The organism is Streptomyces sp. NPDC043870 (genome assembly GCF_056435785.1).
Window position 1 is genome coordinate 229,207 of the sequence record NZ_JBWKDT010000007.1, and the last position, 47,544, is coordinate 276,750.

General features: G+C 72.0%; 41 protein-coding genes and 1 riboswitch. Of the genes, 19 read left to right on the plus strand and 22 right to left on the minus strand.

Annotation, left to right across the window (positions count from 1 at the left end; genetic code table 11):
- Positions 1-201 precede the first annotated feature (201 nt).
- Complete coding sequence (gene aspS, locus AC0699_RS12490; protein WP_469768239.1) at positions 202-1,989, plus strand: aspartate--tRNA ligase; 1,788 nt, start codon at positions 202-204, stop codon at positions 1,987-1,989.
- Positions 1,990-2,234: 245 nt separating this feature from the next.
- Entirely contained in the window at positions 2,235-3,026 is a 792-nt protein-coding gene (locus tag AC0699_RS12495) for a hypothetical protein (protein WP_478659010.1), read from the plus strand.
- Between the two features lie 157 nt (positions 3,027-3,183).
- On the opposite strand, the gene metG is transcribed toward AC0699_RS12495, so the two are convergent.
- Positions 3,184-4,800, minus strand: a complete 1,617-nt coding sequence (gene metG / locus AC0699_RS12500) for a methionine--tRNA ligase (protein WP_469768241.1) — start codon at positions 4,798-4,800, stop codon at positions 3,184-3,186.
- 102 nt (positions 4,801-4,902) lie between these two features.
- Here metG and AC0699_RS12505 point away from each other — a divergent pair, with 102 nt between their 5' ends.
- Together AC0699_RS12505 and AC0699_RS12510 are read left to right on the plus strand one after the other, a co-directional pair.
- On the plus strand, positions 4,903-5,559 hold the full coding sequence (locus AC0699_RS12505) for a response regulator transcription factor (RefSeq protein WP_478659012.1): 657 nt from the start codon (positions 4,903-4,905) through the stop codon (positions 5,557-5,559).
- A gap of 62 nt (positions 5,560-5,621) precedes the next feature.
- Entirely contained in the window at positions 5,622-6,710 is a 1,089-nt protein-coding gene (locus AC0699_RS12510; RefSeq protein ID WP_478659107.1) for a sensor histidine kinase, read from the plus strand.
- Here AC0699_RS12510 and AC0699_RS12515 read toward each other — a convergent pair.
- The gene (locus tag AC0699_RS12515) at positions 6,707-8,539 is read right to left on the minus strand and encodes a VWA domain-containing protein (protein WP_478659014.1); all 1,833 of its coding nucleotides are present in this window, start codon (positions 8,537-8,539) and stop codon (positions 6,707-6,709) included. The genes AC0699_RS12510 and AC0699_RS12515 overlap by 4 nt on opposite strands.
- A gap of 286 nt (positions 8,540-8,825) precedes the next feature.
- Here AC0699_RS12515 and AC0699_RS12520 point away from each other — a divergent pair, with 286 nt between their 5' ends.
- Positions 8,826-10,874, plus strand: a complete 2,049-nt coding sequence (locus AC0699_RS12520; protein WP_478659109.1) for a PhoX family protein — start codon at positions 8,826-8,828, stop codon at positions 10,872-10,874.
- 113 nt (positions 10,875-10,987) lie between these two features.
- On the opposite strand, the gene AC0699_RS12525 is transcribed toward AC0699_RS12520, so the two are convergent.
- Both AC0699_RS12525 and AC0699_RS12530 read right to left on the minus strand, forming a co-directional pair.
- Complete coding sequence (locus tag AC0699_RS12525; RefSeq protein ID WP_478659016.1) at positions 10,988-11,947, minus strand: hypothetical protein; 960 nt, start codon at positions 11,945-11,947, stop codon at positions 10,988-10,990.
- A 77-nt stretch (positions 11,948-12,024) separates the two neighbouring features.
- The gene (locus AC0699_RS12530; RefSeq protein ID WP_478659019.1) at positions 12,025-13,500 is read right to left on the minus strand and encodes an APC family permease; all 1,476 of its coding nucleotides are present in this window, start codon (positions 13,498-13,500) and stop codon (positions 12,025-12,027) included.
- Positions 13,501-13,621: 121 nt separating this feature from the next.
- Here AC0699_RS12530 and AC0699_RS12535 point away from each other — a divergent pair, with 121 nt between their 5' ends.
- Complete coding sequence (locus AC0699_RS12535) at positions 13,622-14,023, plus strand: RNA-binding S4 domain-containing protein (protein ID WP_478659022.1); 402 nt, start codon at positions 13,622-13,624, stop codon at positions 14,021-14,023.
- Positions 14,024-14,172: 149 nt separating this feature from the next.
- Here AC0699_RS12535 and AC0699_RS12540 read toward each other — a convergent pair whose 3' ends face one another.
- From AC0699_RS12540 to AC0699_RS12560, 5 genes are all read right to left on the minus strand, one after another.
- The gene (locus AC0699_RS12540; RefSeq protein ID WP_478659025.1) at positions 14,173-14,421 is read right to left on the minus strand and encodes a hypothetical protein; all 249 of its coding nucleotides are present in this window, start codon (positions 14,419-14,421) and stop codon (positions 14,173-14,175) included.
- Between the two features lie 935 nt (positions 14,422-15,356).
- Positions 15,357-17,288 carry an FUSC family protein gene (locus AC0699_RS12545; protein WP_478659027.1) on the minus strand — a complete coding sequence of 644 codons (1,932 nt, stop codon included), beginning with the start codon at positions 17,286-17,288 and terminating at the stop codon, positions 15,357-15,359.
- A gap of 2 nt (positions 17,289-17,290) precedes the next feature.
- On the minus strand, positions 17,291-18,328 hold the full coding sequence (locus tag AC0699_RS12550) for an endonuclease/exonuclease/phosphatase family protein (RefSeq protein ID WP_478659030.1): 1,038 nt from the start codon (positions 18,326-18,328) through the stop codon (positions 17,291-17,293).
- A gap of 198 nt (positions 18,329-18,526) precedes the next feature.
- A complete protein-coding gene (locus AC0699_RS12555; RefSeq protein WP_478659032.1) occupies positions 18,527-19,039 on the minus strand; it encodes an FxLYD domain-containing protein in 513 nt (170 codons plus the stop codon).
- Positions 19,040-19,173: 134 nt separating this feature from the next.
- Positions 19,174-19,929, minus strand: coding sequence for a TetR/AcrR family transcriptional regulator C-terminal domain-containing protein (locus tag AC0699_RS12560; RefSeq protein ID WP_478659034.1), 756 nt, complete (start codon positions 19,927-19,929; stop codon positions 19,174-19,176).
- Between the two features lie 288 nt (positions 19,930-20,217).
- Between AC0699_RS12560 and AC0699_RS12565 the strand changes: the two genes are divergently transcribed.
- Positions 20,218-21,045: an MBL fold metallo-hydrolase gene (locus AC0699_RS12565; protein WP_478659037.1), complete on the plus strand. Its 828-nt coding sequence runs from the start codon at positions 20,218-20,220 to the stop codon at positions 21,043-21,045.
- 148 nt (positions 21,046-21,193) lie between these two features.
- Here AC0699_RS12565 and AC0699_RS12570 read toward each other — a convergent pair whose 3' ends face one another.
- The 5 genes from AC0699_RS12570 to AC0699_RS12590 all read right to left on the minus strand — a co-directional run bounded on the left by AC0699_RS12570 (position 21,194) and on the right by AC0699_RS12590 (position 25,272).
- A complete protein-coding gene (locus AC0699_RS12570) occupies positions 21,194-22,294 on the minus strand; it encodes a sensor histidine kinase (protein WP_478659039.1) in 1,101 nt (366 codons plus the stop codon).
- Entirely contained in the window at positions 22,287-22,982 is a 696-nt protein-coding gene (locus AC0699_RS12575; protein WP_478659042.1) for a response regulator transcription factor, read from the minus strand. The genes AC0699_RS12570 and AC0699_RS12575 overlap by 8 nt, the downstream gene beginning before the upstream one ends.
- Positions 22,983-23,049: 67 nt before the next feature.
- On the minus strand, positions 23,050-23,784 hold the full coding sequence (locus AC0699_RS12580) for a VanZ family protein (RefSeq protein WP_478659045.1): 735 nt from the start codon (positions 23,782-23,784) through the stop codon (positions 23,050-23,052).
- 143 nt (positions 23,785-23,927) lie between these two features.
- Entirely contained in the window at positions 23,928-24,365 is a 438-nt protein-coding gene (locus AC0699_RS12585) for a DUF7144 family membrane protein (protein WP_478659047.1), read from the minus strand.
- 37 nt (positions 24,366-24,402) lie between these two features.
- Entirely contained in the window at positions 24,403-25,272 is an 870-nt protein-coding gene (locus AC0699_RS12590; RefSeq protein WP_478659050.1) for an alpha/beta fold hydrolase, read from the minus strand.
- Positions 25,273-25,367: 95 nt separating this feature from the next.
- On the opposite strand from AC0699_RS12590, the gene AC0699_RS12595 reads away from it, so the two are divergent.
- The gene (locus tag AC0699_RS12595; protein ID WP_478659053.1) at positions 25,368-26,717 is read left to right on the plus strand and encodes an aminotransferase-like domain-containing protein; all 1,350 of its coding nucleotides are present in this window, start codon (positions 25,368-25,370) and stop codon (positions 26,715-26,717) included.
- A gap of 177 nt (positions 26,718-26,894) precedes the next feature.
- Positions 26,895-27,272 carry a hypothetical protein gene (locus tag AC0699_RS12600; protein ID WP_478659055.1) on the plus strand — a complete coding sequence of 126 codons (378 nt, stop codon included), beginning with the start codon at positions 26,895-26,897 and terminating at the stop codon, positions 27,270-27,272.
- A gap of 237 nt (positions 27,273-27,509) precedes the next feature.
- Here the strand turns inward: AC0699_RS12600 and AC0699_RS12605 are convergent, their stop codons facing one another.
- Both AC0699_RS12605 and AC0699_RS12610 read right to left on the minus strand, forming a co-directional pair.
- Positions 27,510-28,136, minus strand: coding sequence for an FMN reductase (locus AC0699_RS12605; protein WP_478659057.1), 627 nt, complete (start codon positions 28,134-28,136; stop codon positions 27,510-27,512).
- A gap of 2 nt (positions 28,137-28,138) precedes the next feature.
- Positions 28,139-29,227, minus strand: a complete 1,089-nt coding sequence (locus AC0699_RS12610) for an LLM class flavin-dependent oxidoreductase (RefSeq protein ID WP_478659060.1) — start codon at positions 29,225-29,227, stop codon at positions 28,139-28,141.
- A 120-nt stretch (positions 29,228-29,347) separates the two neighbouring features.
- Here AC0699_RS12610 and AC0699_RS12615 point away from each other — a divergent pair, with 120 nt between their 5' ends.
- Complete coding sequence (locus AC0699_RS12615; protein ID WP_451078336.1) at positions 29,348-29,476, plus strand: DUF6126 family protein; 129 nt, start codon at positions 29,348-29,350, stop codon at positions 29,474-29,476.
- A gap of 39 nt (positions 29,477-29,515) precedes the next feature.
- Here the strand turns inward: AC0699_RS12615 and AC0699_RS12620 are convergent, their stop codons facing one another.
- A complete protein-coding gene (locus AC0699_RS12620; protein WP_478659063.1) occupies positions 29,516-30,073 on the minus strand; it encodes a Uma2 family endonuclease in 558 nt (185 codons plus the stop codon).
- Between the two features lie 212 nt (positions 30,074-30,285).
- Here AC0699_RS12620 and cbiE point away from each other — a divergent pair, with 212 nt between their 5' ends.
- Together cbiE and cobM are read left to right on the plus strand one after the other, a co-directional pair.
- Positions 30,286-31,557 (plus strand): precorrin-6y C5,15-methyltransferase (decarboxylating) subunit CbiE, encoded by a 1,272-nt coding sequence (cbiE, locus tag AC0699_RS12625; RefSeq protein WP_478659065.1) that lies wholly within the window; start codon positions 30,286-30,288, stop codon positions 31,555-31,557.
- Complete coding sequence (gene cobM, locus AC0699_RS12630) at positions 31,554-32,309, plus strand: precorrin-4 C(11)-methyltransferase (RefSeq protein WP_478659067.1); 756 nt, start codon at positions 31,554-31,556, stop codon at positions 32,307-32,309. Before cbiE ends, cobM begins: the two co-directional genes overlap by 4 nt.
- Before the next feature lie 184 nt (positions 32,310-32,493).
- On the opposite strand, the gene AC0699_RS12635 is transcribed toward cobM, so the two are convergent.
- On the minus strand, positions 32,494-33,087 hold the full coding sequence (locus AC0699_RS12635) for a TetR/AcrR family transcriptional regulator (protein WP_478659069.1): 594 nt from the start codon (positions 33,085-33,087) through the stop codon (positions 32,494-32,496).
- 99 nt (positions 33,088-33,186) lie between these two features.
- Here AC0699_RS12635 and AC0699_RS12640 point away from each other — a divergent pair, with 99 nt between their 5' ends.
- A complete protein-coding gene (locus tag AC0699_RS12640; RefSeq protein WP_478659071.1) occupies positions 33,187-34,104 on the plus strand; it encodes an oxidoreductase in 918 nt (305 codons plus the stop codon).
- A gap of 16 nt (positions 34,105-34,120) precedes the next feature.
- Here AC0699_RS12640 and AC0699_RS12645 read toward each other — a convergent pair whose 3' ends face one another.
- Complete coding sequence (locus AC0699_RS12645) at positions 34,121-34,855, minus strand: cobalt-precorrin-6A reductase (protein WP_478659073.1); 735 nt, start codon at positions 34,853-34,855, stop codon at positions 34,121-34,123.
- Positions 34,856-34,867: 12 nt separating this feature from the next.
- Here AC0699_RS12645 and AC0699_RS12650 point away from each other — a divergent pair, with 12 nt between their 5' ends.
- Together AC0699_RS12650 and AC0699_RS12655 are read left to right on the plus strand one after the other, a co-directional pair.
- Positions 34,868-35,995 carry a cobalt-precorrin-5B (C(1))-methyltransferase gene (locus tag AC0699_RS12650; RefSeq protein ID WP_478659075.1) on the plus strand — a complete coding sequence of 376 codons (1,128 nt, stop codon included), beginning with the start codon at positions 34,868-34,870 and terminating at the stop codon, positions 35,993-35,995.
- 205 nt (positions 35,996-36,200) lie between these two features.
- Positions 36,201-37,556, plus strand: coding sequence for a flavin monoamine oxidase family protein (locus AC0699_RS12655; protein ID WP_478659077.1), 1,356 nt, complete (start codon positions 36,201-36,203; stop codon positions 37,554-37,556).
- A gap of 249 nt (positions 37,557-37,805) precedes the next feature.
- On the opposite strand, the gene AC0699_RS12660 is transcribed toward AC0699_RS12655, so the two are convergent.
- Genes AC0699_RS12660 through AC0699_RS12670 form a run of 3 tightly spaced genes read right to left on the minus strand, consistent with a single transcriptional unit; the run spans position 37,806 to position 41,346 of the window.
- Positions 37,806-39,305, minus strand: a complete 1,500-nt coding sequence (locus AC0699_RS12660) for a precorrin-2 C(20)-methyltransferase (protein ID WP_478659111.1) — start codon at positions 39,303-39,305, stop codon at positions 37,806-37,808.
- Between the two features lie 5 nt (positions 39,306-39,310).
- Positions 39,311-39,952, minus strand: coding sequence for a precorrin-8X methylmutase (locus tag AC0699_RS12665; RefSeq protein WP_478659079.1), 642 nt, complete (start codon positions 39,950-39,952; stop codon positions 39,311-39,313).
- Positions 39,949-41,346 carry a cobalamin biosynthesis protein CobG gene (locus tag AC0699_RS12670; protein ID WP_478659113.1) on the minus strand — a complete coding sequence of 466 codons (1,398 nt, stop codon included), beginning with the start codon at positions 41,344-41,346 and terminating at the stop codon, positions 39,949-39,951. The genes AC0699_RS12665 and AC0699_RS12670 overlap by 4 nt, the downstream gene beginning before the upstream one ends.
- Before the next feature lie 44 nt (positions 41,347-41,390).
- Positions 41,391-41,524, plus strand: a riboswitch (cobalamin riboswitch).
- A gap of 37 nt (positions 41,525-41,561) precedes the next feature.
- Here AC0699_RS12670 and cobN point away from each other — a divergent pair.
- The 4 genes from cobN (at position 41,562) to AC0699_RS12690 (ending at position 47,414) form a co-directional block, all read left to right on the plus strand.
- Positions 41,562-45,191, plus strand: a complete 3,630-nt coding sequence (cobN, locus tag AC0699_RS12675) for a cobaltochelatase subunit CobN (RefSeq protein WP_478659081.1) — start codon at positions 41,562-41,564, stop codon at positions 45,189-45,191.
- 68 nt (positions 45,192-45,259) lie between these two features.
- Positions 45,260-45,517, plus strand: coding sequence for an alpha/beta-hydrolase family protein (locus tag AC0699_RS12680; protein WP_478659083.1), 258 nt, complete (start codon positions 45,260-45,262; stop codon positions 45,515-45,517).
- Between the two features lie 112 nt (positions 45,518-45,629).
- Positions 45,630-46,190: a DM13 domain-containing protein gene (locus AC0699_RS12685; RefSeq protein ID WP_478659085.1), complete on the plus strand. Its 561-nt coding sequence runs from the start codon at positions 45,630-45,632 to the stop codon at positions 46,188-46,190.
- A gap of 12 nt (positions 46,191-46,202) precedes the next feature.
- Positions 46,203-47,414 carry a methyltransferase gene (locus tag AC0699_RS12690; protein WP_478659087.1) on the plus strand — a complete coding sequence of 404 codons (1,212 nt, stop codon included), beginning with the start codon at positions 46,203-46,205 and terminating at the stop codon, positions 47,412-47,414.
- Positions 47,415-47,544 lie beyond the last annotated feature (130 nt).

The following is a 47,544-nucleotide window of genomic DNA, read 5'->3' on the forward strand; positions in this document are numbered from 1 at the left end:
CTACTGTATTCACGATGCGCCCGCCTTCACCCGCTGGGTATCCCGCGCTCCTGCCCGCGCTCCGGGGGCCGCCACCGCGCGGGCCGCCGCGCAATGCCGCCGCGTGATGCCGCCGCGTAATACGGAAAGGGGATCCTGGGCCGGACGGTAACCTGGGTGGGTCTGCCCACATCCCCCATCGCGAAGACTGGATGAACGACGATGCATCGGTACAGGTCCCACACCTGCGGCGAGCTCCGCGCCTCTGACGTCGGCACCGACGTGCGGCTGAGCGGCTGGCTGCACAATCGCCGAGACCTGGGCGGCATCCTCTTCATCGATCTCCGCGACCACTACGGTCTGGTCCAGCTCGTCGCCCGCCCCGGCACCCCCGCCAACGAGGCGCTCAGCCACCTGAGCAAGGAGACCGTCGTCCGTGTCGACGGCAAGGTCTCCGCCCGTGGCTCCGAGAACATCAACCCGGACCTGCCGACCGGCGAGATCGAGATCGAGGTCACCGCCGTCGAGGTGCTCGGCGCCTCCGCCCAGGTGCCCTTCACGATCAACACGGACGACGGCGTCAACGAGGAGCGGCGCCTCGAGTACCGCTTCCTGGACCTGCGCCGCGAGCGCATGCACCGCAACATCATGCTGCGCACCGCCGTCATCTCCGCCATCCGGCACAAGATGACCGCGCTCGGCTTCAACGAGATGGCGACCCCGATCCTCACCGCGAGCTCCCCCGAGGGCGCCCGTGACTTCCTGGTGCCGTCCCGCCTCAACCCGGGCAAGTTCTACGCGCTGCCGCAGGCGCCGCAGCAGTTCAAGCAGCTGCTGATGATCGCGGGCTTCGACCGCTACTTCCAGATCGCTCCCTGCTTCCGCGACGAGGACGCCCGCGCCGACCGCTCGCCGGGCGAGTTCTACCAGCTCGACATCGAGATGAGCTTCGTCGAGCAGGAGGACGTCTTCCAGCCGGTCGAGAAGCTGATGACCGAGCTGTTCGAGGAGTTCGGCAACGGCCGCCACGTCACCTCCCCGTTCCCCCGGATCCCGTTCCGCGAGGCGATGCTGAAGTACGGCTCCGACAAGCCGGACCTGCGCGCCCAGCTGGAGCTCGTCGACATCACCGATGTCTTCGAGGGCTCCGAGTTCAAGGCCTTCGCGGGCAAGCACGTCCGCGCCCTTCCGGTGCCGGCCGTCCAGGACCAGCCGCGGAAGTTCTTCGACCAGCTCGGCGAGTACGCGATCGAGCAGGGCGCCAAGGGCCTCGCCTGGGTGCGCGTGGGCGACGACGGCGCGCTGTCCGGCCCGATCGCCAAGTTCCTCACCGAGGAGAACGTCAAGGTCCTCACCGAGCGCCTCGGCCTGGCCCCCGGCCACGCGGTGTTCTTCGGCGCGGGCGACTTCGAAGAGGTCTCCAAGATCATGGGTGCGGTGCGGGTCGAGGCCGCGCGCCGTGCGGGCCACTTCGAGGAGAACGTCTTCCGGTTCTGCTGGATCGTCGACTTCCCGATGTACGAGCGGGACGCGGAGACCGGCAAGATCGACTTCTCGCACAACCCGTTCTCCATGCCGCAGGGCGGCCTGGAGGCCCTGGAGACCCAGGACCCGCTGGACATCCTCGGCTGGCAGTACGACATCGTCTGCAACGGCGTCGAGCTGTCCTCCGGCGCGATCCGGAACCACGAGCCCGAGATCATGTTCAAGGCGTTCGAGATCGCGGGCTACGACCGCGAGACCGTGGAGCAGGAGTTCTCCGGAATGCTCCGCGCCTTCCAGTTCGGCGCCCCGCCGCACGGTGGCATCGCCCCGGGCGTCGACCGCATCGTGATGCTGCTGGCCGACGAGCCGAACATCCGCGAGACGATCGCCTTCCCGCTGAACCAGAACGCACAGGACCTGCTCATGGGCGCGCCCGCGGAGGTCGAGGAGGCCCGCCTCAAGGAGCTCCACATCAGCGTCTACAAGGGGCAGGCGAAGCCGACGCCGTACAAGCCCACCAAGTGAGGCCATAGCGCCCACGGCCGTACGCGCGGGGCCCGGAACCGATGAGGTTCCGGGCCCCGCGCGCGTTCCCCGACAGGTTCTCCTGCGCCGCGCGTCGCCCGACGCGCCATCGACGCGTTCTCGCGTAATTCGTGCTCCTTACGAGTCGTTCGCGCCGCGTCCGCCGTCGGCCGTCCGCCCGAACGGGAAGAGAGAGCAGGGACCGGTGACGTACCGCCGGTGTCGGACGACGAGAGGACCGCGGAGTGCTGAGCACCGTACTGACCAGAGCAGTGGCGGCACGGACGGCCGTCGGACTGCTGGCCGCCGGACTGCTGCTGGGAGGCTGCGCGAAGCCCACCGCGCCGTCGCCCGCCGCGACGTCGCCCCCCGCTCCCGCCCCCGGCCCGCCCCGCGGGCAGACCGCCAAGGGGAAGGCCGTGCGGGAGTACGCGCCGCCCGCGCAGATCCCGGGCCTCGGCCCGCAGACGCGCGGCCGCATCCCGGACGACACCGACCAGGCCGTCGTCGTGACCGGGGCAGCAGCGGACTCCAGCCGCTCGACGGCCGTCCTGTACGAGCGCGACCCGGTGAAGGGCTGGAAGCCCGCCTCGGGTTCCTGGCCGGCGCACAACGCCCTCAAGGGCTGGACCGACGAGCACTGGGCCGGGGACAACCGCTCGCCCATCGGGGTCTTCGGGCTCACCGACGCGGGCGGCCGGCTGCCCGATCCGGGCACGAGGCTCCCGTACCACGAGACCTCCCTCTTCAACGCCGTGGGCACGGGTTTCATGGGGGAGCCGCTGGAAGGCTCCTTCGACTACGTCGTCGCCATCAACTACAACCGCACGGTGGGTACGTCCCCGCTCTACGACGACGACCCCCGTCCCCTGGGCTGGGACCGGGGTGGCGGGGTCTGGCTCCACGTCGACCACAAGGGCCCCACGCAGGCGTGCGTGTCGCTCGCGCGGGAGCGGATGCGGGATCTGCTGCTGTGGCTGGACCCGGACAAGCAGCCGGTGGTGGTGATGGGGGACGCGGCGTCGCTGTCGCGGTGAGCGACGACGAGGGGCCCGGAACCGTACCGGTTCCGGGCCCCTCCGGCCACGTACGCGGGCGCGTCACGCGGCCTCAGTCCTTCTTCGGCTCCTCCGGGCGCGGACTGCATCTTTCGGGGGGCGACCCCCGAACCCCCGCAGGTTCCCGCGCCGGGCCTTAATCCTTCTTCGGCTCCTCCAGCCGCGGGAACAGCACCGCGCCCTTCGTCACCGTCGAGCCGGCCGGGAGCCGGCCCCAGTCCGCCGCGTCCTGGACACGCTGGTCCGCCAGGGCGCCCAGCGTCGCCTGTGCGCCCAGCGAGTCCCACAGCTGCTGCGAGGTGTCCGGCATGACCGGGTTCAGCAGGACCGCCACGGCCCGCAGGGACTCGGCCGCCGTGTACAGGATGGTCGCGAGGCGGGCCCTGCCCTCCTCCGATTCGTCCTTGGCGACCTTCCACGGCTCCTGCTCCGTGATGTAGCCGTTGACCTGCTTCACGAAGTCGAAGATCGCCAGGATGCCGCCCTGGAAGTCCAGCTCCTCGCCGATCCTCCGGTCGGCCTCGGCCACGGCCTTCGCCAGGCCCTCCTGGACCGCCTTCTCCGCCTCGCCGGCCGCCGTCGCCTCCGGCAGCGCACCGCCGAAGTACTTGCCGACCATCGCGGCGACGCGCGACGCCAGGTTGCCGTAGTCGTTGGCGAGCTCGCTCGTGTAGCGGGCGGTGAAGTCCTCCCACGAGAACGAGCCGTCCTGGCCGAACGCGATCGCGCGCAGGAAGTACCAGCGGTACGCGTCCACGCCGAAGTGCGAGGTCAGGTCCTGCGGCTTGATGCCCGTCAGATTCGACTTCGACATCTTCTCGCCGCCGACCATCAGCCAGCCGTTGGCCGCGACCCTGCCGGGCACCGGCAGGCCCTGCGCCATCAGCATGGCGGGCCAGATGATCGCGTGGAAGCGGAGGATGTCCTTGCCGATCAGGTGCACGTTCGCCGGGAAGGTCTCCTCGAACTTCGCCGGGTTCTCGTTGTAGCCGACCGCCGTCGCGTAGTTCAGCAGGGCGTCGATCCACACGTAGATGATGTGCTTCTCGTCCCACGGCACCTTGATGCCCCAGTCGAACGTCGACCGGGAGATCGACAGGTCCTGCAGGCCCTGCTTCACGAAGTTGACGACCTCGTTGCGGGCCGACTCGGGCTGGATGAAGCCGGGGTTCGACTCGTAGAACTCCACCAGCTTCGGGCCGTACTCGCTGAGCTTGAAGAAGTAGTTCTCCTCCTTGAGGATCTCCACCGGCTTCTTGTGCACGGGGCACAGCTTCTGCCCGGCGTACTCGCCCTCGCCGTCCAGCAGATCGCCGGGGAGCTTGTACTCCTCACAGCCCACGCAGTACGGGCCTTCGTACCCGCCCTTGTAGATCTCGCCCTTGTCGTACAGGTCCTGCACGAACTCCTGGACGCGGTCGGTGTGCCGCTTCTCCGTCGTACGGATGAAGTCGTCGTTCGCGATCTCCAGGTGCTCCCAGAGGGGCTTCCAGGCCTCCTCCACGAGCTTGTCGCACCACTCCTGCGGGGTGACGCCGTTCGCCTCCGCGGTGCGCATGACCTTCTGACCGTGCTCGTCCGTGCCGGTGAGGTACCACACCTTCTCGCCGCGCTGACGGTGCCAGCGCGTGAGCACGTCGCCTGCGACGGTCGTGTAGGCGTGGCCCAGGTGAGGAGCGTCGTTGACGTAGTAAATGGGGGTCGAGACGTAGAACGCCTTCGTCCCCTGCTTCTCGGATCCAGTGGCCGCCATGGTCGAAATCCTAACGGCCGACGGAAGATCGACTCACACCCATAACGGGCGCCCACCCCGGTGGAGACGTTTCCGAAACATCCGCTGCTGTAGAAACACGGCATGCGGGTACTGGTCGCCGAGGACGAAGAGACACTGGCGGAACTGGTCGCCACCGGGCTGCGGCGGGCCGGCTTCGCCGTCGACACCGTGTACAGCGGCGACGCCGCGCTCGCGTATCTGGGGCTGTACGACTACGACGTCGTCGTCCTCGACCGCGATCTGCCACGGGTGCACGGGGATGAGGTGGCGCGTTCACTGGTCGCCGGCGCGTCCCGGACCCGGATCCTGATGCTGACGGCGGCCGCGTCGACGGAGGACCGGGTGGAGGGGCTCGATCTCGGGGCCGACGACTATCTGGCCAAGCCGTTCGACTTCCCCGAGCTGGTGTCGCGGGTGCGGGCGCTGCGGCGGCGCAGCGCCCGGCCGCCGGTGCCGCCGCTGCTGGAGCGGTGCGGGGTGCGGCTCGACAGTGTGCGCAGGACCGCGGAGCGGGACGGGCGGGAGCTGGACCTCTCCCCGAAGGAGTTCTCCGTGCTGCAGATCCTGCTGGAGGCGGACGGGGCGACGGTGTCGGCGGAGGAGCTGCTGGAGCGGGCGTGGGACGCGCACACCGACCCGTTCACGGGGGCGGTGCGGGTGTGCATGAGCAAGCTGCGGGGGAAGCTGGGGGAGCCCGGGCTGATCCGCACGGTGCAGGGCGTGGGGTACGTGCTGTGACCTCGTACCCCGGCGCCGGTTCGTATCTCGGGCCCGGCTCCACGATCCGTACGCGGATCGCGATGGTCTACGGCGCGGTCTTCCTGGTCCTCGGAGCATGCCTGCTCGGGATCGTGAACCTGCTGTCGCGGGCCGGTACGCGGGACGAGGCGGCGGCGATCGCCCTGCGGGAGACACAGGTGCTGGAGCCGGTCACCGTGTACCGGCTGACCGACAACGTGTCCGACGCGGCCTCGCAGCAGATGCTGATGTGGTCGTCGTTCGCGCTGCTGGCGACGGCGGCGTGCGCGGTGTTCGTCGGGTGGTGGATGGCGGGGCGCGTCCTGCGTCCCGTACACGAGATGACCGCGAAGGCGCGGCGGCTGTCGGAGCACACGCTGGTGGGGGTCCCCCCGGGCGGAGCCTGGGGGAGGATCGCGGTGCGTGGTCCCGACGACGAGCTGAAGGAGCTCGGCGACACGATCGACGCGCTGCTGACGCGGCTGGAGACGGCGTTCGACAGCCAGCGGAGGTTCGTCGCGAACGCGTCGCACGAGCTGCGGACACCGCTCGCGACGCAGCGCGCGGCGATCCAGGTGGGTCTGGACGAGTCCGCGTCGGCGGAGGAACTGGCCGCGGTGAAGCAGGTGCTGCTGGACAGCAACCGGCGCAGTGAGCGGCTGATCGAGGGGCTGCTGGTGCTGGCGCGCAGCGAGCGGGGACTGGAGAAGAAGGAGGACGTCGACCTCGCGGAGGTCGCCGGGGAGGAGTGCGAGCGGTACGGAGTCGCCGTCCTGGCCTCGCGGGGTGACGTGGTCCGCGGGAACCGGCTGCTGCTGGCCCAGCTGGTGCGGAACCTCGTGGCGAACGCGGTGACGTACAACGTGCCGGGCGGGGCCGTGGAGGTGCGGGTGGACGGGGGCGTCCTCGTGGTCGCGAACACCGGGCCGGTGATCGCCGCAGCGGACGTCCCCGCTCTTTTCGAGCCGTTCCGGCGGGGGGAGGGGCGGGACCGGATGGGGCCGGGGGCGGGGCTCGGTCTCTCCATCGTGCGATCCATCGCCGTGGTGCACGGCGGGTCGGTGGAGGCGGAGCCGGGTGCGGAGGGCGGGCTCGTGGTGCGCGTGAGCCTGCCCTCCGCCGTCCCTGGCGGGGATCCTGACGGGTTCTAGCCGTTGCGGCTGTTCAGCCACTCCGGGAAGGCGCCGAGGAGCCCCGCGTACAGCTCGTCGTCGGTGAGCTCACGGGGGTCGGGGCCGGCGTGGAAGAAGGCGGCGTTGTCGGCCTGGAGCTTCCGGAGGAAGTCGAAGCCCTTGGCGTCGTACTCGCCGAATGCCACGAACTGCCAGAAGACCGGCTTCCCGGCGGTGTCGGCGAGGGCCTGCTTGGCCGGCTGCTTGGCGTCCGGCGCGCCGTCGGTCTGGAAGACGACCAGGGCGGGGCCTTCGGAGCCGGACTTCTCGTAGTGTTCGACGACCTCCTCGACGGCCCGGTGGTAGCTGGTCCGCCCCATGTGTCCGAGCCCGGCGTGCAGCTCGTCCACGCGGCCCTCGTAGTCGTCGAGGCCGAGGTCCCCGGTCCCGTCGATGTCGGTCGAGAAGAACACGACGTGCACGGACGCGGCCTCGTCGAGGTGCGCGGCGAGTGCGAGCGTCTGCTCACCGAGCTGCTGGGCGCTGCCGTCCTTGTAGTAGGGCCGCATCGACCCGGACCGGTCCAGCACGAGATACACCCGCGCCCGGGCCCCGGCCGCACCCGCGCCCTTCAGCGCGGTCCCGGCCGCCTTGTACGCCCCGACCAGTCCGGCGGCGCGAGCCTTGACGCGGGCGAGGGAGTGGGCGGGCTTTCCGGCGGTGTCGCCCGCGGAGTCGCCTGCGGTGTCGCTCACCGCGGATGCGGCGGGTGCGGCGTCGGCCTCCGGCTGGGGGGCGTCGGCGGTGTCGCTCGCGGCGGGCGTGGTTTCTGCGGGGCCGGGGACGGTGGTGTCGTCCGGCGTCGCCGTGGCGGTGTCCGTGGCCGCTGCGGGCACCGGCTCCGCCGGCTCGTCGGCGGGCACGGTCGGGGCCTCGTCGGTCTCGGCGCTCGTGGCGGGCGCCTCCGCGACGGCTGCGACCGCCTGCGCGGCGGGGGGCTCTTCCTCCGCGGCGGGCTCGACCGCCTCGACCGCCTCGTCGGCGGTGCCGCTCGTGGCGGGCACCTGCGCGGCGGGGGCTTCTTCCTCCGTGGCGGGCACCTGCTCCGGCGTCGCGGTGGCGTCGGCGCGCTTTGCCTGGGCGGGGATGGTGGCTTCAGCGGCCGGCCGGTCGGCGGTCTCGCCTGCGGTGTCGTCCGCGGTGTCGTCCGCGGCGGGCTCGACCGTTTCGTCGGCGGTGTCGCTCGCGGCGGGCGCCTGCGCGGCGGGGGTTTCTTCCTCTGCGGCGGGCTCGACCGCCTCGACCGCCTCGTCGGCGGTGTCGCTCGTGGCGGGCGCCTCGTCGGCCATGGTGGTTTCGGGCTGCGGAGCGTCGTCGTTCGACGGTGCTTCCGTCGGCTGGACGGTGTCCTCAACAGCGTCGGCTTCCGCCGGCGCGGGCTCCGGCTCGGAGGGCGCCTCGGCGGTGGTCTCGTCCGCGGACGGCAGGTCGGCGGCCGTCGCGGCTTCGGCGGCCTCGGCGGCCTCGGCAACGTCCGGCGAGTCGGCAACGGCGGGCGCGTCGGCAACGGCGGGCGCGGACGCCGGCTCGCTGTCGGTCTGCGGCGCCGGTACCGAGGCTGTGGGCTCCTGTGGTGCGTCGTCCGTCGTGCGGGCCGACGGGATCGTCGGGCGGGACGGCTTGGGGTTGTCGAAGGCCGCCGCCACCAGCTCGGCCGCGTGGGCCGCCTCCGAGGAAGAGGGTGTTGTGGTGGGTGCCTCGGCCTGGGGCGGGACGGAGGCGGGGGCCGTAGTCGTAGTGGTCGGGGCCGACGACGACTCCGTACGCTCGCGTCCAAACACCTTGCGCAGCAAGCTCCGAATGCCCATGGGCGAGGCCTTTCGCGTGAATTGGGTGCGCTCATTGTCCAACAATGTCCGGTCCAAGGGCGGCAACGCCGCAACCGTGGGCCAGGGCGGACACGTAAGGTTAGCCGCCGCCCGTTCCGCACCATCGCAAGGCCCTCCGGCGTCAGGACCACCTCGGTCGCCGCGCATTCATCCCCCGTTCACTTCACCGCCTCCGCACTGCACACGTGTGCCCCTAGCGTCACGGCCGGACATATTCCGACACGATGTCGGCGCGGGGTGCGCCGAAGGGGAGATGGGGGAAGAAGTGCGCAAACTGCTGCCGCTCCTGAGCTCGAATCACGCGGGCGGCCGGTCCGCTCTCACGTGCCGTTACCGCTGTGGTGACGCCTGTTTCCATGAAGTGCCGAACACCAGCGACAACGAGTACGCCGGCGACATCATCGCCGGTGCCCTGTCCCGGCGTTCGATGATGCGTGCCGCCGCCGTCGTGACCGTCGCCACCGCCGCCGGCGGCGCCGTCGTCACGCAGGGCGCCCCGTCCGCGCAGGCGGCGACCGGCGCCGAGGCCGTCCGCTACGGCAGCACCGGCAGCGGTGCCCGCGGCCTCCGCTTCACCCCGGTCGCCCCCAACACCGCCGACCAGGTGACCGTCCCCGCCGGCTACACGCAGAACGTCGTGATCCGCTGGGGCGAGCCCATCCTCCGCGGCGCCCCCGCCTTCGACGCCGACAACCAGACCGCCAAAGCGCAGGCCGGCCAGTTCGGCTACAACAACGACTTCCTCTCCCTGCTGCCCCTGCGTGAGCACGGCCGCCAGGTCCTCGTGGCCAACCACGAGTACACGGACGAAGTCCTGATGTTCAAGGGCTACGACGCGGCCAACCCGACCCGCGAGCAGGCCGAGATCGCCTGGGCCGCGCACGGCTTCTCCGTCGTCGTGGTGCAGGAGGAGCGCAAGAGCGGCAAGCTCACGCCCGTCACCCGGCACCACCTCAACCGCCGCCTGACGGCCACGAGTGAGTTCCGGCTCACCGGCCCGGCCGCGGGCAGCGACCTGCTCAAGACCTCCGCCGACCCGACCGGCACCAAGGTCCTCGGCACGCTCAACAACTGCGCGGGCGGCACCACCCCCTGGGGCACCACGCTCCACGGCGAGGAGAACTTCAACCAGTACTTCGCCAACGGCTCCGGCGCCACCGACAAGCGCTACGGCATTGCCGCCGGCGCCACCGAGCGCAAGTGGGAGCGTTTCGACAAGCGCTTCGACGTGGCGCAGGAGCCCAACGAGTCGCACCGCTTCGGCTGGGTCGTCGAGCTCGACCCGTACGACCCGGACTCCACGCCCCGCAAGCGCACCGCGCTGGGCCGCTTCAAGCACGAGGCCGCGCAGCCGCGTCTGACTCGTGACGGCCGCCCGGTCGTCTACATGGGTGACGACGAGCGCTTCGACTACTTCTACAAGTTCGTCTCGTCGAAGCGGATGAAGAAGGGCAATTCGCGCGCCGCCCACGAGCACAACCTCACCCTTCTCGACGAGGGCACCCTCTACGTCGCCAAGATCACCGGTGACTCCCCGGGCGAGATCGACGGCACCGGCAAGCTCCCGAACGACGGCGAGTTCGACGGCACCGGCGTGTGGATCCCGCTGGCCACCGGCGATGTCTCGCACGTCGAGGGCATGACCGCCGAGGAGGTGTACGTCTTCACCCGCCTCGCCGGTGACAAGGTCGGCGCCACCAAGATGGACCGCCCCGAGGACGTCGAGCCGAGCCCCCGCACCGGTCGTGTCTACGTCGCGCTGACGAACAACAAGGACCGTGGCGCTGCCGGCAAGGCTCCCGCCGACGAGGCCAACCCGCGCAACGCCAACAAGCACGGCCACATCCTGGAGCTCGCCGAGCACTGGGACGACCCGGCGAGCGACGGCTTCGCCTGGCGGTTGTTCCTGGTCGCGGGTGACCCGAACGACTCGGCCACGTACTTCGCGGGCTACCCGAAGGACAAGGTCAGCCCGATCTCCTGCCCGGACAACGTGGCCTTCGACCCGCACGGCAACCTGTGGATCTCCACCGACGGCAACCAGCTCGGCTCGCACGACGGCCTGTTCGGTGTCGCCACGCGGGGCGAGCGGCGCGGTGAGCTGAAGCAGTTCCTCACCGTCCCGAAGGGTGCGGAGACCTGCGGTCCGATCATCCAGGACCGCCGGGTGATCGTCGCCGTCCAGCACCCGGGTGAGATCGACGGCGCGACCGTCGAGAAGCCCGCGTCCGTGTGGCCCGACGGCCCGGGCAAGATCGTGCGCCCGTCCGTCGTCGCCGTCTACCGCACGGACGGCCGCGACATCGGCGTCTGACTCCAGTGACCCCTGCGGGTCCGGCAGCTCCCGCCGGACCCGCAGGGAGGGGTCGGTCCCCGGCCCGCAAGGAGATCCCGGTCCCGCAGGGAAGGGCCGCCCGCAGCAGGCGTTCACTCCAGGCCCGCCGCCTTGCGGAAACGTACGAACTGCTCCGCCGGGTCGCCCGTGTACGACCAGGGCACGCGCACCGCCCGCGCCCCCAGCATCGTGAAGAGCCTGCGGGCGATCTCCGTCTCCCCCGCGTAACAGGCCGCGTGGGCGAGATAGTTGAGCTCGGCGATCTCCTCCGGGAGCACAGGGCCGTTCTCCCGTCCGCCGATCCACCGCTCCCAGGTACGCCGCACCTCCGTCACCGCCAGCTCGTGCTTCCAGTGCTGGCCGAAGTCGTGGACCGGGGCCCGGCCCCGGGAACCTTCGGCGACGTACCGGAACTCCTCCACCCGTGCGATCTGTACGAGCACCGGCAGCGGGGAGCCGGGCGGCGCCGCCCCTGCCGCGTCGCGCGCGAAGTCGTACATCGCGCCGTGCGTGCCGTGCCACCGCGCAGACCAGTAGCGCAGCAGCTGCACATGGCCCTCGATGTTGTCCGGGTCACGGCGCCGCAACTCGTCCCACCAGCCGCGCAGTTTGCGCCGCTGGACGCCGCCCTCGTACAGCCGGGCCACCGTCAGCAGCGACACCCACGGCATCGGGTCGGCGGGCGCCGCCTCCGCCGCGCCGATGCAGGCCATCACCGCCACGTCGATCCGGTCGCGGTCGACGACGGCTCCCCGGCCCGCGGCGATGGCCCGGTCGAAGACCCGGACCACCTCGGTCGCGGCGCGCAGCACGGCCGCGTCCGGGTTGTCGGGTTCGGCGGCCCGCCACGCCTCGACCGCAGACGAACCCGCAGCGGCGTGCGAGAGCTGCCGCAGCCGGTGGGTGCGGCGCGGCCAGTCCTGGCCGGTGGCGTGCAGCAGATCCCGTACGCCCTGCCAGCGCCCGATCACGATGTCGTGGCGGGTCTCCGTGAGCGCGCGGTCGCCGAAGTCCGGGTCGAAGTCCAGCTCGAAGCGGCGGCGAGCGGCCATGTCTGCCTGCTTTCTGCGGTCACACGTCAGCGTCAGACGTCAGTTCACGCATCAGAGTCACACGTCGGAGTCACACGTCAGAAGTCGGTGGCCATGGCATCGCGGGCACTGCCCCGCCGTGCGGAGGAGGAACCGTCGTACGGCTCCTCCGCCTCGATCGCCCTGGCCGCGTCGAGCTTCGCGGGACGGTAGTACGCACTCCCCTGCCGCCAGTACCAGAGCATCGGCACCACGCCGACGGCCAGCCCGCCGAGGCCGATCGCGATCGAGGCCGTGCTCAGCTCGCCGAGCGACTCGAAGAAGATCCAGAACATGAAGCCGGCGCCGAGGAACGGCCACAGCCCGCCGAGCAGGAAGTTCTGTACGGACGTCAGCAGCATCTTGCGGTACGCGACGACCGCCGCGATCCCCGCCAGTCCGTAGTAGACCGCGATCTGCAGCGAGATCGCGCTGACCGCGTCGGAGAGGATGTCGCCGACCGTGCCGAGGGCGGTCGCCGCCACGAACAGCACGAGGGCGACCGCGCCGACCACGGCGATCGCCACCCACGGCGTGTTCCAGCGCCGGTGCACCGTGCCGAGCGCGGCCGGCATCGTACGGTCCCGGCCCATCGCGAAGAGCGAGCGCGTGACCTGGATGAGGGTGGTCTCCAGGGTGGCGACGGTCGACAGCATCACCGCGATGATCAGCAGCTTTCCGCCGACGCCGGGCCAGATCGCGTCGCCGAGCACGCCGAGGACGTTTCCGCTGCCCGCCTGGATCTGCTCGGAGGTGAGGAGGACGTTGACGGCGATCGTGAACGCCTCGAAGAGGAGGAAGACGACGCCGACGCCGACGAGGGCGGCGAGACCGGCGGTCCTGCGGCTGTTACGCGTCTCCTCGCTGAGATTGCTGGTGACGTCCCAGCCCCAGTAGTAGAACGCGGCGATCAGCGCGCCCGAGGCGAATCCGGACGCCCCGTCGAAGTGCGAGAAGCCCAGCCACGACCAGTCGAAGGCGACTGCGGAGCCCTTGTGCAGAAGGGCGGCGAGCAGGAAGAGCACGAGGACCAGCACCTCGACCCCGGACATCAGCAGCTGCGCCCGTACGGTCAGCCGCGCGCCGCCGAGGACCACCAGCAGCATCACCACGAACCAGCAGGCGCCGGCGGTCGTGGCGAGCACGGTGTTCGTGGCGAGATCCGCGTCGAAGAGGGCGAGGGTCATGGCCCCGGCCGGCAGGGAACCCGCCACCATGAAGATCGTCGCGGAGACGACCAGGGCCCAGCCGGAGAGGAAGCCCAGAAAGGGGTGGAGGGTGCGGCCCACCCAGGAGTAGCTCGCCCCGGCGTTGACGTCGATCCGGCCGAGGCGGCTGAAGGCCAGGACGATGCCGAGCATGGGTATCGCGCAGTACAGCAGCGCGGCGGGGCTGCCCAGGCCGACGGCGCCGACCAGGACGGCGGTGGTGGCGGCGAGCGAGTACGCGGGGGCGCTGCCGGCGACCGCCATCACGATCGTGTCGAACGTACCGAGGACGTTGGGCTGAAGCCCTCTGCCGGAGTTGCTGCTCATCGAATGTCCTTGTATGGCAGGGCATGTGGCGATGGTTCAGTGATCGTCGGCCGCGCTGAATGGATGACTCCGCAACGGCGGGACGGAGCGCATCGTAGTCGCCCCCCGTACCCTCGGTGGTATGACGGATGGCGAAGGGACCGTTGGGACGGCGGACGGGACCGTACGGGTCGACAGCTGGATCTGGTCCGTGCGGCTCACCAAGACCCGCTCGCAGGCGGCGTCGGCCTGCCGGGGCGGCCATGTCCGGGTGAACGGGGAGCGCGTCAAGCCGGCCCACGCGCTGAAGGCCGGCGACGAGGTGCGGCTGTTCCACGCGGGCCGGGAGCGGGTGGTGGTCGTCTCCCGCATCATCCGCAAGCGCGTCGGCGCGCCCGCGGCCGCCCAGTGCTACGTGGACAACAGCCCGCCGCCCCCGCCGCGCGAGTTCGCGGCGCCGATGGGTGTACGCGACCGCGGTACGGGCCGCCCGACGAAGCGCGAGCGGCGGGATCTGGACCGGCTGCACGGGCGGGGGGCCTAGACCCACCGGGGCCCGGGCCCCGGACTCCGGCCACCCTCGGCGGGTTTCGGTACGCTGCCGAGCCGGAACGGTACTCGAGCGCACGATTACCGCAGGTTCGTCTGTCCGGAGTCGGTCCTGTCGGGCCCGCGCTGGTTGTGACGTCGGGCTTACGGGGCGTCGGGAGAGGCGCATTCCACCAGGGGCACGAAGTCGAAAGGAACCGTTCCGAAATTCTCCATGATCACCGCCCAGCCGTTCGAGCCGCTGGAACCGCTGTAGAAGACAAGCCCTCTGGCACCGGCAGTTGTCACGTTGTGGCCGCCGCCGGTGGCGACGGTGTTCGCCGGGCACGTTGCGATGCTGACGCCGGAGGAGTCGGGATCCACAGTCACCGCCGGTCCTGAGACCTCGGTCACGGAGGTGACTCCCGGTTCACCCTGCGGGCCCTGCGTGCCTGAAGTGCCCTGTGTGCCTTGGGGTCCCTCTTCTCCGGTCTCTCCGGTGTCGCCTTGCACGCCTTGCGTGCCCTGCGGGCCTTGGGTGCCGGTGCCTTGGGTGCCTTGGGGGCCTTGCGGGCCGGATGCTCCGGCGGCGCCGGCCGGCCCTTGTGGGCCGCTGGACCCGGTGTCGCCCTGCGCGCCCTGTGGGCCTTGGGCGCCCTCCGGGCCGCCGAGCTCTCCCGGCTCGCCCTGCGGGCCCTGGACACCCTGGGGGCCCTGCGTGCCGATGCCCTGCGCGCCCTGCGGGCCCTGGGTGCCGATGCCCTCCGGGCCCTGCGGGCCCTGGGTGCCGATGCCCTCCGGGCCTTGCGGACCCTGCGGACCGTCGGCACCCGTGGCTCCCTGCGGGCCCTGCGGCCCCTGGGGCCCTCGGCAACGGTCGCGGTCGCGGTCGTGTCGGCCACAGTCGCCGCGGTCGGCCGCGACACCCGGGGACTCCGGCGCAGCCCGAGTGGTGCCGGCGGGTGTCGTCCGGGCCGCATCGGCGAGGGCTGTCGCAGTGGGGAGGACGTTGAGTGCAACAGCAAGTGTGCCTGCCGACACCATGGTGGTCGCTTTCAGACGGGACCTGCGCATCGATGGTGATTCCACCGGAGAAACCCTTCTGTCCGAGTGTGAATTGGCCACGCTCATCCGGCGCCCGAGCATTACCGCGCTCGCCACCCCACCGTCGAACAAACGACACCACTCTCTATCAGTTCGAATGATCACTTGACCGCTCATGACTCCCTAACACGGAGATCACCCAGGTGGCTGTTGGCGGCCTGATTCGGGGATTCCAGCGGCATTGGGCAGCTGTTCGTCGTGAATTCCCGTCGGCGGTTCTCGGCCGCGGGCGGCCCCAGTGGGGGTCAGCTGCGGGGCGACGCGATCGCGCGGGCCGCCGTGACTTCGTGGCGCAGCGGGGCGAGGACGCTCTGCTCGTCGCCCTTCAGGTCCGCGCGGACCTCGACGAGTTCTTCGCTGGAGCGGATGCCGTCCGCGAGCCCGTGCAGCTGGCCCACCACCGCGGCGACCTCGTCCGGCGCGGGCGGCGCCGCGCCGTGGTCGACGCGGACCCGGGCCGCGGTCGTCGCGTCCGCGATCCGCTCGACGGCGACGACGAGCGGCCACCACGCGGCGGCCCGCGTGCCCGTCGGCGGCGGCTCGGTGAGGGCCCGCTGGAACTCCGAACGCACGGTCGACAAGTCCCGGTACAGCCGGCGCCGGGACCGTACCCGCTCGCCCTGGTCGGCGTCCGCGCCGAAGGCCAGCTCCACATAGTGCGCCGCGTGCGCGACGGAGTCAGCGAGCCGGTCCCCGATCCTGCTTCGCCAGCTCTCCGGCCACAGCAGATAGCCCGCGATCAGCGCGATCGCGCAGCCGATCAGGCTGTCGACCAGGCGCGGTCTGATCAGCCCGATGCCCTGGCGGTTGAGGAGGTCGGACAGGAGCAGGATGACGGGAGTGATCGCCGCCGTCTGGAACGCGTACCCCTTCACCGAGAACGCCGGGATCAGCGCCGCCAGCACCACCATCACCGGCACGTACCACCACCCGCGCGGCACCTCCGCCAGCACCGCCATCGCGACCACCAGCCCCGCCGCCGTGCCCAGCGCACGCAGTACGGCCCGCGAGAAGACGGAGCCGAAGTCGGGCTTGAGGACGAAGGTGACGGTGAGCGCGACCCAGTACGAACGGTCCACGACGAACAGCGAGACCAGCGCCTGCGCGATGCCGATGCAGAGCGCGAGCCGCAGCCCGTACCGCCAGGACGCCTCGGAGAGCAGCACATCGCGGGCCGTGCGGCGGGTCCGGATGCGCAGGGCGGCGGGGCGGCCGAGGCGGTCGTCCACGTTGTAGGGATCGGCGTCGGCCTTGTGGACGACCGTCGCCGCATGCCGCAGGGCGTGGTCGACGGCCAGCCCGGCGGGGGTGTCCGGGTGCGGCAGTTCGAGCTCGGGCGTGCCCGTGCGGCCCTCCTCGACGGCGTCCGCGAGTGCCCGCACCGCCTCCGGGATCGCGTCGGGCAGCGGGCGGCCCTGCTGATGGGCGGCGGGGGCGGCCTCGACGAGCGGAATGACGACGTTGAGCTGGGCGAGTAGCCGTACGAGGGACGGATTGCGGCCGTGGTCGTGGGCACGGCGGGCCAGGACCAGGTCGTAGGAGGTGTTCAGGGACTGGGTGACGGCCTGCCGGCGCTCGTCGTACGCGTCGCTGCCCGCCGCCGCGAGGAGACCGGCGACCGCACGGTACGTGCCGGCCACCGCCGACCGCTCGGGCACGCCGCCGCGCAGCGGCCAGCCGAGCAGCGACAGGACGAGGACGAAGACGCCGCCGAGGCCGAGCAGGAGCGGGGCCTTCCACCAGGGGCTGGGCATCGGCAGCCCGGCCCCGACCACCGCGTTGAGCAGGAGCAGCAGGCCGGACACGGAGGCGACCGCGCCGATCGACGAGATCATCCCGGAGACGAGTGCGACGAAGGTGAGAACACCGACCGCGACCCAGCCCTCGCCGTACACGAGCGTGCCGAGCGTGACGCCGACGGCGCCGAAGACCTGCGGGACGGCGATGTTGAAGATCCGCATCCGGTAGGCGTCGGCGGTGTCGCTGATGACGCCGGACAGGGCACCCATCGACACCAGCGCCCCGTACACCGGCTGGTCCACGGCGAAGCCGACGGCGAGCGGGGCGGCGAGGGCGATGGAGGCGCGGACGACCGCGGCCCAGGGGATGGGCGCGGGCTGCGGACGCAGCCCCGCCACCAGCCAGGCCGGTGGTGCCAGCCGTATACGGTCCGCCATGGTCACCCACTGTGCAGTGCGAGTTCGACGATCAGGGCACGGTGGTCGGTGCCGGAGAAGTCGAGGAACCGAGCATCACGTACCTCGAAATCATCGCTCACCAGCACATGGTCGATCTGGGCGCCCAGCGGTCGGGGCATGGTGGCGGGCCAGGACGGGGTCCGGAACGCCCCGCCGAGCCGGGCGCTGTCGTACAGACCGCCGGCATCGAGGACGTGGCGGAAGGCAGCGTGGTCCTGGGAGGCGTTGAAGTCCCCTGCGAGGATCGTGGGTGCTCCCTCTCCATCGGCTGCCCACGCCCGCACCCGGCCGAGCTCCTCGCGCCAGGGCCCCAGCCCGCCGGGGACGGGCGGCAGCGGGTGGGCGAGCTGCACCCGGACCTTCCGGCCGCCGATCAGCGCCTCGGCGCCGGGCATCGCCAGCTCGCTCGGGATCCCGGCGGTTGCTTCGAGCGGGTGTACGGAGAGGATCGCGGAGCCGGACGCGAAGTCGCCCGCTACGACCTGCCGGTACGGGTAGTCGGCCCGCGGGATCCCGGCCGCGAGGGCGTCGCTGCACGTCCGGTCGCACTCCTGGACGAAGACCAGGTCCGGTTTCTCGCGCCGGACCGCCGCGATCAGGTCGGGCGTGGCCTGCCCGAACTCCACGTTGGCGGTGAGCACTTCGAGCCGGGCGACGGCCGGTCCACGCGGCGGTTCCGGCTCGGGCCCGTACGGCCGTACGTACCAGCCGGTCACGGCGAGGAGGACCAGGGCCCAGACGAGGAGGACCCGGCGCCGGGCGGCAGCGGCGAGCAGGAGCCCCAGCCCGGCGGGCACGAGCAGCCACGGCAGGAACGCGAGCAACTGCGGCACGGGCGTGTACCCGTCCACGCCCGCGACCCGGCAGCCGACGACGACGGACACTCCGCCGAGCACCACACCCGCGATCCACGCGGCCCCGATCCGCCAGGGCGAGCGCCGCGGCAGCCCGGGGGGCGGCGGGACGACGGCGCCGGGCGTGAAGGCGGCGCCGGGGAGGGGAGGGCGGTCGGGCTCCATAACCGGGAAACGGCCGGGGAACGGAAAGAGTTCGGCGGTCCCCTTCGGCGAAGGAACGGTGGGGCTCCGACTCGTACGCGCCCCCGCCCGGGCCGTCAGGACCGGCAGGTGGCGCCGTCACGCGCCCGGCGTCAGCCCTTCTCGCCCAGCGCGGTGTGCAGCGGGTCCAACGGCCCCTGGCTCACGAGCTCTTCCGGCTCAGTGCCGCAGTGCCTGGGCGACTTCCGCCGTCGGTGTCCCGGACAGGTCGCGGTTGCTGTACGCCGTGGCCGACTTCGCACCGCCCACCGGCACCTCGTCGATCGAGACGACGGTGGCGTCGAGGACGTTGCCGTCGGCGTCCTTCCAGTTGACCAGGACCGTGTAGTCCGAGGTCTTGCTGGAGGTGTTGGTCACGGTGATCTCCGTGGTGACGCGGTTGCCGTCGTTCTTCGTGGAAGCCACCTTCACATCGCCCTTGGCGTCGAGACCGCCCTTGATCTCCGCCATCCGGGATGCCGCCGCGGACGCCGCGGCCGACGCGGACGCGACGACCTCGCCCACCTTTTCGGTGGCCGACGCGACGGCCTCGCTGGCCTTGGAGGCGACCGACTCGGGCGTCTCGCCGGTGTCCGCACAGCCGGTCGCCCCCGCCGCGACCACCACGGCGGTGACGGCGGCCAGGACGGCGTTCCGTAGACGGGGGTTCCGTATGTCATGGCCCGTTCTCATAAGGACCAGCCTGCGCCACCACCCGGCGTTCGGCCACTCGGCCGAACGCCGGGTGGCGCGTGCCCCGGGTCCGGTTTCGCGCAGGTCGGACTCGTGCCGGGACTCGTGCGGGTCAGAGCCGGGTCAGTGCCCGGTCAGTCCCGGGCGCCCGCCGGAGCGAGTTCGCGCAGCGCCGCGATCAGCAGCTCGACGCCGAACGAGAACTCCGCCTCGTGGTCGTTCACGGCGAGGATCGGTGCGACCTTCGCCACCGCCGGGAAGCCGGAGCCGGCGAAGTACGCGGTACGGGCGGCTTCCCTCGCTGCCGTACCGCTGTTGCTGTTGCTGTTGCTGTTGCTGTTGCTGTTGCCGTTGCTGTTGCCGTCGCTGTTGCCGTTGCTGTTGTTGTCGGTCAGTGCCCCCGAGCCGTGAACGGCTTGTAGCAGCGAGCCGACCTGGAAGGAGATGAACAGCCGTAGCGAGTGGACCGCGGTCTCCTCGTCGAAGCCGTGGTCGAGCATCATCGCGAGCATCGTGTCGACCGGCGCGAGCGCCGTCGGCGTGGACAGCTGGCGCATGAGGACCAGTTCGCACGCGTGCGGGTGGCGCAGCGACGCCTGTCGGAAGGCGTACGCGATCGAGCGGATGCCGTCCTCCCAGCCGCCCGTCATCCGGCGCGGCATGTTCATCTCCGTGGTGATGAAGTCGGTGACCCCGTCGAGAATGTCGTCCTTGCTCCGCACGTGGTTGTAGAGGGACATCGCCTGGACCCCGAGGCGGGCCGCGATACGCCGCATGGAAAGTCCGTCGACACCGGCCTCGTCGATGATCACCAGTGCCGCCCCGACGATCCGGTCCCGTGTCAATGGCTCGCGGGGGCCGGGGAGTTCACGTCGCGATCGCTGGGCCATGAGTGACGGCTCCTCATTCGGGTGGCTACGTGCGGTAACGCTTGACGACTTACAGCGTAAGTGCTTCTCTCCTGTCTCGTACTTACGGTGTAAGTGGCGCAACTGCTGTGGAGACAGGGTGATATGACGGACGGAGCGATCTCACACGACGAGACCGTCCGCACGGCCGCCTTCCTGGACCGGAGCCACGAGCAACTGGTCCGCCCGCACATCCACTCAGCACGGCCACCATCCTCTCCCAGCCCGGCCGCCTCGCGCCGGGTATCCCCCTGTGAGCAGGAGGCGCAGATGTCTGTGCGTACCATCCCCACTCCCCAGCGACGCTCCGCCACCACCATCCACCACCTGGACTGCGCCCCCATGCGCCCCCTCGTCGGCGCCCCGCTCGTCGCGCACTGCCTCCTCATCGTGACCGGCAGCGGGCTCGTCCTGGTCGACACCGGGCTGGGCGCCGCGGACGTCTCCGATCCGCGGCGGCTCGGCGCGATGTTCCGGCACACCATGCGGCCGATGCTCGATCTGTCGCGTACGGCGGTGCACCAGATCCGGGCGCTGGGGTACGACCCCTACGACGTACGGGACATCGTTCTCACCCACCTCGACATGGACCACGCGGGCGGCCTCGCCGACTTCCCGCACGCGCGCGTGCACGTGATGGCCGACGAGTACCGCGCGGCGATGCGCCGGGACACCCGCCTCGAAATGAGCCGCTATCTGCCCGCCCAATGGGCGCACGGCGCCGACTGGTTCGTCCATGACACCGCGGACTCGGACTGGCTGGGCTTCCCCGCGTCGCGGGTGCTGCGCTCCCCCGACATCCTCCTCGTACCGCTGCCGGGCCACACCCGCGGCCACAGCGCGGTCGCCGTGCAGCAGCCGGACCGCTGGCTGCTGCACGCGGGCGACGCGTACTTCTTCCACGGCGAGATCGACCTCCGCCGCCCGCGCTGCCCGCGCCCGCTCGCGCTCCACCAGCGCCTGGTCGCGGACGACCACGAGCAGCGGCTGGACCAGCTGGAACGTCTGACGGCGCTGCGCCGGGCCCATCCGCGGCTCGTCCGGGTCTTCTCGTCGCACGACGCGCAGGAGTTCGACCTGCTGGCGAACGGGGACTAGTGTCCCGAGTCAGAAGTCCTTCGGTGGTTCTTCCAGATCCCGGCTGGCGGTCGGCCCGCGGTGGACCGCAGCCTGCGTCCCGCGAAGGCGATGCCTGAAGCATCCCGCGCCCGGGCGAGAACTACCTAAGAATCTCCGACTCGGGACACTAGGGCCTGTCCGGTGGATCAGGCGGCGTGCCGGGAAGCCGAACGGTGACGAGGAGACCGCCGGCGGGGCGGGGGACGAGGTCGAGGGTCCCGTCGTGGGCGCGGACGATGCCGTGCACGATGGCAAGGCCGAGGCCGACCCCGGCGTGCTGGTCGGTGCGTACGCGTTCCGTTCCGCGCTGGAAGGGTTCGGTGAGGGTCGGCACCAGTTCCGGTGGGAGCGGATGACCCGTGTTCTCGACCCGCACCACGCTCGCGTCGCCCTGCGCTTCGGTGTGGACCGTCACGGTGCCGCCGGCGGGGAGGTTGTGGACGATGGCGTTCTGGACGAGGTTCGTCACCATCCGCAGCAGGAGCTCCGCGGAGCCGCTGGTCCGTGTCGCTCCGCCGGTGACGTCGAGCGTGATCCCGCGCTGTTCGGCGAGGGGGAGCAGGGTTTCGGCGGCCTCTTCGGCGACGAGGGAGAGGTCGACGCTCTCGCGGGTGAAGTTCCCGCGGTCGCTGCGGCTGAGCAGCAGGAGGGCCTCGGTGAGGTCGATCGCGCGCGTATTGACAGCCTGCAGGCGTTCGATGAGTTCGCCCCGGTCCCGTGTGGGGTCCCTGCGGGCGACGTCGAGCAGCGTCTGCGAGATGGCCAGCGGGGTGCGCAGTTCGTGGGAGGCGTTCGCGGCGAACCTCTGCTGCTCGGCGACGTGCGACTCGAGTTGTTCGAGCATGTTGTCGAATGTGTCGGCGAGTTCACGGAATTCGTCCCGGCGGCCTTCCATGCGGATCCGGTGGGACAGCGATCCGTTTCCGGCTGTCCGTGCCGCGGCCGTGATCTGTGTGAGCGGTGCGAGCATCCGGCCGGCGAGGATCCACCCCCCGACGAGGCCGAACACGAGCAGGAAGGCCATCGCCACGGCCGCGGCGGGGGCGAAGGTGCGCACCAGGAGGTAGCGGTTGGGCGAGATCCCGAGAAGGCCCTGGGGGTTGTCGGGTACGTAGCGCAGCAGGAACACCCACACCACGGCCAGCAGGAGAGCGCCGGCGACGGCGAGGAACCCGGCGTAGCTGAGGGTGAGTTTCAGCCGGACGCTGAGCCCTGGGCGTCTATGCATGCGTACTGCCGGGGCGGGTGGTGCCGGGGCCGGTGCCGATGCGGTAGCCGACACCCGGCACCGTGGCGATGATCCATGGTTCGCCGAGCCGTTTGCGCAGTGCGGAGACAGTGATGCGGACGGCGTTGGTGAGGGGGTCGGCGTTCTCGTCCCAGGCCCGTTCCAGCAGCTCTTCGGCGCTGACGACCCCGCCCTCGGCGGCGACGAGGACTTCCAGCACGGCGAACTGTTTGCGGGTGAGCGCGACGTAGTGTCCGTCGCGGAAGACCTCCCGGCGGAAGGGGTCGAGGCGCAGCCCCGCGATCTCGCGGACCGGGGGCCGGGCGTACGCGCGCCTGCGGTCGAGCGCCCGCAGCCGCATGACGAGCTCCCGCAGCTCGAACGGCTTGGTGAGGTAGTCGTCGGCACCGAGCTCGAACCCCGACGCCTTGTCGTCGATCCGGTCGGCGGCGGTGAGCATGAGGATCGGGATGCCGCTGCCGGAGGCGACGATGCGCCGGGCGACCTCGTCGCCGGAGGGGCCGGGGATGTCGCGGTCGAGGACCGCGAGGTCGTAGGAGTTGACGCTGAGCAGTTCCAGGGCGGAGTCGCCGTCGCCGGCGATGTCGGCGGCGATCGCTTCCAGCCGGAGACCGTCACGGACGGCTTCGGCCAGGTAGGGCTCGTCCTCCACGATCAGTACGCGCATGCCCGAAGCCTAAGCAACACACATATCGCCGACGTATGCAAAGGCGTGTGCACACCGGACACGCGACTCAGCCTGCCGGTGCCGGTGCCGGTGACGGTGACGGTGACGGTGCCGGCGCGGGGCGAGGCTGGTCCGACGGCGCTTCCGCCGCAGTGCGCCACCAGCGGCGCGACGCCAGCGCGGCCAGCACGGCGCCGGCGGCGTTGACCAGCACGTCGTCCACGGAGGACACCCGGTCCAGCCGCAGGACGTACTGTGCGGTTTCGACCAGGACCGAGCAGCCCGCCCCGAGCGCCAGGATCCGCGGCACGGACGCCAGCGCCGCGAACCGCATCGGGGCGAAGAACCCGAGCGCCGCGAAGACCAGCAGGTTGCCGACGATCCCGAGCGGCCCCATCGTGACCAGGTCCCGCAGCGGTACCAGGCTCACCCGGCCGGGGACGAGGCCCGCCCCGGCGCCCGGCATCAGGATCAGCCACAGGAACGGCGCCGTCCCGTGGACCATCCCCACCTCGGCCAGCGACAGCCGCCACGCCGATACGACGCCGGCGGCACGCCGACGGCGAGCCAGAGCCCACACCACCAGCGCGGCCAGCGGCAGCGCGACCAGCGTCATGAGCACCACGCCGTTGAACGTGTCGAAGCAGCCGTGCCACCGCCCGGCCATGCACATCGGGGCGGACATCACGAGCGGCCGCCGCACGACGAACAGGGCGCTCGCCACGCCGAGGATCGCCAGGCCGAGGAGCACGATCCTGCGCGTGCGGCAGCGCGGTGCTGACAGGGATGCGTTCTGGTCCATGTCCCCATTGGAGACGGAGGGCCGTTGCGGTGGCGTATGCGATTTTCGATACGCCCGCGATACACGGAATCCCCGGCATCAAGGAATCTGTCGTCCGGATCTTGCCGGGCTCGCCTGATCCGAACGACAGGCCCTGGCCGCGGTCAGACCACGGGTCGGGACTCGGCGGTCACCAGCGCCCAGATGATGAACACCGAAATGGCCATCGAGAAGATCGCCCACACCGGCTGGAAGGGCAGGAAGAGGAACTGGACGACGATGTTCAGCGAAGCCAGGAAGACACCTGCGTACCGGGACCACTGCATGTTCTTGAGGATCCCCAGGCCGGTGACGGCGACGATGATGCCGAGGATCAGATGGACCCAGCCCCAGGCGGTGAGGTCCCAGGCGAAGACGTAGCCCCCGATCCGCGTGTAGACCTCGTCCTCGGCGATACCGGCGATTCCCTCGAAGATGCTGATCACGCCGGTGACCACCATCAGGACGCCGGCGAAGAGCACGCCGCCCGCCGCCCAGTCGCCGTCGCCGGTTCCGCTGCCGCGGGGTGTGGTCGGTGCTGTCGGTGCTGTGTTCTGACTCATGGCACCAGCATGGTTTGAATGGTGTAAATGGGATACTTCAATTGAGTCGTTCGAGGTATGCCCGCAGCGCCGCGTCGAATGCGTCCGGCCGCTCCAGATTCGGCATGTGGGCCGCGCCCTCGATGACGCACAGCGTCGAGTCCGGGATGGCCGCGTGCATCGCCTCGGCATCCGCGACCGGGGTGTACGCGTCGTCGCGGCCCACGACCACCAGCGCCGGGACCGTCACCTCGGTGAGCAGCTCGCGGTAGTCGGGGCGCTCGGCCCTGCCGCGCAGCGCGGCCGCCGCGCCCTCCGGCGGGGCGCCGAGCATCATGCGGTGGACCGTCGCGGAGGCCTCGGTGTTGTACGGGGCGACCATCTTGTCCCGTACCTCGTCCGCGTACCCGCGCATCCCCTCGGCGAGCAGCCGGTCCGCCATGGCGTTGCGCTGTGCCTTGCCCTCAGCGGTCTCGGCGGCCGGGAAGGTGTCGGCGAGCACGAGCCCGGTGATGCGTTCCGGGAAGAGGCGGTAGCACTCCATCGCGATCTGTCCGCCCATGGAGAGGCCGCCGAGGACGAAGCGGTGGACGCCGAGGTGGTTGAGGAGGGCGGCCAGGTCGGCGGCGAAGTCGGAGAGCAGCGTGACGCCCGGGACCACGGACGAGGCGCCGTAGCCGCGCAGATCGGGGGCGATGACCCGGTGCGTGGCGGAGAAGGCCGCGAGCTGCGGGGCCCACATCGTGCGGTCGAACGGGTGGCCGTGGAGGAGGACCAGGACGGGGCCGGTTGCCTTGGCCTTGTTGCCGGTGTTCCTGTCGCCGGTGTCCTCGTGGCCGGTGTTTCCGTAGCCGGTGTCCTCGTGGCCGGTGTCCTCGTAGCCGGTCGTCAGGACCCGGCCTGCGGTGTCGATGCGTGTGGAGGGCATGTTCTTGAGGCTAGGTGTGCCAACTCCTCGGTGCAATAAGATCTTTGCTCTCGGTGCAATGTTGCGGGGATGCGCGGTGGACGAGGAGGGGACGGGTGGCGGAGGACTTCAGACGGCTCGCCGACGAGATCGCGGCGCACATCGCGGAGGGGCGGCTGCGTCCCGGCGACCGGCTGCCGCCACAGCGGATGTACGCGCGCCGGCGCCGGATCGCGCCCTCGACGGCGATCCGGGTGTACGGCGAACTGGTGCGGCGCGGCCTGGTCGTGGGCGAGGTGGGGCGCGGGACGTTCGTACGGGCGGCGCCCCCGCTGCCCGGGTCCGCGCTCACCGAGGCGACCGGCGGCGCCCCGGTCAACCTGGAGCTCAACTACCCGGTCGTGGCCGGGCAGCCGGAGCTGATGGCACGGGAACTCGCGGCCCTGGCCCGCCCGGACGTGCTGGGCGAGGCGACCCGGCCGACCGCTCCGGAGGGCACGCCCGGGGCGCGGCGCGCCGCGGCCGCCGTGCTCGCCAGGAACGGCTGGTCCCCGGACCCGGGCCGGCTCCTCTTCGCGGGCAACGGGCGCCAGGCCATCGCGGGCGCGATCTCCTCGCTGGTACCGCCCGGCGGCCGGCTCGGCGTCGAGTCACTGACGTATCCGCTGGTCAAGACGGTTGCGGAGCGGCTGGGCGTCAGCCTTGTCCCGATCGCCCTGGACGAGGAGGGGCTACGGCCGGACGCGCTGGCCGCGGCCCACCGCTCGGCGCCGCTCGCCGCCGTGTACGTACAGCCGACCCTGCACAATCCGCTGGCCGTGACGGCGGGCGAGGCACGGCGGGCCCATCTGGCGGCGGTGCTCGACGAGTTGGGGCTCACCGCGATCGAGGACACCACCTGGGCGTTCCTCGCGCCCGATGCCCCGGCGCCGCTCGCCGCGCACGCCCCCGAGCGGACGCTGCTGGTGGACAGCCTCTCCAAGAGGCTCGCGCCCGGGCTGACCGTGGGCTACCTCGTCCCGCCCGCCGCGCACCGGGAGGCGGTGGCGCAGGCCCTGCGCTCCGGCGCGTGGACCGCGGCCGGGTTCAGCCTGGCGGCGGCGGTGCGGTGGAGCGAGGGCGGTGTCGTACGGGCGGTGGTCGAGGCCAAGCGGGCCGATGCGGCGGCCCGGCACCGGCTGGTCCGGGAGGTGCTGGACGGCTTCGACATCAGCACCGACCCGCGTGCGTACTACTGCTGGTGGCGGCTGCCCACGCCCTGGCGCGCGGAGACGTTCGTCGCCGCGGCGGCGGAGGCGGGGGTCGCGGTGACGCCCGGTTCCGCGTTCGCGGTCGGCGCGCACACGACACCGGACGCGATCAGAGTCGGCCTGGCGTCGCCGCCGGAGGACGTGCTGGCGGGGGCGCTGAGGCGGCTGGCCGCCGTTGCTTCGAGTACGGCAAGCGGCTGCCGGCGCAGCCGCTGAGCGGTGTCGCCTCGCTCGCGCTGCCCCGGGATGATCTCCGGCACCGACGCGATCGCGGTGCGCCCGACCGCTCAGGGCACCCCTGCCGCCTGATCCACTTGCCGCGTGGGCCGCGTGGGTGTCCGCTGGTGGATGGAGAAGTGCCGGATAAGTGGATGGAGCGGAAGGAACTCTGCCATGGCTGCACACACGGCGGTGCCGGCGCGGCACCAGAGTGCCCTCGGCGTCGCGGTCCCCGCCGTAGTCGGCGTCCTCTACGGCCTCTACACATCCTTCATTGCCCGTACGTCCGGAGAGTCGGCCGGCGCACAGTTCGCGATCGGGCTCATCTCCTGTCTGGTGCTGGCAGGGCTCTGCTACGCCCTCGGCCGCTACCAGCACCGCCTGCCACGAGGGCTGCGCGCGGCGGCGTACGCGGTCCTGGTCGGCACCGCCGTCGGCTATCTGAACAGCCTGTCCGGCGACAGCATCCTCACCGCGATCGTGCTGTCCGTGATCATCGCGGCGGCGACGTTCTGCGTGATGTTCTACACCTTCTACGTGCACGAGGCCTGACGCCTTCTACTTCTGCTTCTACGTGCACGAAGACCGACCCCCTGCCCCTTCGGGGTTCCACGAGGCGCGGCCGCCCGATTCGAACCGGCGAGTGGCGGACGAAGCCGGTCGGGTCGGAAGTGGAGTGAGGGGCGGCGGAGGGCCGGGAGGTGGAGGGACGGGCGGCGGTCTGTGGTGCACGGGGGTGACCACGGGCCGCCGCCGTGTTCTCCTAGTGGATCAGAGCTGCCGTCGCCATCAGTCGAAGCGCAGGTCCGCGAGCTGGCGCTCGAAGTCCGTCACCTCGTCGGCGTCGTTCGCCTCCCGCGCCGGCCGGGCCGCCATCAGCCCGGCCAGCTCGCCGCCCGCGCGCCGGATGCGTGCGGGCAGACCCTCGGTGTACTCGTCGCCGCCCGAGCCCCAGTCCTCCGACGCCGCGTACACGGCGGTCGGGACGACCAGCGCCCGCAGGTACGCGAAGAGCGGCCGCAGGGCGTGGTCGAGGACGAGCGAATGGCGGGCAGTGCCGCCGGTCGCCGCGATCAGCACCGGCTTTCCGGTCAGGGCCTGCAGGTCGATCAGGTCGAAGAAGGACTTGAACAGACCGCTGTACGAGGCCGTGAAGACCGGCGTCACGGCGATCACCCCGTCCGCGTCGGACACCGCGTCGATCGCGGCGCCGAGCGCGGGCGGCGGGAAGCCGGTCACCAGGTTGTTGGCGATGGCGACGGCCAGGTCGCGCAGTTCGACGACCTCGACCTCCACCTTGCGGTCCTGCTGGGCGAGTTCGTCGCGTACCGCCTCCGCCAGCCGGTCGGCCAGCAGCCGGGTCGACGAGGGGCTGCTCAGCCCTGCCGATACGGCGACGAGCTTCAACTGCTCCATGGTCAGGCCTCCTTGTCGGTGGTGCGGCGGGCGGCGACGGCCGGGTGGACGGGCGCGTCCGGGACCCCGGCGGGCCGCAGGTTCGCGAACTCCTTGCGCAGCACCGGGACGACCTCCTCGCCGAGGATGTCGAGCTGCTCCAGGACCGTCTTCAGCGGAAGGCCCGCGTGGTCCATGAGGAACAGCTGGCGCTGGTAGTCGCCGACGGCCTCACGGAAGGTCAGGGTCCGCTCGATGACTTCCTGCGGCGAGCCGACGGTCAGCGGCGTCTGCTCGGTGAAGTCCTCCAGCGACGGGCCGTGTCCGTAGACGGGTGCGTTGTCGAAGTAGGGGCGGAACTCGCGTACCGCGTCCTGGGAGTTCTTCCGCATGAACACCTGTCCGCCGAGGCCGACGATGGCCTGTTCGGGGGTGCCGTGCCCGTAGTGCGCGTACCGCTTGCGGTAGAGCTCGACCATTCGCCTGGTGTGCTCCATCGGCCAGAAGATGTTGTTGTGGAAGAAGCCGTCGCCGTAGTAGGCGGCCTGTTCGGCGATCTCCGGGGAGCGGATGGACCCGTGCCAGACGAACGGCGGGACGCCGTCCAGCGGCCGGGGCGTGGCGGTGAAGCCCTGCAGGGGTGTGCGGAACTTGCCTTCCCAGTCGACGACGTCTTCCCTCCACAGCTTGTGGAGAAGGGCGTAGTTCTCGATGGCGAGCGGGATGCCCTGGCGGATGTCCTGGCCGAACCACGGGTAGACCGGTCCGGTGTTGCCGCGGCCCATCATCAGGTCGACGCGGCCGTCGGCGAGGTGCTGGAGGTACGCGTAGTCCTCGGCGATCTTCACCGGGTCGTTGGTGGTGATCAGCGTCGTGGACGTGGACAGGATCAGGTTCTCGGTCCGCGCCGCGATGTGCCCCAGCAGGGTCGTGGGGGACGACGGCACGAACGGCGGGTTGTGGTGCTCACCGGTCGCGAAGACGTCCAGTCCGACCTCCTCGGCCTTCAGCGCGATCGCGACCGTCGCCTTGATCCGCTCGTGCTCGGTCGGGGTGCGGCCGTTGGTCGGATCGGTGGTCACGTCACCGACGGTGAAGATCCCGAACTGCATCGCGCTCGCCTCCAGTGTGGCAGTTGGTTGAATCTTAAACTGTCACCTGGAACGAGGGCCACTCCGGTTCTATTCCGCCCGTACTCTGGAGCGACGTACCCGGACGAAGAGGAGGTGGCGGTGAGCGAGAGCGAGCGCTGGAAGGAGCGCGGTGTCGCCCTGCGCGTCTTCGTGTACGTGTTCGCGACGCATCTCTTCGCGGGCTTCGTCTGGCTGCTGTTCTACGTGGGCGAGCACGCCCAGAAGTGATCGGTGCCGCTGATCGGTGCCGCTGACCGCGGCGGCGGATCAGAGGTCGCTGCTGTCCAGGTCCAGATCGAACGGGGCGGGCAGGTGCAGCGTGGTCCCAAAGGGGTGGGGTCCGTCGACGCGGGTGTAGCCCAGGCGGCCGGGCTCCGCGAACAGGGTCACGCTCTGCTCGATACGGTCGACCAGGAGGTAGAGCGGCGCGCCGTACTCGGCGTACCTGCGGCGCTTGACGACCCGGTCGGTTTCGGCGTTGGACTCCGACGTGACTTCGACGACCAGGAGGGTCTGGTCGGGGAGGAGTGCGCCGCCGCCCTTCGCCAGTTCTTCCGGTACTACGGCGATGTCGGGCACGTACCAGTTCTGTGAGCCGGGCAGGTCCAGATTCCCGGAGCCCTCGACGCATCCCAGTTCGTCCACGCGGTCCTCGAGCTGTCGGCGTACGAGCTTCGCGGCGCGTTCGTGGTCCCACGAGGGCGACACCGGCTCAATGATCCCTTCGATGACCTGGGCGCGGTCGCCCCGGATGTTCTGGACGGCGTACTTCAACGCACGCTCGGGATCGATGCCCTCGTTGTAGTCGGCCGGTGCGGTGGTCATGCCGCCTGCTCCCTCCGGGTCGCGGGTGACTTCACGCGTCCACGCTCCCACAGAAGTGTCCTGGCGTGGATGCGGCGCGTATGTCCTGATCCACAGCGCACGATTGCCGTTCGATCAGCAGTTCAAAGCGACCGCATATGCCAGTGGATACGCCCAGAAGCGATCGGCCCGCCCCGGCCCGGCTCCGGCGGCCACCAGTAGAGTTCCGGTCCGTGAGCTCCGATCCCCGCCCGACCGGCCCCGCCGTCTCCGTCGCCTTCGTTGTCGGGGTTGTCGGGATCGGCGCCGACGGCTGGACCGGGCTCCCCGACGCCTCCCGCGCCGCCCTGCGCGCCGCCGACGTGATCATCGGCGGGGCGCGCCAGCTGGACCTGCTGCCGTCGGCCGAGTGCCCGGGCGAGCGCGTGACCTGGCCCTCGCCGCTGCGGCCCGCCGTGCAGGGGCTGCTCGCCGCGCACACCGGGCGTCGCGTGGCCGTCCTCGCCAGCGGCGACCCCATGTTCTACGGGATCGGCCGCGCGCTCGCGGAGGAGCTCGGCGCGGACGCCCTGCGCGTGCTGCCCCACCCGTCGTCCGTGTCGTACGCCTGCGCCCGCCTCGGCTGGCCGCTGGAGGACACCGAGACCGTGACCCTGGTCGGCCGGCCCCTCGGCTCGCTCGCGGCGGCGCTGCACGACGGGCGGCGAGTGCTGGTGCTGAGCGCGGGGGCGGACACGCCGGGCGAGGTGGCGGAGCTGCTGCGGGAGCGGGGCTACGCGCCGAGCCGGATGCACGTACTGGAACAGCTGGGGTCCGTACGGGAACGCCACGTCACCGGCACCGCGGACGGGTGGGCGCACGCCCCCGGCGACCCCCTCAACCTCGTCGCCGTCGAGTGCGTACGGTCGCCCGGCGCGCTGCGGCTCCCCGCCGTGCCCGGCCTTCCGGACGAGGCGTACGAGAACGACGGCCAGCTCACCAAGCGCCACGTGCGTGCCGCGACCCTGGCCGCGCTCGCGCCGGCGCCCGGGGAGCTGCTGTGGGACATCGGCGGCGGCTCCGGGTCGATCGCGATCGAGTGGATGCGGGCGCACCGGTTGTGCCGGGCGATCACGGTGGAGCGGGACCCGGTGCGGGCCGAACGTATCGCCCGCAACGCCGAGACGCTCGGGGTGCCGGGCCTGCGCGTCGTGACCGCTGCCGCGCCGTCGGGGCTCGCCGGACTCCCCGTCCCCGACGCGGTGTTCATCGGCGGCGGGCTCACCACGCCCGGACTGCTGGACGCCTGCTGGGCCGCGTTGCCGGCCGGGGGCCGGTTCGTCGCCAACACCGTGACCCTGGAGTCCGAGGCACTGCTGGCCGACCGGTACCGGCGCCACGGGGGCGAGCTCGTGCGGCTCGCGGTGGCGCACGCCGTCCCGGTCGGCGGCTTCACCGGCTGGCGCCAGGCGATGCCCGTCACCCAGTGGTCCGTCACCAAATCCCCTCCAGGAGAACCCTCATGACCGTCCACTTCATCGGCGCGGGCCCCGGCGCGGCCGACCTGATCACCGTGCGGGGTGCGCGGACGCTCGCGGCGTGCCAGGTCTGCCTGTACGCGGGCTCGCTCGTCCCGCGCGAACTGCTCGCCGAATGCCCGCCGGACGCGCGCCTCGTCGACACGGCCCGGCTCGACCTGGACCAGATCGTCGCCGAGATCGTCCGTGCCCACGAGGAGGGCCACGACGTCGCCCGGCTGCACTCCGGCGACCCGTCGGTCTTCAGCGCGGTGGCGGAACAGATGCGGCGGCTGGACGCGGCGGGGATTCCGTACGAGGTCGTGCCGGGCGTGCCCGCGTTCGCCGCGGCGGCGGCCGCGCTGAAGCGGGAACTGACCGTCCCGACGGTCGGCCAGACGGTCATCCTCACCCGCATCGCCCAGCAGGCCACCGCCATGCCGGAGGGCGAGGACCTGGCGACGCTCGGCCGCAGCGGCGCGCTCCTGGTCCTCCACCTGGCGGCGCGCTACGTCGACCGCGTCGTCGCCGAGCTGCTTCCGCACTACGGCGCCGACTGCCCGGCCGCGGTCGTCGCCATGGCCAGCCGCCCTGACGAGGTGGTGCTGCGGGGCACGCTGGACGACATCGCGTCACAGACGAAGGCCGCGGGCATCACGAAGACGGCGGTGATCATCGTCGGCCGGACGCTGGCGGCGTCGCAGTTCAGGGACAGTCATCTGTACGATCCCGCGCGCGACCGTCACGTCTGCGCCGACTGACACCTGGACGTGCCGGGCCCCGCCCGCGTCTCCTGAGCCTCGAACTGCCTCGCGTCCCGCGGGCGTTCGGGCCCCGATCGTCCGTGGGGCCGGGCTCAGGGGGCCGGTCGGGGTCGTCGACGGCTGACACCCCCGTCGCCCGCGCCTGCACCACCCCCGACGTGTCCGCGGATGACCTGTGCCCTCAGTCCGGCGCGCACCCTCGCAGGATGTACGCGACCACGTCGTCCAGCCCGTGCTCGGTCATCTCCGGCGGCAGCAGGCCGCTCACCGCCATGCTGGCGTAGCCGTGCAGCGTCGTGAAGAACGGCAGGGCGACGCGTTCCACCGGCCCCTGCCGGACCTCGCCCCGGCGCTGGCCCTCGCCGATCAGTTCGATGGTCCGTTCGGCCCAGCTGTGGCCGGCCGTGCGCAGCGCCTCCGACGCCTCGGAGCTGTGTTTGATCGAGTACATCAGGTCGAGCAGCTCGGCGTTGGCCGTGGCGAAGCCCACGTAGGCGCGGGCCGTGGCGTCCAGCCGCTCGGCGAACGACTCGCCTGCCCGTTCCTGGGACGCCGCGAGCACCTCGGCGAGCCGCTCGAAGCCGGCCAGCGCCAGCGCGTCCAGAAGGGCCTGCTTGTCCTTGAAGTGGCGGCTCGGAGCGGCATGGCTGACTCCCAGGTCGCGGGCGAGCTCGCGGAGGGACAGGGCTGTCGGCCCCTTCTCCCGCAGCGTCTCCTCGGCGCGGGTCAGCAGCGCGGCGCGGAGGTCTCCGTGGTGGTAAGGGCGGGTGTGCATGGCCGTCAGTGTATCCGGGATGTAACCGCCGCCAACATTGTTGTCGCTGTCACTATTGTTGTCGTTGACAGCATTGTTGGCGATGCCTACATTGAAGGCATGGCTACTGAACCCAGCAAATGGAACGTCACCCGCATCCCCGACCAGACCGGCCGTACCGTCGTCGTGACCGGCGCCAACAGCGGACTCGGGATCGCTACCGTCGAGGCGCTTGCCGGCGCGGGCGCCCACGTGGTGCTCGCCGTGCGGGACCCGCAGCGCGGCGAGGCCGCAGCCGCCACCGTGCGGGGGAGCGTGGAGGTGCGCCGGCTCGACCTGGCCGACCTCACCTCCGTACGCGAGTTCGCCGCCGGCTGGCACGGCGATCTGGACCTGCTCGTCAACAACGCCGGCGTCATGAACGTCCCGGAAGCCGCGACCAAGGACGGCTTCGAGATGCAGTTCGGCACCAATCACCTCGGCCACTTCGCCCTGACCAATCTGCTGCTGCCGCACATCACCGACCGCGTGGTGACCGTGTCGTCCGGCGCGCACCGGATGCCGGGCAGCCCTCGCATCCACTTCGAGAACCTCAACCTGACCGGTGAGTACGCCCCCATGACGGCCTACAGCCAGTCGAAACTGGCCAATCTGCTCTTCACGCTGGAGCTCCAGCGGCGGCTCGCCGAATCGGGCTCGCCCGTACGCGCCCTGGCGGCACATCCCGGCTGGGCCGCCACCAGCCTCCAGGGACACGACGCCAGTGCCCTGCGCCGCGCCGTCATGCGGGTGGGCAACCGTTTCGTGGCCCAGGACAACCGGGCCGGTGCGCTGCCCACCCTGTATGCCGCCGTCCAGGACCTGCCCGGTGCGAGCTACGTCGGCCCCGACGGCCTGGGCGAGATGCGCGGCGCCCCGACCCTGGTCGGCCGCTCGGCGGCGGCCAGTGATCCGGCGTCCGCGCGGCGCCTGTGGACCCTCTCCGAGGACCTGACCGGCGTCGCCTTCCCCGAGCCTGCCGCGGTGGCGAGGGGCTGAAAGGCACGGTCCCGCGTCAGGCTCGTGCCGCCGCCCAACACAGCGCCTCCTGCGGCGTCGTCGCCACCGGCACGCCCGCCGGGACCGGTGGGCGGCGGACGACCACGACCGGGATGCCCGCGTCGCGGGCGGCGGTGAGTTTGGGGGACGTCGCCGCGCCGCCGCTGTCCTTGGTCACGAGGACGTCGATGTCGTGGCGGTGCAGAAGGTCCCGCTCGCCGTCGAGGGTGAAGGGGCCGCGGTCGAGGAGTACCTCCATCCGCGCCGGGTGCGGGGGCTCGGGCGGGTCGACGGAGCGGACCAGGAACCACACCCCGTCAACGGCGGCGAAGGCCGCCAGTCCCATGCGGCCCGTCGTCAGGAACACCCGGCGGCCCAGGCCCGGCAGCGCCTGCGCGGCGGCCGGCAGGGAGTCGACGACGTGCCAGTCGTCGCCCTGAACCGGGGCCCACCCGGGCCGGCGCAACGCCAGCAGGGGAACATGGGCCTGGTCCGCGGCGAGCGCCGCGTTGAAACTGATCGTCCCGGCGAAAGGATGGGTGGCGTCGATGAGCACATCCACCCGCTGCTCGCGCAGCCAGTCGGCGAGCCCCTCCGGCCCGCCGAAGCCGCCGATGCGCACCTCGCCCCGGGGCAGCCTCGGCGTGGCGACCCGGCCCGCGAGCGAGGTCGTCACCCGCTCCCCGCGGGCGTGCAGCGCCTCGGCGAGGGCTCGGGCCTCGGTCGTACCGCCGAGGATGAGGATGTGCATGGGGGACCTTCCGTGAGCGGGCCCGCGGTCACGGGCGGGCGCAGCGCCCAACTCAAGCACACCGGCCTCCGGCCGGGATGGACCACCGGCGCCTGCGCGACCGCGGCGACGACCGCCGCGTACACCGCGCTGCTCACCGGCGACTTCCCGGACCCGGTGACGATCACGCTGCCGAAGGGGCAGACCCCGGCTTTCGCGCTGGCCGCGGAGGAGCTGACGGACGGGTACGCCATGGCGGGCATCGTCAAGGACGCGGGCGACGACCCGGACGTCACACACGGCGCGCTGGTCCGTGCGACCGTACGGATCCTGCCGGCGGGGGCGGGGATCGTGTTCCGGGCGGGGCCGGGCGTGGGTACGGTCACCCGGCCCGGGCTGCCGCTCGATGTCGGCGAGCCCGCGATCAACCCCGTGCCGCGCCAGATGATGCGCGACCACATCGCCGAGGTCGCGGCCCGTCACCGTGGCACCGGCGATGTCGAGATCACCGTCTCCGTCGACCACGGCGAGGAGATAGCCCGTTCCACGTGGAACCCCCGCCTCGGCATCCTGGGCGGGCTGTCCGTCCTCGGTACGACCGGGATCGTCGTCCCGTACTCGTGCTCGGCGTGGATCGACTCGATCCGGCGGGGGGTGGACGTGGCGCGGGCCGCCGGCCGTACGCACGTCGCCGGGTGCACGGGCTCGACGTCCGAGAAGACCGTCGTCTCGCTGTACGGCCTCCCCGAGGACGCCCTGCTCGACATGGGCGACTTCGCGGGCGCGGTGCTCAAGTACGTACGCAGGCACCCGGTGGAGCGGCTCACCGTCTGCGGCGGCTTCGCGAAGCTGTCGAAGCTGGCGGCCGGTCATCTGGATCTGCACTCCGCCCGGTCGCAGGTGGACAAGGGCTTCCTGGCGGAGCTGGCGCGCGAGGGCGGGGCGGACGAGTCGCTGGCGGCGGAGGTCGCGGCCGCCAACACCGGACTCGCCGCTCTGCAGTTGTGCGCCGCGCGCGGCGTGCCCCTGGGCGATCTCGTGGCCGCGACCGCCCGCGACCAGGCGCTCGGAGTGCTCCGGGGCGCGCCGGTCACGGTGGACGTGGTGTGCATCGACCGCGCGGGCACGGTCGTCGGGCGTTCGTCGCCCAAGGGGCCCTGACCACCGAAAGGGCCGCCACTCCCCTCCGCCCGTAGCCGCGCCTCTCCGCCCGTTGGGGCGCCTCTCCGCCCGTAGCCGCGCCGCTCGTGCACGGCCGGCTCCCGATCGGGCGGGCCACCCGGACGGACCCCCCGTTCCGCCCGGCCGGATCACCCGCCGGGCGCTGTCGGCCCCGGCGGGCGAGGCTGCTCCGTGGAGGTGGGTCATGGAGCAGGTGACAGCGGACGTGTGTGTCGTGGGCGCCGGATTCGCGGGACTGGCGGCCGCCGGACAGCTCGCCCGGGCCGGGCGCGAGGTCGTGGTGCTCGAGGCCAGGGACCGGGTGGGCGGCCGGGTGTGGAACCGGGAGCTGCCCGACGGCACCGTGGTCTCGGCGGGCGGGACGTGGCTGGGAAAGGGCCAGGACCGGATGTTCCAGCTCTGCCGGGAGCTGGGGCTCGAGGTGTACCCGCAGTACGACGAGGGCGACCGCATCGTGCGCCTCGACGGCGTCAACCACCGTTACCGGGGCAACATCCCCAGCACCGGCCCGGCCGCGCTCGCCGCACTCGGACTGGCGCTCCTGCGCCTGAACCTGATGGCGCGGCGGCTCCCGGCAGACGCCCCCTGGAAGGCCCGGCGCGCACGGGAGTGGGACGCCCGGACGCTCGGGCAGTGGCTCTCCCATCCGCTCAACGTGCCCTCGGCCACCGCCCACACCCTCCTCAGGTCGACGATGAATCTGCTGTTCTGCGCCGACCCGGCGGAGGTCTCGCTGCTGGGCGCACTCGTTCTGGCGCGTGGCGGAGGCGGCTTCGGCTACTACACCGACTCCCGGAAGACGGAATCCCATCTCGTGCACGGCGGAGCCCCCGAAATCGCCCGGCGGATGGCCGAACGCCTGGGCGCGGCGGTGCACCTGTCCAGCCCCGTCCGGCAGATCGTGCAGAACACCACCGACGTGCGGGTCGTCTCCGAGGCGCTCGCCGTACGAGCACGACGGGTGATCGTGGCCACTCCGCCCGTGCTGGCGGGCCGGATCTCCTTCGACTCGCCGCTGCCCGCCGCGCACAGCCATCTGCGGCAACGGGTGGTGCCCGGGGCGATCATCCGGGTGCTCACGCAGTACCCCGAGCCGTTCTGGAGGGGGCAGCAGCTGTCGGGGCAGACGCTCGCACCGCAGTCGCCCCTCCCGATCACCATCGACCAGACCCCGCGTTCGGGGCGGCCAGGAGTGCTGAGCAGCTATGCGTACGGGCCCGGGGCCGTCCGGCTGGGTCGCCTGGACCCCAAGGAGCGGCAGAGGGTCTTTCTGGGCGCGCTCGCCGAGCGCTTCGGCGCGGAGGCACGCCGTCCCACCGCGTACCTGGAGACCGACTGGTCCGGCCAACCGTGGTCGCTGGGCGGGATGGTCGCCCATTTCCCGCCGGGCGCGCTGACCAATTACGGCAGCGCGCTGCGCGAGCCCGTGGGCCGGATCCACTGGGCCGGCACGGAGTCGGCGACGCTGATGCACGGACTGATGGAAGGGGCGGTGCGCTCCGGCGAACGAGCAGCCCGCGAAGTCCTGGCCGCGAACTGACCGGCCGTGCCCGCCCCCGGCCCCGCCCCGCGCTCGCGACGAAGAGGGGGCCGACGGGGCGCGGGCCCGCGCCAAGTGCCGGACAGACCAAGCGCCGGACAGGCTCAGGGCCGGACAGACCAAGTGCCGGACGGGCCCAGGGCCTGTCCGGCGGATCCTGCCGGGTTCGTCCGCGAGGCCCTGTGACTCGCTGATCCGGCCTGATCCGGCCTGATCCGGCCTGATCCGGCCTGATCCGCCGGACACTCCCTAACCGGGGTACGTGCGCGGGGTCCAGACGATCTCCTCGCCGGCCCCGGCGCCCGACCACCTCCTGACCGTCCTGGTCTGCGAGGAGCCGACCAGCAGCAGCGTCCTCATGTCGACCACCGCCGGGTCCAGTTCGCCGAGGCGCACGATCCGTACGCTTTCCTCCGGGCCGCCCACGTCACGCGCGACGACGACGGGGGTGTCGGGGGCGCGGTGCTCCAGAAGCAGTTCGCGGGCCTTGGCGACCTGCCAGGTGCGGCTGCGCGAGCCGGGGTTGTACAGGGCCAGTACGAGATCCGCCGCGGCCGCGGCCCGCAGGCGCTCCGCGATGACTTCCCACGGCTTGAGCCGGTCGGAGAGGGAGATCGTCGCGTAGTCGTGGCCGAGCGGGGCGCCCGCGCGGGCCGCCGCGGCGTTCGCCGCGGTGACGCCCGGCAGGACGCGTACGGGAACGTCCGCGTACGGCTCCTGGGAGGCGGCCTCCAGCACCGCCGTGGCCATCGCGAAGACCCCCGGGTCACCACCCGAGACCACCGCCACCCGCCGCCCGCGCCGCGCGAGGTCCAGCGCGAACTCGGCGCGCTCCGACTCCACCTTGTTGTCGGAGCCGTGCCGCCGCTGGCCGGGCCGTACCGGCACCCGGTCCAGGTAGGTCGTGTAGCCGACCAGATCGTCGGCGGAGGCGAGCGCCCCTCGCGTCTCGGGCGTCAGCCACAGCGGCCCCGCCGGGCCGGTGCCCACGACGACGACCTCGCCCTGCGGACGCGTCTTCGGCCGCACCTCGTCGATGCGGCTCGGCAGCACCGCCACCGAGAAGTACGGCACGGACTCCGGATCCACCTCGGCCAGCGGCTCCGTACGCTCGCCCGGCATCGTCGCCCGCTCCACGTACCGCGCGTCGTCCAGCCGCCCCGCGCGCTCCAGCGCCCGGCGCACCGCCGGGAAGGTCCGCCCCAGCTTCATCACCACAGCGGAGTCGGTCGAGGCGAGACGGGCCGTCAGCTCCTCCTCGGGCAGCGTGCCCGGGATGATCGTCAGCACCTCCTCGGCCTCCACGAGCGGCTGTCCGAGCCGGGCCGCGGCCGCGCTGACCGACGTGACCCCGGGGATCACCTCGGTCGGGTACCGGTGGGCCAGCCGCTTGTGCATGTGCTGGTACGAGCCGTAGAAGAGCGGGTCGCCCTCCGCGAGCACGGCCACGGTCCGCCCCGCGTCGAGATGCGCCGCGAGCCGCTCCGCGGCCTCCTCGTAGAAGTCGTTGAGCGCGCCGCGGTAGCCGCCGGGGTGATCGGTGGTCTCGACCGTGATCGGGTACATCAGCCGCTCTTCGATGTGGTCGGAGCGCAGGTGCTTCGCCACGATCGAGCGCGCGATGGAACGGCCGTGCCGTGCGCTGTGGTACGCCACGACGTCCGCCTCGGCGATGACCTCCACCGCGCGCAGGGTCATCAACGACGGATCGCCGGGCCCCAGCCCGACGCCGTAGAGCTTCCCGGTCACGTCGCTCACTCCGCCTCACTCGCTATCGCGTTGATCGCTGCCGCGGCCATGGCGCTGCCGCCGCGCCGCCCGCGCACCACCAGGTGCTCCAGGCCCGAACCGTGCACGGCGAGCGCGTCCTTGGACTCGGCCGCGCCGATGAAACCGACCGGCACGCCGATGACGGCGGCCGGGCGGGGCGCGCCCTCCTCGATCATCTCCAGGAGCCGGAAGAGTGCGGTGGGCGCGTTGCCGACGGCGACGACCGCGCCGTCGAGGCGGTCGCGCCACAGCTCCAGCGCGGCCGCGCTGCGCGTCGTACCGAGTTCGGCGGCGAGCGCGGGCACGGACGGGTCGGAGAGCGTGCATATCACGTCGTTGTCCGCGGGCAGCCGCTTGCGGGTGACACCGCTGGCGACCATCTGGGCGTCGCAGAGGATGGGTGCGCCGGCACGCAGGGCCGCGCGTGCGCGGGCCACCACGCCGGGCGAGTAGGCGAGATCGCGGACGAGGTCGGTCATGCCGCAGGCGTGGATCATCCGCACCACGACCTGGCTGACGTCGGCGGGCAGCGCGGCGAGATCGGCCTCGGCGCGGATCGTGGCAAAGGACTGGCGGTAGATCTCCGCGCCGTCCTTCTCGTAGTCGAACACTGTGCTCTCGCTCATCTCGTGACGGTCTTCGTGGCGGTCTTCGTGGCGGTCGTCGGGACGGTCGTGGTCCGTGCCGCCGCGACGGCGTCGGCCAGTCCCCGGTCTGTCGGTACGCCGGTCGGCCCGTCGACCGGTACGCCGGCGCCGGGCACGGTCACCCGGTACGTGCCGTCCGCCGTGGCCAGGACGTCCACGTACTGCCCGTGCGGATGTCCGCACCGTCGCTCGCAGCCGGACCAGTACACGGGCAGGCCGCCCCGGCCGGGTGTCGCGTCGGTCCGTACGTCGGCCAGCGACTTGGCGCATCCGGGCCGGCCTGTGCAGGCGCCGACGCCGTACCAGGGGGAGTCGGCGCCGGTGATCAGCCCGGCCTCGCCGAGCTGCGCCAGCCGCTCCTCGGCCGCCGCGCGGTCGGCGAACCCGGGCACGACGACTCCGCGCCACGGCGTGAGCCGTACCTCGTCCGCGGGCGCGGGCAGCAGCGCGCGGACCTGCGCGACGGTGAGCCGTCCGAGCGGGGCGGCGACGGAGAGGGCCCAGCCGCCGGGCCCTTCGACGACCCCGGGCCGGGGTTCCGCCTCACGGCCGAAGGCCGTACGGGGGTCCGGGGGCGTGCCCCCCACGCGGCGGAGCCGCAGATCGACACCGCCGGGGAGGGGCGGAGCGGGCAAAGGTTCCGCAGCAATGCCCGCCCGTTCCAGATGCGCCCCCACGGCAATGTCCTGCCCACCGGGCAGCTCCCGCACCCGCCACGCCCCCGTGCCCGCCGCGGCCGCCGCCGCGAGGAAGGCTTCCGAGGCGGCGAGGGCCGCGCGCGGGGCATCGGCAGCGCGGACGCGAAACGCCTGGTCCCCGACGCGTACGAGCGCCGAGCCGCCGGTCTCTGCGAGCAAGGTCACATCCGCACCGAGGCCCGCCACATCCCCGCGCCCGTCGTCCAGGGCGAACAGGAACCGCCCGGACAGCCCGGCCGCCCAGTCGCTCGCGCACAGCAGTACGTCCAGTTCGCGCGCCCACAACTGGACGTCGCCGTAACCGAGTCCGTCGAGTCCGGCGAGCGGTGAGGCCAGCACGTTGCGCACCCGCTCGTGCGTGTCCGAGGGCAACAGCCCGGCCTCCCGCAGCACTCCCGCGAGCGGCGCCCCGCACCCCTCGCCGAGGCCGCGCAGCTCCGCGTTTCCCCGGGAGGTGATGCTCAGCGCCCCGTCGCCGAGCCGCTCCGCCGCAGCGGCCAGGGCTTCGGCCTGACGAGCCGTCAAGAAGCCTGCGGGCAACCGGAGTCGGGCCAGCTGCCCGTCGTCCGCCGCGTGGAGCCGCAGCGCGCCCGGGCATGCGTCTCCCCGGTCCCGAATGCGGGGTTCGTCCCGGTCCGGGGGTGTTGGCGGTGTGGGCGGCATGGCGGCGAGCATACCCACGTCATTCCAGGTGGCCGCCCTGCCGGCAAGGGCCAGCCTCTACTATGCAGAACGGCACGGGGTCCCAGGGCCCTAGGGAGGAAGCCCGGTGAGAATCCGGCGCGGTCCCGCCACTGTGAGCCGGGCCCCCGGGACCCGGCAAGTCAGGAACTCCCGCCGTCCTACGACCACCCGGGGCGCGGACACCCCGAGGAAGGCCTGCGCACGCGATGACGCACGCGACGATCCTGCTGCTGTCGACCTCTGACACCGACCTGCTCAGCGCCCGCGCGGCCGAGGGCAACGACGGCCCGGTGGCGTACCGCTTCGCCAATCCCTCCCGGCTCCCGCTCGACGAGCTGCCGGCCCTCCTCGACGGCACCGACCTCGTCGTCGTACGGCTCCTCGGCGGTATCCGCGCCTGGCAGGAGGGTCTGGACCAGCTGCTGGCCCAGGACCGGCCCGTGGTCGTCCTCACCGGCGAACAGGCCCCCGACGCCCAGCTGATGGAGGCCTCCACCGTCCCGGTCGGGATCGCCGCCGAGGCGCACGCCTACCTCGCGCACGGCGGTCCGGGCAATCTGGAGCAGCTCGCCCGTTTCCTGTCGGACACGGTCCTGCTCACCGGTCATGGCTTCGAGCCCCCGGCCCCGGCGCCCACCTGGGGCCCCCTGGAACGCGAGGCGAAGAGCACCAGCGGCACCAGCGGCCCCACCATCGCCGTGCTCTACTACCGCGCCCACCACATGAGCGGGAACACCGCCTTCGTCGGCGCCCTCTGCGACGCCGTCGAGGACGCGGGCGGCCGGGCCCTCCCGCTCTACGTGGCGTCGCTGCGCGCCCCCGAGCCGGAGCTCCTCGAACAGCTCCGCGGCGCCGACGCCATCGTCACGACCGTCCTCGCGGCCGGCGGCACCAGGCCCGCCGAGGCACAGGCCGGCGGTGACGACGAGTCCTGGGACGCGGGCGCGCTCGCCGCGCTCGACGTGCCCGTCCTGCAGGCGCTGTGCCTGACCGGGTCGCGCAGCAGCTGGGAGGAGAACGACGAGGGCCTGTCCCCGTTGGACGCCGCCAGCCAGGTCGCGGTCCCGGAGTTCGACGGCCGCCTCATCACCGTCCCGTTCTCCTTCAAGGAGATCGACGAGGACGGCCTCCCGGCCTATGTCCCCGACCCCGAGCGCGCTGCCCGCGTCGCCGGGATCGCCGTACGCCACGCCCGTCTGCGCCACATTCCGAACGCCGAGAAGCGGCTGGCTCTCGTCCTGTCCGCGTACCCGACGAAGCACTCCCGCATCGGCAACGCCGTCGGCCTCGACACCCCCGCCTCCGCGGTCTCGCTCCTGCGCCGGCTCCAGGCGGAGGGCTACGACTTCGGTACGGAGGAGATCCCCGGCCTCGCGTCCGGCGACGGCGACGAGCTGATCTACGCGCTCATCGAGGCGGGCGGCCACGACCAGGACTGGCTCACCGAGGAGCAGCTCGCCCGCAATCCGGTCCGTATCCCGGCCGCCGACTACAAGCGCTGGTACGCGACCCTGCCGCAGGAACTGCGCGAGCACGTCGAGGAGCACTGGGGCCCGGCGCCCGGCGAGATGTTCCTGGACCGCTCCCGCAATCCCGAGGGCGACATCGTGCTGGCCGCCCTGCGCCGCGGCAATCTCCTCGTCGTGATCCAGCCGCCGCGCGGCTTCGGCGAGAACCCGATCGCGATCTACCACGACCCCGATCTGCCGCCCTCGCACCACTACCTCGCCGCCTACCGCTGGATCGCGGCCTCCGCGGACGACGGCGGTTTCGGCGCCGACGCGATGATCCACCTCGGCAAGCACGGCAACCTGGAGTGGCTGCCCGGCAAGAACGCGGGCCTGTCCGCCGCCTGTGCCCCCGACGCGGCGCTCGGCGACCTTCCGCTCGTCTACCCGTTCCTGGTCAACGACCCGGGTGAGGGCACCCAGGCCAAGCGCCGCGTGCACGCCACCCTCATCGACCATCTCGTCCCGCCGATGGCCCGCGCCGACTCGTACGGCGACATCGCGCGCCTGGAGCAGCTGCTCGACGAGTACGCGCAGATCTCCTCGATGGACCCGGCGAAGCTCCCGGCCATCCGCGCCCAGATCTGGACCCTGATCCAGGCCGCGAAGCTCGACCACGACCTGGGGCTGGACGACCGGCCCGACGACGACGGCTTCGACGACTTCCTGCTCCACGTCGACGGCTGGCTCTGCGAGGTCAAGGACGCCCAGATCCGCGACGGTCTGCATGTGCTCGGCGGTGCGCCGACCGGACCCGAGCGCGTCAATCTCGTCCTGTCCATCCTCCGCGCCCGGCAGATCTGGGGCGGTACGACCGCTCTGCCCGGACTGCGTGAAGCCCTCGGTCTCGACGAGTCCGCCGCCACCCGCACCACCGCCGACGAGGCGGAGGCCGCGGCCCGCGCGCTGGTCGAGGCGATGGAGGAGGCCGACTGGAACCCGGCCGCCGTCGCCTCCGTGGCGGAGGGATACGGACAGGCCGTCGCCGACGTCCTCGACTTCGCCGCCCGCCAGGTCGTCCCGCGCCTCGCCGCCACCACCGACGAGCTCGACCACGCCGTCCACGCGCTGAACGGCGGCTTCGTCCCGGCAGGACCCTCCGGTTCGCCGTTGCGCGGCCTCGTCAACGTCCTGCCGACCGGCCGCAACTTCTACTCGGTCGACCCCAAGGCCGTGCCGTCCCGCCTCGCCTGGGAGACCGGCCAGGCTCTCGCCGAGTCGCTGCTCACGCGCTACCGCACCGACAACGGCGAGTGGCCCACCTCGGTCGGCCTGTCCCTGTGGGGTACGAGCGCGATGCGCACCGCCGGCGACGACGTCGCCGAGGCCCTCGCGCTGCTCGGCATCCGCCCCGTCTGGGACGAGGCGTCCCGCCGCGTCACCGGCCTGGAGCCCGTCCCGGCCGAGGAGCTGGGCCGCCCGCGCATCGACGTCACCCTGCGTATCTCCGGCTTCTTCCGGGATGCGTTCCCGCACGTCATCGGCCTGCTGGACGACGCCGTACGGCTCGCTGCCTCGCTCGACGAGCCCGCCGACGTCAACTACGTACGGGCGCACGCCCAGGCGGACCTGGCCGAGCACGGCGACGAACGCCGAGCCACCACCCGTATCTTCGGCTCCCGTCCGGGCACGTACGGCGCCGGTCTGCTCCAGCTGATCGACTCCCGCGACTGGCGTACCGACGCCGACCTCGCCGAGGTGTACACGGTGTGGGGCGGGTACGCGTACGGCCGCGGCCTCGAAGGCCGCCCCGCCCGTGACGAGATGGAGACGGCGTACAAGCGGATCGCGGTCGCCGCGAAGAACACCGACACCCGCGAGCACGACATCGCCGACTCCGACGACTACTTCCAGTACCACGGAGGCATGGTCGCCACTGTCCGTGCGCTGCGCGGCACCGCCCCCGAGGCCTACATCGGCGACTCGACCCGCCCCGAGACGGTCCGCACCCGCACGCTCGTCGAGGAGACCTCCCGGGTCTTCCGCGCCCGCGTCGTCAACCCCAAGTGGATCGAGGCGATGCGCCGCCACGGCTACAAGGGCGCCTTCGAACTCGCCGCGACCGTGGACTACTTGTTCGGCTACGACGCCACGACCGGTGTGGTCGCCGACTGGATGTACGACAAGCTCACCGAGGCCTACGTCCTGGACCCGGAGAACCGCGAATTCCTCCAGCAGGCGAACCCCTGGGCCCTGCACGGCATCGCGGAGCGCCTGCTGGAGGCGGAGTCCCGCGGCATGTGGGAGAAGCCCGACCCGGCGGTGATCGCGGCGCTGCGCGAGGTTCTCCTGGAGACGGAGGGCGACCTGGAGGGCGGCGACGACTGAGGCAACTGCCTTCCGCCCCAAGGGAATTGGCAGGATGGGCCGCGCCTTGATCGCCTGGCGTGCGGGCCATGGACGACGACGTGACGGCGGCGCCCCCGCGCGCCGCTGGAACTCCGGTCCCCGAGATCAACCGGTTCCCGTTGGTCGCCTTCTGGCAGACCTCGGTCGACATGGCCGTCTCCTACGGCGTCCAGGCTCCGCACGGCCACCGCTACGGCGCCGCCCCGGTCGACGGCTGGGCGGCCGTCGTCCCGCCGTCCGGCTGGACGGCCCAGGACAGCCGCCGGCTCCGTGCCTGCTTCGCCGGGCGCAAGCCGCCGTACTGAACGCGGCCGTGGGCGAAGGCACCGCAACCGGCCGGGGGCTCCGCGCGACGTAAGACTTCCGTCACCACGTCAAGTGGTCCACAGGGACCTCCGGCCCGCTTCAATGGGCCTCATGAACACTTCAGTGCTGCGGAAGCCCGTGATCGCGATCGGCCTCGCGGTCGTCGCCGTGCTGGTCGCGGCAGGGCTGTACTGGTTCCAGCCGTGGAAGCTGTGGCTGGACGAGACCGTACGCGAGGAGCTTCCCGTGGCGGTGGCCCCGTCCGCGCCCGGCAAGCCCTCCGCGGCCGGCGATCCGTCCGCCCCCGCCGCGCCCAGGACCCTCGCCACGGGCACGTTCATCAGTCATGAGCACGCCACCAAGGGCACGGTCAGGATCGTCGAGCTCGCCGACGGCTCCCGCGTCCTGCGGCTGGAGGGCCTGGACACCAGCAGCGGCCCGGACCTCCGGGTCTGGCTGACCGACGCGCCCGTGAAGGAGGGCGCGGCAGGCTGGCGGGTCTTCGACGACGGCGCGTACGTCAGCCTCGGCAAGCTCAAGGGCAACAAGGGCGACCAGAACTACGCACTGCCGGCCGACGTCGATCTGAGCAAGTACTCCAGCGTCAGCATCTGGTGCGACCGCTTCGACGTCTCGTTCGGCGCGGCGGAGCTCTCGAAGGCGGCCGCGTAGCCTGAGAGGACGATGAACACTTTCACCACGTCATGGGGCGACCTCGGGCTCAGCCGCTTCCCCGAGGACCCCCGTGACCAGCTCAGGGCCTGGGACGCGTCCGACGAGTACCTGCTGCGCCACCTCGCGGGCGAGACGGCGCTGCCCCACCTGGTGGGCGAGGCGGGCGCGGAGGATCCGAAGCCCGCGAATCTGTCCGGCACCGTCGTCGTCCTGGGCGACCGCTGGGGCGCCCTGGCCACCGCGCTCGCCGCGCACCGGCCCGTACAGATCACCGACTCGTATCTGACCCAGCAGGCGACCCGCGCCAACCTCGCCCGTAACCGCCCCGGTGAGGCAGCGGGCGTCCGGCTGCTGTCCACCCGGGACACGCCCCCGGACCGTATCGACGTCCTGCTGGTCCGCGTCCCCAAGAGCCTCGCGCTGCTGGAGGACCAGTTGCAGCGGCTCGCCCCGCACGTCCACCCCGGCACCCTCGTCGTCGGTACGGGCATGGTGACGGAGATCCACACCTCCACGCTGAAGCTGTTCGAGCGGATCATCGGCCCGACCCGGACCTCGCTGGCCGCGAAGAAGGCCCGGCTGATCTTCTGCATCCCGGACCCGGCCCGTACGGAGTCCGGATCCGGTGCGGGGGAGTCCTGGCCCCGCGGCTACGACCTGCCCACGGACATCGGAGTGATGTCGGGGCGGCCCGTCACCAACCACGCGGGCATCTTCTGCGCCGAGCGCCTCGACATCGGCACCCGCTTCTTCCTGCAGCATCTGCCGCGCAGCCGCGGCCCGGTCCGCGTCGTGGACCTGGGCTGCGGAAACGGTGTGGTCGGTACGGCCATGGCGGTCGCGAATCCCGAGGCGGAGGTGCTGTTCACGGACGAGTCGTTCCAGGCGGTCGCCTCGGCCGAGGAGACCTTCGGGGCGAACGCGGGACCGGACGGCCGGGCCGAGTTCCTGGTCGGCGACGCGCTGTCGGGCGTGGAGCGCGAGTCGGTCGACCTGGTGCTGAACAATCCGCCGTTCCACACCCACCGCGCCCTCACCGACAGCATCTCCTGGCGCATGTTCACCGGGTCACGCGCCGCGCTGCGCCCCGGCGGTGAGCTGTGGGTGATCGGCAACCGCCACCTCGGCTACCACGTCAGGCTCCGCCGCCTCTTCGGCAACTGCGAGACGGTCGCGAGCAATCCGAAGTTCGTCGTCCTGCGGGCAGTGAAACAGCACTGAGCCGCTTCCGATTCGTGCGCTCTCTCGTCAGGGCATGAAAACGGGCCCGGGGGGGGGGGGGGGCGGGGGGGGGGGGGGGGTGGCGGGGGGGGTGGTCGGGGCCCAGGGGTGTTTCCGCCGCTGTTTGGTA

Coding starts and splice junctions, on each gene's coding strand:
- AC0699_RS12525 (WP_478659016.1), bottom strand. CDS start 11,947: ATGGCCGCTCGCCGCCGCTTCGAGCTGGACTTCGACCCGGACTTCGGC.
- cobM (WP_478659067.1), top strand. CDS start 31,554: ATGACCGTCCACTTCATCGGCGCGGGCCCCGGCGCGGCCGACCTGATC.
- AC0699_RS12555 (WP_478659032.1), bottom strand. CDS start 19,039: ATGAGAACGGGCCATGACATACGGAACCCCCGTCTACGGAACGCCGTC.
- AC0699_RS12680 (WP_478659083.1), top strand. CDS start 45,260: ATGGACGACGACGTGACGGCGGCGCCCCCGCGCGCCGCTGGAACTCCG.
- AC0699_RS12545 (WP_478659027.1), bottom strand. CDS start 17,288: ATGGCGGACCGTATACGGCTGGCACCACCGGCCTGGCTGGTGGCGGGG.
- AC0699_RS12670 (WP_478659113.1), bottom strand. CDS start 41,346: ATGCTCGCCGCCATGCCGCCCACACCGCCAACACCCCCGGACCGGGAC.
- AC0699_RS12685 (WP_478659085.1), top strand. CDS start 45,630: ATGAACACTTCAGTGCTGCGGAAGCCCGTGATCGCGATCGGCCTCGCG.
- AC0699_RS12515 (WP_478659014.1), bottom strand. CDS start 8,539: ATGGGCATTCGGAGCTTGCTGCGCAAGGTGTTTGGACGCGAGCGTACG.
- AC0699_RS12550 (WP_478659030.1), bottom strand. CDS start 18,328: ATGGAGCCCGACCGCCCTCCCCTCCCCGGCGCCGCCTTCACGCCCGGC.
- AC0699_RS12505 (WP_478659012.1), top strand. CDS start 4,903: ATGCGGGTACTGGTCGCCGAGGACGAAGAGACACTGGCGGAACTGGTC.
- AC0699_RS12570 (WP_478659039.1), bottom strand. CDS start 22,294: ATGCATAGACGCCCAGGGCTCAGCGTCCGGCTGAAACTCACCCTCAGC.
- AC0699_RS12585 (WP_478659047.1), bottom strand. CDS start 24,365: ATGAGTCAGAACACAGCACCGACAGCACCGACCACACCCCGCGGCAGC.
- AC0699_RS12605 (WP_478659057.1), bottom strand. CDS start 28,136: ATGGAGCAGTTGAAGCTCGTCGCCGTATCGGCAGGGCTGAGCAGCCCC.
- AC0699_RS12560 (WP_478659034.1), bottom strand. CDS start 19,929: ATGGCCCAGCGATCGCGACGTGAACTCCCCGGCCCCCGCGAGCCATTG.
- aspS (WP_469768239.1), top strand. CDS start 202: ATGCATCGGTACAGGTCCCACACCTGCGGCGAGCTCCGCGCCTCTGAC.
- cobN (WP_478659081.1), top strand. CDS start 41,562: ATGACGCACGCGACGATCCTGCTGCTGTCGACCTCTGACACCGACCTG.
- metG (WP_469768241.1), bottom strand. CDS start 4,800: ATGGCGGCCACTGGATCCGAGAAGCAGGGGACGAAGGCGTTCTACGTC.
- AC0699_RS12610 (WP_478659060.1), bottom strand. CDS start 29,227: ATGCAGTTCGGGATCTTCACCGTCGGTGACGTGACCACCGATCCGACC.
- AC0699_RS12645 (WP_478659073.1), bottom strand. CDS start 34,855: ATGCACATCCTCATCCTCGGCGGTACGACCGAGGCCCGAGCCCTCGCC.
- AC0699_RS12600 (WP_478659055.1), top strand. CDS start 26,895: ATGGCTGCACACACGGCGGTGCCGGCGCGGCACCAGAGTGCCCTCGGC.
- AC0699_RS12665 (WP_478659079.1), bottom strand. CDS start 39,952: ATGAGCGAGAGCACAGTGTTCGACTACGAGAAGGACGGCGCGGAGATC.
- AC0699_RS12510 (WP_478659107.1), top strand. CDS start 5,622: ATGGTCTACGGCGCGGTCTTCCTGGTCCTCGGAGCATGCCTGCTCGGG.
- AC0699_RS12575 (WP_478659042.1), bottom strand. CDS start 22,982: ATGCGCGTACTGATCGTGGAGGACGAGCCCTACCTGGCCGAAGCCGTC.
- AC0699_RS12535 (WP_478659022.1), top strand. CDS start 13,622: ATGACGGATGGCGAAGGGACCGTTGGGACGGCGGACGGGACCGTACGG.
- AC0699_RS12640 (WP_478659071.1), top strand. CDS start 33,187: ATGGCTACTGAACCCAGCAAATGGAACGTCACCCGCATCCCCGACCAG.
- AC0699_RS12590 (WP_478659050.1), bottom strand. CDS start 25,272: ATGCCCTCCACACGCATCGACACCGCAGGCCGGGTCCTGACGACCGGC.
- AC0699_RS12530 (WP_478659019.1), bottom strand. CDS start 13,500: ATGAGCAGCAACTCCGGCAGAGGGCTTCAGCCCAACGTCCTCGGTACG.
- AC0699_RS12635 (WP_478659069.1), bottom strand. CDS start 33,087: ATGCACACCCGCCCTTACCACCACGGAGACCTCCGCGCCGCGCTGCTG.
- AC0699_RS12565 (WP_478659037.1), top strand. CDS start 20,218: ATGTCTGTGCGTACCATCCCCACTCCCCAGCGACGCTCCGCCACCACC.
- AC0699_RS12655 (WP_478659077.1), top strand. CDS start 36,201: ATGGAGCAGGTGACAGCGGACGTGTGTGTCGTGGGCGCCGGATTCGCG.
- AC0699_RS12690 (WP_478659087.1), top strand. CDS start 46,203: ATGAACACTTTCACCACGTCATGGGGCGACCTCGGGCTCAGCCGCTTC.
- AC0699_RS12580 (WP_478659045.1), bottom strand. CDS start 23,784: ATGGACCAGAACGCATCCCTGTCAGCACCGCGCTGCCGCACGCGCAGG.
- AC0699_RS12620 (WP_478659063.1), bottom strand. CDS start 30,073: ATGACCACCGCACCGGCCGACTACAACGAGGGCATCGATCCCGAGCGT.